The sequence below is a fragment of the Catellatospora chokoriensis genome, from assembly GCF_011297315.1.
In the GTDB taxonomy this organism is placed as follows: domain Bacteria; phylum Actinomycetota; class Actinomycetes; order Mycobacteriales; family Micromonosporaceae; genus Catellatospora; species Catellatospora citrea.
In genome coordinates this window covers 1-57671 of the sequence record NZ_JAAOTI010000038.1, presented here as the reverse complement: position 1 = coordinate 57671, position 57671 = coordinate 1, and the positions used below count along the sequence as shown (strand labels likewise).

Below are 57671 nucleotides of genomic sequence, written 5' to 3'. Positions count from 1 at the left end.
GCGGGCCCTGGCCGCCTTCCGCGAGGCGCGCCCCGACGTGGTGCTGCTGGACCTGATGCTGCCCGGCATGAGCGGGCTGGACGTGTGCCGCGCCATCCGGGCCGAGTCCGGCGTGCCGATCGTGATGCTGACCGCCAAGAGCGACACCGTCGACGTGGTGCTCGGCCTGGAGTCCGGCGCCGACGACTACGTGGTCAAGCCGTTCAAGCCCAAGGAGCTGGTGGCCCGGGTGCGGGCGCGGCTGCGCCGCGGCGAGGACGTGACCCCCGAGCTGCTGACCATCGGGCCGCCGGACAACCAGATCATCATCGACGTGCCCGCGCACACGGTGACCCGCAACGGGGCCGAGGTGAAGCTGACCCCGCTGGAGTTCGACCTGCTGGTCGCGCTGGCCCGCAAGCCGCGCCAGGTGTTCACCCGCGAGGTGCTGCTGGAGCAGGTCTGGGGCTACCGCCACTCGGCGGACACCCGGCTGGTGAACGTGCACGTGCAGCGCCTGCGCGCCAAGATCGAACCGGACCCCGAGCGGCCGGAGATCATCTTGACCGTGCGCGGCGTGGGTTACAAGGCCGGCACCAGCTAACCTTGACCGACCGTGACCACCCCCACCCCCACCCCGTTTGAGCTGCCCGAACCCCGCGAGCCGGAGGAACACGGGCAGCCTTCGGGCGTGCCCGGACGCGCCGCCCAGGCCCGCGCCACGCTCAAGCGGCTGGTCAAGAAGGCGGCTCGGGTGCCGGCGCTGCGCCCCACCGCCCGGCGCCTCGCGCCCGGCGTGCGCCAGGCGCGCCGGATCTGGCGGCGCTCGCTGCAGCTGCGCATGGTCACCATCACCCTGCTGTGCTCCAGCCTGCTGGTCGGCGGCTTCGGCTACCTGATCGCCAAGAGCAGCACCGACCGGCTGCTGGCCGGGGCCGAGCAGGACGCGCGACGGCAGGTCATGAGCGGCGTGAAGATCGCCGAGCAGCAGCTGAGCGCCATCCCGAACCCGGAGAGCCCGGACACCCCGGGCAACGTGATCAGGTTGCTCAGCTCGCTGACCGGAGGTCAGGAGGGTGTCGTGGTGACCATGCGGTTCACGCGGGTGACCACCGCCTCGGCGCTGAGCAGCACGGGATCGGCCTGGCCGCAGGGTCTCGACCTGCGGCCGGCGATCACCAGGGAGCTCGAGCGCGAGGTCACCAGCCCGCCCGGATACCGGTCGTTCCAGTACGTCAGCGCGAACCTCGGCGACGGCACGCACACCTACCTGGTATGGGGCTCCAGCGTGCCCACCCCGCAGTGGCGGCTGGACGGCGCGGTGGAGCTGTACTACCTCTTCCCGGTGGACACCGAGGTCGAGGTGGCCAAGGACATCAGGTCGACGGTCATCTTCGTCGGCGTGGCACTGGTGCTGCTGCTCGGCGTGGTCACCGCGCTGGTCACCCGGGCGACGGTCAGTCCCGTCCGGGTCGCGGCCCGCACCGCGCAGCGCCTGTCGGCGGGTCTGCTCGACCAGCGCATGGTCGTCGACGGCGAGGACGAGATGGCGCTGCTCGCCGACGCCTTCAACCAGATGGCGGCCAACCTGCAGCGCCAGATCGTGCGGCTCGAGGAGATGTCCCGGCTGCAGCGCCGCTTCACCTCGGACGTGTCCCACGAGCTGCGGACGCCGCTCACCACCGTGCGGATGGCGGCCGACCTGCTCTACGCGCAGCGCGAGGACTTCGACCCGGCGTCGGCGCGCAGCGCCGAACTGCTGCAGGCCGAGCTCGACCGGTTCGAGGAGCTGCTCACCGACCTGCTGGAGATCAGCCGCTTCGACGCGGGGTTCGCCATGCTCGACTCCGAGCCGACCGACCTGATCACCGTGGTGCGCCGGGTGACCGAGCGGCTGGAGCCGGTCGCGGACCGGGTCGGCATCAACCTGGAGCTGGTCTCCCCGGACCCGCCGGTCATCGCCGAGATCGACCCCCGCCGGGTCGAGCGCATCCTGCGCAACCTGGTGGGCAACGCCGTCGACCACGGCGAGGGCCGCCCGGTGACGGTGACCCTGGGCGTCGACGCGCGGGCGATCGCGATCACGGTACGAGACCACGGGGTGGGCCTGAAGCCGGGCGAGGAGAAGCTGGTCTTCAACCGCTTCTGGCGGGCCGACCCGTCGCGGGCCCGGCAGACCGGCGGCACCGGGCTGGGCCTGTCCATCAGCCTGGAAGACGCTCGGCTGCACGGCGGCTGGCTGGAGGCCTGGGGATCGCCCGGGCAGGGCGCGCAGTTCCGGCTGACCCTGCCGGTGCGGGCGGGCGGGCGGTTGTCCGGCTCGCCGCTGCCGCTGATCCCCGCCGACGTGACGGTGGTCCGGCAGCACGGGAACGCTGCGGAGGTGCCGGTATGAGACGGACGATGAGCGCGCTGCTCGCCGCGGCAACCGCGGTGGCCCTGGCCGGGTGCGGGATAGGCGTGCGAGACGACGTCGTGCGAGACGGGCTGGGGCCGTCCGCCGGCCCTGAGCTGACCTCCCCCGACGGCGTGAAGCCGCCGCCCTGGACCAGGGATGTGACCGAGCCTACCGACCTGGTTGCGAACTTCCTGTTGGCGGCCGCGGGGGATCACGGCGGCGCCCACGAGACGATCATGGCGACGGCGGAGCAGTACATCGCCCCCGACGAGCGGGCCGAGTGGAACCCGGGCTCCAACGTCGTGCTGGTCGAGGTGGGGTCGATGACGCGGGAGGGCGACAAGGTCGACGTGCCGGTGCGCCGCCTCGGCGTGCTGACGCCCGAGGGCCAGGTGCTGCCGTACGACGGCAAGGAGCGCGGTCTCTACACGTTCAAGTACGGCCGGGCTGCCGGCGGGGGTCTGGTGCTGACCGACCTGCCGCAGGAGCTGCTGCTCAACGTGGACCAGCTGGAGACGTACTACCTGCGGCTGCCCATCTACTTCTGGAACACCGACAACACCTCGCTCGTGCCCGATCTGCGCTACCTGCCCCGCGCAGTGCCGCAGGAGCAGGTCAACAACCGGCTGTTCGACTGGTTGGTGAAGGGGCCGTCCGCCTGGCTGTCCGACGCCGTGGAGCGGCTGCCGGATGACGCCGGAAGACGGGGCAGCATCGTCGAGAACGCCAACCAGATCACGGTCAACCTGGGTGCGCTCGCCGACGCGGCGGTGCGGGACCGGCTCGCGGCGCAGCTGTACTGGACGCTGTGGCCCGAGGGCGAGCAGCGACTGCAGTTGCAGCTGGAGGGGCGGGATGTCACGACGGACTACCAGTTCCCTGACAAGAACCTGGCCGCGTCGCTGTCGAGCGCACGCGAACCCAACAGGTACGCCGTGGTGGACGGCGTGCTCACCCGCGTCGTGCGCAAGGGCGAAGCGCACCCGCCGCCGCTGCAGGACGTGCTGCCCGCGGCCGTCAACAGCGAGTTGGTCTCCGCGGCGGTGGCCAAGGACGAGACCGCGTTCGCGCTGGTCCGCCGGAGCGGCAAGGGCAAGCAGGAGCTGTACATCGGCCCGCGCAGCGCGCCGCGGGACAAGTCCACCACCAACGACACGGCTGCCAAGCCGACGATCCACAGCGCCGGGCTGACCGGCGACTCGATCTCCCGCCCGATCTGGCTGGACCGGGCGGGCACCACCGCCCTGGTGCTGCACGACGGGAAGCTTTCGGTGGTGCTGGTGCACGGCACCAGACCGACCAGCGTGGACACCACGGAGGCCGCGTTCGGGAAGATCACCGGGGTGACCGTCGCGCCCGACGGGCGCCGGATGGCGCTGGTGATCGGCGGCGACCTCTACGTCGCCCCCTTGCTGCGGTCGAAAGCCAAGCAGAACGCGTTCAAGGTGGGCAAGCCGCGCAAGCTGGCGACCAGCCTGGCCGGCCGGTTGCGCGAGGTGGCGTTCCTGCGCGAGGACACGGTCGTCGTCAGCACGTCCGGCGACGTGGCCACGCTGGCGTACGTGACCGTCGACGGCGCGATCGAGGTCACCTACCCGACCGGCCAGAAAGCCGCCCTCACCAACCTCACCGCGTATGTCGGCAACGCAGGCCGGACCGTGACCAGTGGAAACGTCCTGCTCGACGTCGACAACGAGGCGACCAAGGCGTACATCGGGACCCTCGACCCGCTGATCAAGGAGTCGCTGCTGCTGCTCCCGCCGCCGCCGTCGCCCAGCCCGAGCCCGTCCTCGTCGGGCCCACCGCAACCGCCGGTGGAGCCCACCGTCACGGCAGCCTGCTTCGAGGGCTGAGCGGTGGCGGTCGGTGCGCTCTGGCAGGCGCTGGCCGATCTCGTGCTGCCCGCGTCGTGCGCCGGCTGCGGCGGCTCGGGGCCGACGCTGCGCCACGAGGTCTGCGCGGACTGCGCCCGCGCGGTCGAGTCGCTGCGGGCCGCGCCGACCCGCCCCGATCCGGCCCCGCCCGGCCTGCCTGCGTGCGTGGCGCTCGGTGCGTACGACGGCCCGCTGCGGGAGCTGATCCTCGCGTACAAGGAGCGGGGCCGACACCGGCTGGCCGGGCCCCTGGGCGCGCTGCTCGCCGAGGCGGTCGCGGCGACGGCGGACCCGCGGCGGCCCCTGCTGCTGCTCTACGTGCCGGACACGGCCGCGGCGGCCCGCGCCCGGCACGGCGACCACATGCGCGGGCTGGCCCGTGCCGCGGCGCACCGGCTGCGCGAGGCCGGTCGGCAGGCCGCCGTCGCCGCCCCGCTGCGGGCGCTGCCGAAGGCCGACTCGGCGCACCTGTCGTCGGCGCAGCGGGCCGCGAGCGCGGCGGGCGCCTTCGCGCTGCGGCATGGGGCGGTGGAGCGGGCCCGGCGCGCCGCGCCCGGGTCCGTGACGGTGCTGCTGGACGACATCGTGACCACCGGTGCGACGTTGGCGGCCGCGTCGGTGCTGCTGGGGAGCGCGGGGATGCGCGTCGATGCGTGCGTGGCGCTGGCCGCGACACGCCGGTACCTGTCACAACGCGCAATATGGCCGTAATCTTCGGATAATGGCTGGATCGATGCTGGGTGACGGCTCCGTGACGCGCGGTACCGAAAGGGCGAATCTCGTCAAAACAGTCTTGGTACAAGGGATGACGAGTGGCTGACAAGAGGCTAGCGTCAGAAGCCAACCACCTGATGGAGGTCACCGCTCGGCGGTGAACGAGAGCGTCGGAAGGGGCTTACAGAAGTGCGCCCCGGACACCAGTTGCCGGGGTGTTCCGCACTCGGACAGACCGTGGGAGGTCAGGCGTGGACATCGAGGTCAAGGGTCGTAATGTCGAAGTTCCGGATCATTTCCGGGTTCATGTGGCAGACAAGCTGCAAAAAGTTGAGCGTTACGACCAGAAGATCATTGAATTCGACGTCGAGCTAATCCACGAGCGCAACCCGCGCCAAGCCGATTCCTGCCAGCACATCGAGATCACCTGCGTCACCCGCGGCCCCGTGATCCGCGCCACCGGCGCCGCCAGCGACTTCTACTCCGCACTGGACGAGGCCGTCGAGCGGCTCGACCGCCGCCTGCGCAAGGCCGCTGACCGCCGCCGGGTGCACCGCGGCCGTCGCGCCCCGGTCTCCGTCGCCGAGGCCACCGCCAACCTGGCCCTGTTCGAACCCCCCATGGGCGGCACCGCCACCGCCACGCTCGCGCGCTCCGCCAACGGCGCGGGCGGACCGATGGACGCCCTGGAGGACCAGGACCAGCCGTGGCACATCGTGCGGGAGAAGGAGTTCTCCGGTGAACCGATGACAGTCGACGACGCCCTGTACCAGATGGAGCTGGTCGGGCACGACTTCTACCTGTTCCACGACAAGGACAGCGGCCGGCCCTGTGTCGTCTACCGCCGCAAGGCGTACGACTACGGACTTCTGACGCTGGCCTGGTGAACCGATAGGCAGGTGTCGGCCTGTCCCGTCCGGTGAGGACGGGACAGGCCGATCTTCGTGTCAGCGGAACTTCTCGGCGATCCGCACGTACTGGATGTCGTCGACGCGCGTGCCGTCCTGCGCGGGCAGCCGTGCCTTGAGCGTCCCCTCCAGCTCGAACCCGGCCCGCTCCAGCACCCGCCGCGACGCCTCGTTGTAGGGGAACGTCCCGGCGACCACGCGCACCACGCCGGCCCGCTCCATCGCCCAGTCGCTGAGCAGCCGGGCGGCGCCGGTGGCGAAGCCCCGGCCGCGGAATTCCGGGCGGAGCGCGTAGCCGAGGATCGCCTGCTGCAGGAAACGCTCGTGGTAGTACAGGCCGATCTCGCCGGCGAACGCGCCGCTCTCGGCGTCCAGGACGACGCAGGTGGCGCGGTTGCCCGCCAGCCAGTCGGCCTCGGCGCAGGCGCAGCGTTCGCGCACCCCGTCCAGGGTGGTCGGGCCGCCGACGTTGCTGCGGGCCACCTCCGGCAACTGCGCCAGCGCGAAGTAATCCTCGGCGTCGGCCGCGGCGATCCGGCGCAGCCGCACCCGCCCGTCGGTCAGCTCGCCGCCGGGGAAGTCGGGCAGGCCGGGCGGCACCGGACCGGCCGGGTCGCTCGCCAGCCGGACGAACGCCACGTAGTCGCCGTGGGAGCCGTCGCGGCGGGTGGACGCGCCCCGGCGTACGCCCTCGCGGGTGAAGCCCGCCGCCAGCGCGACCCGCTGGCTGGCCGCGTTGTCGGGAACCGTGAACAGCTCCATGCGGATCATGCCCAGCGTGCCGAAGGCCCAGTCGGTGATGGCCCGGGTCGCCGCCGTGGCCACGCCCCGGCGGCGCGCCCACGGCGCGACCCAGTAGCCGAGCTCGGCCTGGCGGCGGTCCTGCTGCAGGTGGCTCAACCCGGCCCCGCCCAGCACCTCGTCGGTGGCCGGGTCGACGACCGCCCAGGACGCCCCGCCGGTCTGCCAGGACTCCGGCGAACCCTCGGTGATCCACCACCGCGCGTGCTCCATCGTGTACGGCGTCGGCATCTGCGCCATGAAGTGCGCCGTCACCGGGTCGTCGCAGGCCGCGCGCAGTTGCTCGGCGTCACGCAGCCGCCACGGCCGCAGCCGCACCGTGCCGCCGTCGAGCATGAACGGCTCGCGAGACTTGGTCATGCCTCCTCCTCGCTGCGCTCGTCGGCGGCATCCCCGAGCCCGCTGATTCGCTCGCTCCGCTCGTCGGCGGCATCCCCGAGCCCGCTGATTCGCTCGCTGCGCTCGTTCATGCCTTCTCCTCGCTGCCGCTCAAATCCTCCCGGACCAGGGCCGCGGTCCAGGCGTCGCGGCGCTCGCCGCGGTGGGCGCAGCCGCTGCGCTGTACGCCCTCGTAGGTGAAGCCCGCCCGCTCGGCGACCCGTCGCGAGCCGTCGTTGCCGACGTGCGCCTTCCACTCCACGCGGGCCAGGCCGAGCTCGCGGATGCCCCACTCGGCGACGGCGCGCAGCGCCGCGCTCATGTAGCCGTGGCCGCGGGCGTGCGGCGCGGTGAGGAAGCCGATGTCGGCGACCTGCGGATCGCCGGAGACGCGCAGGTCGATCTGGCCCACGTAGGCGTCGTCGGCGTCGGCGAGCACGAACGCCGCGCCCTGCCTGCGCTCCCACCAGCCGGGGGCGTAGCCGGTCACCCACCCGACCGCCTTCTCTGGGTCGTAGTCGAGCGGCACCGTGGTCCAGCGCCGGGACTCCGGGTCGGTGCAGGCGATCAGGATGCCGGGCGCGTCGTCGAGCCGGGCCGGGCGCAAGGTGAGCGGGGCGCCCCGGTCCGTGACGGTGTGCAGGACCGGCTGGGGGTTGTCGTACGGGTCGGTCATGGCCCTACCCTGGCACACCGCCCCGCAGGTCGGCACGCCGATAACGCCGGGCGGCGGCCGAGCGCGGCCGAGGCCGTGAGGTCGGACTTCGGGCCTGGAGGTTTGTGACTTGGTGCCCGATTCTGCCGGATCACTTCCCCGGGGGTGACGATTCGCCGTCCGATGCGCCTACGATGGGTCGGCAGACTGTCTAGGGAGCGTTGAACACCCGTGTCGATTTTCGAGAAGATCCTCCGTGCCGGTGAGGGGCGGATGCTCCGTCGGCTCAAGGCCATCGCCGACGCCGTCAACTCCATCGAGGAGAACTACGTCGACCTCAGCGATGCCGAGCTGCGGGCGCTGACTGACCAGTACCGGGAGCGCCTCGCCGACGGGGAGACCCTGGACGACCTGCTCCCCGAGGCGTTCGCCACGGTGCGCGAGGCCGCCAAGCGGGTGCTGCACAAGCGGCACTACGACGTGCAGATCATGGGCGGCGCGGCGCTGCACTTCGGCAACATCGCCGAGATGAAGACCGGTGAGGGCAAGACCCTCGTGTCCACCCTGCCGGCCTACCTGAACGCGCTGGCCGGCAAGGGCGTGCACGTCATCACGGTCAACGACTACCTGGCCCAGCGCGACGCCGAGTGGATGGGGCGGGTGCACCGCTTCCTCGGCCTGACCGTCGGGACGGTGCTGCCCAACCGCCCGTCCGACGAGCACCGCGCGGCCTACGACTGCGACATCACCTACGGCACGAACAACGAGTTCGGCTTCGACTACCTGCGCGACAACATGGCCTGGTCGGCCGCGGACATGGTGCAGCGCGGCCACGGCTTCGCGATCGTCGACGAGGTCGACTCGATCCTCATCGACGAGGCCCGCACGCCGCTGATCATCTCCGGCCCGGCCGAGCAGTCGCAGCGGTGGTACGGCGAGTTCGCCGCGGTGGTGGCCCGGCTGGAGCGGGGCAAGGACGGTTCGGGCGACTACGAGGTCGACGAGTCCAAGCGCACCATCGCGGTGACCGAGCGGGGCGTCTCCCGGGTCGAGGACCGGCTGGGCATCGACAACCTCTACGAGTCGGTGAACACCCCGCTGGTCGGCTACCTGAACAACGCCATCAAGGCCAAGGAGCTGTTCAAGCGCGACAAGGACTACATCGTCTCCGAGGGCGAGGTCCTGATCGTCGACGAGTTCACCGGTCGCATCCTGCACGGCCGCCGCTACAACGAGGGCATGCACCAGGCGATCGAGGCCAAGGAAGGCGTCGAGATCAAGCAGGAGAACCAGACCCTCGCGACGGTCACCCTGCAGAACTACTTCCGCATGTACGAGAAGCTGTCCGGCATGACCGGCACGGCGCAGACCGAGGCGGGCGAGTTCAACAAGGTCTACAACGTCGGCGTGGTGACCATCCCGACGCACCGCCCGATGGTCCGCCAGGACAAGTCGGACGTCATCTACAAGACCGAGAAGGCGAAGTTCCAGGCGGTCGTCGAGGACATCGCCGAGCGCCACGCCACCGGCCAGCCGGTGCTGGTCGGCACGGTCTCCGTGGAGAACTCCGAGATCCTGTCGCAGCTGCTGCGCCGCAAGGGCATCCCGCACGCGGTCCTCAATGCGAAGTACCACGCCCGCGAGGCGGAGATCATCGCGCAGGCGGGCCGCAAGGGCGGCGTCACGGTGGCCACCAACATGGCCGGTCGTGGCACGGACATCCTGCTCGGCGGCAACCCCGAGTTCCTCGCCGCGGCGGAGCTGCGCCAGCGCGGGCTCACCGAGGAGGAGCACGGCGACGACTACTACAAGGCGCTCGAGGAGATCCTGCCCACCTGGGAGGAGGCCTGCGCGGCCGAGGCCGAGGAGGTCACCGACGCCGGCGGCCTCTACGTGCTGGGCACCGAGCGGCACGAGTCGCGCCGGATCGACAACCAGCTGCGCGGTCGCGCCGGCCGCCAGGGCGACCCGGGCGAGTCCCGCTTCTACCTGTCGCTGCAGGACGACCTGATGCGGCGCTTCCGCTCCGGCGCGGTCGAGGCGGTCATGGACCGCTTCAACATCCCGGACGACGTGCCGATCGAGTCGAAGATGGTGACCCGCCAGATCCGCGGGGCGCAGACGCAGATCGAGGCCCAGAACGCCGAGATCCGCAAGAACGTGCTCAAGTACGACGAGGTCATGAACAAGCAGCGCCAGGTGGTCTACGCCGAGCGCAAGCGCGTGCTCGACGGCGAGGATCTGCACGACCAGATCGACACCATGATCGACGATGTGGTCGCGGCGTACGTCACCGGCGGCACCGTCGGCACCGGCAAGGAGTACGCCGAGGACTGGGACCTCGACCAGCTGTGGACCAACCTCAAGCAGCTCTACCCGGTCACCATCACGATCGAGGAGCTGGAGGAGGAGGCGGGCGCCGAGCGCTCCACCTTCGACCACGAGTTCCTCGTCCAGCGGATGAAGCAGGACGCGCACGACGCGTACGACCGCCGCGAGGAGCAGCTCGGGCCGGAGGCGATGCGCGAGCTGGAGCGTCAGGTGCTGCTGGCCGTGATCGACCGCAAGTGGCGCGAGCACCTCTACGAGATGGACTACCTCCAGGAGGGCGTCGGCCTGCGCGCCTACGCCCAGCGCGACCCCCTGGTCGAGTACCAGCGCGAGGGTTTCGACATGTTCGCCCAGATGATGGAGGGCATCAAGGAGGAGGCCGTCGGCTTCCTGTTCAACCTTGAGGTCCAGGTCGAGCAGGCGCCGCCCGCGCCGGCGGCAGCAGGCGTGCCGCTGCCCGACGGCGAGTCGCACGTCGAGGTCCGGGCCAAGGGGCTGGGCCAGCGCCAGCAGCCGCAGCGGGTGCAGTACACCTCGCCGACGATCGACGGCGCCGCGGGCGCGGGCGCACCGCAGGTGCAGCAGGCTCCGGCGCTGGGCATCGGCAACGCCGGCGGCGACGGGGGCCGCAAGCCGTCCCCGCGCAGCGCCGGTCGCGGCGCGGTCGCCGCTCCGGCCTCCCGCAACAGCCCCTGCCCCTGCGGCTCGGGCAAGAAGTACAAGCGCTGCCACGGTGCCGCCTGACCCGCTGACGGCGGTCCGGCGCGGCTGACCCCACGGGGCCGGTAACGCAGAACGACCACGAAGAAGGACCGGCCGACGGCCGGTCCTTCTTCGCTGTGGAGCCCGGAACGGGCGACGCGGTCGCCAGGGGTGCAGTCGCCCGCCCCGGGGATCAGAGCAGCACCAGCAGGGCGGTGCAGCGCCAGCTCGTGGTGTCGCGCTCCAGCCGGTATGCCAGCGACCAGGTGCTGCGGCCGTCGCTGAGCACCGCGGCGACCTCGGCCACGCCCGGGCGGGGCTCGCAGGTGCGCAGTTGGCGGCGGCGCACGGGACGGCGTGGGGTGCCCGCCGGCACGGCTTGGCGTAGTGCCGCCAGCCGGCGCAGGCCGCGGGCCAGCTCGTCGAGCACGTCGTTGGCCTCGGTGACGCGCAGCAGCGGGCGCAGCTGACCGGGGGAGCGGAACCCGTTGAACAGCTCCAGGCACAGGTTCAGGAAGCGCAGGGCCGCGGTGTGGCACTCGGGCGAGGCCCCGGCGACGGCCTCCGGTGGGATGATCTCGCGGGGCTCGGGCCGGACCGGCTGGTAGGTGGTGGGGCGCAGCTCGTCGTCGAACGGCGGGTCGAGCGGGGGCGCGCGATGGATGCGGACGGATCCGGCAGCAACGGCGAGCGCCGTCATCGGGACCACCACCTTTGATCTTGTGTTTGCTTGAGTTTGCCTCCGTTTGACATTTGTAGCTGGTGTATGAGGGATCGGTCAATGCCAATCTAAGGATCTTGGTGTGGTCAGTCCTCGCCACCGGACAGCGGGTTGTCCTTCACGTACTGCTGGGCCTCGTCGTACAGCTGGGCGATGAACTCCTCCAGCCGGGCCCGCTCCACCCGCCACTGGCCCCGGCCGCCCAGCCGGATGGCGGGCAGCTCGCCCCGCCGGACCAGCGCGTAGATCTGCGCCGTGGAGGTGCTGAGCTCCTCGGCGACCTGCTCCAGGGTGAGGAAGCGGGGCAACGGCTGGGTCATGGCGGCGGATCTCCTGAAGAGGGGCTGATTCGTGCGGTTGCTTCAGTTTGCCATCGGATGGTGTGGCGCGGGGAGTCCGGTGTCGCCGTGCGAGACTGTCCGCAGGAGAACGGGACGGAGGGATCCGACGTGGCGAACGATCTCGTGAGGGTGTACGTGCCGGCGACGGTGCCGCTGGTCGCGGCGCTGCGCGACGCCGACGAGCTGCCCGGCGCGACCGCGCACGCGGTGACCCCGGCCCTGCGCGAGTGGTACGCCGAGGGCGACGAGGAGGAGCTGGAGTACGTCGCCTTCATGCGGGCCGCCCAGGACGCGCTGCGTCTGCTGCGCGACGACCCGGCCGCGCCCCGGCGGCGCGTGGTCGTCTCCGCCGACGTGCCCGCGAATCAGGTGACCGTCGAGAACCGCGACCTGGGCACCAGCACGGTGCGGCTGAACGGCGTGCTGCGCCGCGCCGCGATCGCCGCCTTCCACGTGGACGAGCCCGAGGCGGAGCCGGTGGTGGCCGAGGCCGCCGAGGTGGTCGAGCGGGCCGCCGGCGGCGACCCGGACGCGCAGTTCACCGTCGACTCGGCCGAGGATCTGGACCTGCTGTGGTACGCACCGGAGGAGCTCGACGAGCTCCTCCGGTGAGCCGGGGTCAGTCCCGGACGGCCTTCGGCAGCGTCCGGCCGTACGCGATGGTCGTCGTGATCGCGCCGACGAACAGCACGACCAGGCCCGTGTTCAGGCGCGAGGCGGCGATGAAGGAGAGGATCTCGCTGTCGGCGGAGATGTCCGCCTCCGCGAGCGAGAGCAGCTGGGCGACGCCCAGCCGGGTGCAGAACTCGGCGACGATCAGCAGCAGCCCGGCGGACGCGCCCGCCGCCAGGTAGACCGGCCACTTCGGGGTGTCGCCGGTGCGCGCCGCGGCGCGCCGGATGCGCCAGTACGCGACCAGTCCGGCGAGCAGCCCCGCGATGACCGCGGTGGTGCCCGCGAGCAGCCCGTTCGCGGAGTAGCGCTCGGCCGCGGTGTCGCCGCCGCCGAACGCGTTCAGCAGCGGCGTCGAGAACAGCGCCACCACGTTGAGGAAGATCAGCACCAGCAGCGTGGCGGACAGGCCCGCGGCCAGGATGCGGGCCGGGCGGATCGCGCCCAGCGCCCCGCCGAGCGCACCGGCCACGCCGACGGCGATCGCGACCACGCCGACGGCGCGCGCCGACATGCCGTACGCCAGCAGGACGGCGCCGCTGGCCAGCGTGCCGGTCAGCAGGCCGGCGGCGGTGCCCACGGCCCAGCGGCCGGCGCCCCGCTCGGCCCACGGCTTGCGGCGGCCCAGCGCGAGCGTGGACCACAGCCCGACCGCCGCCCCGGCGAGCAGGTTGGCCTGGATCACCTGGGGCAGCAGGATGGCCGCCATCACCAGGCTCCAGTCACCCGCCTCGCCGGTGAACGCGGTCCGGTAGAAGAGCAGTGTCACCAGGAGCCAGGCCAGGGCCGAGAAGGCCAGCCAGCCGGTCGTGGACGGCGTACGCGGCCCCTCCGCCGCGGCGGGGGGCTGCGTCCCGGCCTTGCGCTGGGGGTGGGCGGACGTGGCGATCGCGGGCTCGGTCATCGTGGTCTCCTGTTGGGCGACAGTGGGCCTGCCGACGGCGTGGTGCTCGCCGCGGCGGCCCCGTGTCGGAAGGGCCTGGACGGCTGGCGCGGGGCCACCGGTGGAACCGGTCCGGTCGAGCGGCCCGCCGACGGTGCGGCAGGCCTGGCCGAGCGGGGCTCCATGGTCCGGCGACCTAGCCTAGCCAGGCCTGAGGGGTGGGTAGGCTGGAGCGGTAGGGCGGGCCCGGTGACCTGGACCGGATCGCGGTCGAGCCGGTGGTCGCCGACCTGGTCATGGTCGAACGGATCACATGTCTGCCGCCGGGCCGGGCTGTGGCGGTACTTTGCGTGCAAGTATGCAAAGAACGTTGACGTACCTTCCGACCGGAGGAGCCATCGATGGACGCCGTATCCGTGGTGCCCGAGCCGCACAACGAGCCGGTGCACACCTACGCACCGGGCAGCGCTGAGCGATCCCGTCTGCACAAACGCCTCGGGGAGCTCGCCTCGGAGCAGCTCGAGCTGACGATGACCATCGACGGGCAGCAACGTATGGGTGGCGGCAACGCGATCCACGTCGTCCAGCCGCACAAGCACGCGCATGTGCTGGGAGTCACCCACAATGCCACCAACGCCGATGCGGTGGCGGCGGTGACGGCCGCGAAGAAAGCCGCCCCCCTTTGGCGTGATATGTCCTTCGACGACCGGGCCGCGATCTTCCTGAAGGCCGCCGATCTCCTGTCCGGCCCGTGGCGCGACACCCTCAACGGCGCCACCATGCTCGGCCAGTCGAAGACCGTGCAGCAGGCGGAGATCGACTCGGCCTGCGAGCTGATCGACTTCCTGCGCTTCAACGTGCACTTCGGCCGCAAGCTGCTGGCCGAGCAGCCGGTCTCCTCGCCCGGGGTGTGGAACCGCTTCGACCACCGCCCGCTGGAGGGCTTCGTCTACGCGGTCACCCCGTTCAACTTCACCGCCATCGCGGGCAACCTGCCCGCCACCCCGGCGCTGATGGGCAACACGGTGCTCTGGAAGCCGGCGCACACCCAGCAGTTCTCGGCGCACTTCCTGATGCGCCTGTTCGAGGAGGCGGGCCTGCCCCCGGGCGTCATCAACATGGTGACCGGCGACGGCCTGGCCGTCTCCGAGGTCGCGCTGGCCGACCCCGACCTGGCGGGCATCCACTTCACCGGCTCGACCCGGGTGTTCCAGCACCTGTGGAAGCAGATCGGGGACAACATCGCGGGCTACCGCTCCTACCCGCGCATCGTCGGCGAGACCGGCGGCAAGGACTTCATCGTCGCGCACCCGTCGGCCGACCCGGCCGCGCTGGTCACCGCGATGGTCCGGGGCGCGTTCGAGTACCAGGGGCAGAAGTGCTCCGCGGCGTCGCGGGCGTACGTGCCGCGCTCGCTGTGGGAGTCCGGCGTCCGGGACCAGCTCGTCGCCGACACCGAGTCGCTGACCTACGGCGACGTCACCGACTTCCGCAACTTCGGCGGCGCGGTGATCGACGACCGGGCGTTCGCCCGGCACGCGGCCGCGCTGGAGAAGGCCAAGGCGTCCGAGTCCTGCGAGATCCTGGCCGGCGGCGAGGTGGACGACAGCGTCGGCTACTTCGTGCAGCCGACCGTCATCGTCTGCACCGACCCGACCAACGAGGTGTTCACCACCGAGTACTTCGGGCCGATCCTGGCCGTCTACGTCTACGACGACGCCGACTTCGCCTCGGTCGTCAAGCAGATGGAGAGCGTCGCGCCGTACGCGCTGACCGGCGCGATCTTCGCGCAGGACCGCCGGGCGCTGGAGTGGCTGTCGCACGAGCTGCGCTTCGCCGCGGGCAACTTCTACCTCAACGACAAGCCGACCGGCGCGGTCGTCGGCCAGCAGCCGTTCGGCGGCGGCCGGGCCTCGGGCACCAACGACAAGGCGGGCTCCTGGCACAACCTGATCCGCTGGATGTCGCCGCGGACCATCAAGGAGACGTTCGTCCCGCCGACCGACCACCGCTACCCGCACATGGACACCGACCACCCGCGTCCGTGACCTGCTGATCCGAACGAGGGGTGGTATCCAGGCGATCCCGCCCCTCGTTTCGCATATGTCCGAGTACCGTGACTGCGTGCAGAGCTTCGGGGAGCAGGGCGGCCGCCTGACCTACGGCAGCTACCTGCGCGTGCCCGAGCTGCTGGCCCAGCAGGTGCCCCAGTCGTCGCCCGCCGCCCACGACGAGCTGCTGTTCATCACCATCCACCAGGCGTACGAGCTGTGGTTCCAGCTGCTGCTGCACGAGCTGGCCGACGCCCGGGACCGGATGCTGGCCGGGGAGAGCTACCTGCCCCGGGTGCGCCTGGAGCGCTGCCACGCGGTGGAGGTGCTGCTCGTCGGTCAGGTCGACGTGATCGACACGATGACCCCGCAGGACTTCCTGGCCTTCCGCACCCTGCTCGCGCCCGCCTCCGGGTTCCAGTCCGCCCAGTTCCGCGAGATCGAGTTCATCTCCGGTCTCAAGGACCCCGGCTTCCTGGAGCGGCTGCGCGGCCTGTCGCCGGCCGAGGAGGAGCGGCTGCGCCGCCGGCTCGCCGAACCGACGCTCTGGGACGGTTACCTGGCGCTGCTGGCCGCGCACGGCTTCGCCGTCGGCTCCGATGACGAGGTGCTGGCGGCGCTCGTGGCCATCGCCCGCGACCGGGAGCGCCACGGCGCGCTCTGGGACCTGGCCGAGGCGCTGATCGCCCACGACCAGGCGTGGTCGCTGTGGCGGGCCCGGCACGTGCTGATGGCCGAACGCCAGATCGGCGCCAAACCCGGCACCGGCGGCTCCGCCGGCAGCCCCTACCTCCGCTCCCGCCTGGACACCCGCTTCTACCCCGCCCTCTGGTCCCTGCGCGCCGCGCTGTGACCGTGCTCCGCGGCTGAAGATCGCTGTTTCGGGTGAGAAAGCGGGGTACGGCCCCGTGTCTTGACCGGAAACGGCGATCATCGCGAGGATCCTGTGGACTGGCCTGTGTATATGTCGGGTTTGGGGTGATCGTTGGGCAGTGGGCAAGATCGGGTGGGTGTGGGTGGGGGGCGAAAAGGGGCGACACGCCGAGGGGAGAGATATCGGGCGGTTTGTGTTATCCCGTCAGGCGGGACTTCGGAGGCAGGAAACGGACATATTCCTGTCTGATCAGACAGTCGGAAAGGGACTGTCCGGCGGGGAATGTGCACTGTGGATGGGCCGATATCCTGGACAGAAGGCTGTGAAAGTGGCAGCGTTGAGTCATGGCAGAGGTAGGAATCAACGCTACTGCGGCGGCCGTGCTCGGCCTGCTGCACGACGGCCCCATGACCGGTGGCCAGCTGATGGCGGCGGCAGAACGTCGGCTCAGCCCGTACTGGTCCATGACCCGGTCTCAGGTCTACCGCGAACTGCCGGTCCTCGCCGAGCTCGGATACGTCAAGCTCGGCAAGCCCGGCCCGCGGGCGAGCCAGCCCTATGCGATCACCGCGTCGGGCAAGCGCGCGTTCGCCCGCTGGCTGAACGAGGAGCCCGGCCGCGAGCTGGTGCGCAACCCGTATGCACTGCGTGTCGCGTTCGGATCCACGCACGCGACCAACCAGTTCGACTCGCTGCTCAACAGCGCCAACTCGCACCACACCGAGGCGCTCGCGGAAGCCCGCGAGCAGGCCAAGGAGGCCAAGAAGGAAGGCGACGACTTCACCGCCGCGGGGCTGGAGTTCGCCGTCGCCTACCACAAGGCCGCGCTGAACTGGCTGAAGACCGCCATCGCCAAGTAGCGCCTCAGCGCTGGTCGAGGGGGCGTGCCTCCGCCAGCGCGGAACGCAACGCGGCCGCGGCGGCAGGCGCCGCGCCGAGCGCGTCCAGTGCGAAAAGGCCCGCTCCCACCACCGGTGGCTGTGCGAGCACGGTCAACCGGGCCTTCGACGAGTGGGCCTTCACCCCCGCGTCCACGGCGTCCTGCAGCAATGGATGCCGGGCGCGCAGCACACCACCGCCCAGGACCACGGCGTACGGTTCCTCCCTCAGCCCGAGCCGGTCCGCGGCAACTGTCACCAATGACGTGATCTCGGTCGCCTGACGCGCCACCACGCGCCGGGCGACCTCGTCACCCTGCCCGGCGGCGGCGAACAGCACCTCACTCAACTCGATCATGCGGTCCTGGTCGAGGCTGCCCAGGTGCAGGCCGGTGATCACGTCGTGGACGGAGGCCTGCCCGAAGTGCGCGGCCACCGCCCCGGCCAGCGCCGTGGCCGGCCCGCGGCCGTCCTCGGCCCGCGCCGCATGCCACATCGCGAGCGAGGCCAGGTGCAGGCCGCCGCCCCAGTCGCCGGAGATCGGGCCGAGCGCCGGGAACCGGGCGGTGCGCCCGTCGGCGCTGCGCCCCACGCAGTTGATGCCGGCTCCGCAGACGACCGCGATCGCGTCCGGGCTGTCGGTGCCGGCCCGCATCAGCGCGAACGTGTCGTTGTCCAGCCGGTACGACTCCGCCCAGCCGGTCAGGGCGACCGCCTTCGCCGCCGCCTCGACCTCCTCGGGCAGGTCGAGACCGGACAGATAGACCTCGGCGCGCGCGACGGGCACGGACGGGGGCATCCCGGCCTCCCGCCGCGCCGCGCCGACCAGCCGGTCCAGCAGCGCGACTGCCGTGTCCAGGCCGATCACCTGCGGGCACGAGCCCGGCCCGCGGACGTAGCCGTGCACCCGCCCGTCCGCGTCGGCGAGCACCACGTCGGTTTTGGAGTTCCCGCCGTCGACGGCCAGGAACAGTTCGGCAGGACTCATCGCGCCCAGGCCAGGTGCTCGGCGTTGGCGGCGAGCAGGCGCTGCGTCAGCGCCTCGGCGTACTCGTGCTGGCCGACCAGCGGGTGCGCGAGCAGCGCGGCGTAGACGCGGTCGCGGCCGCCGTGCACCGCGGCACGCACAGCCAGCTCCTCGTACGCGGCGACGCCGGCGATCAGGCCGGACAGTTCGGGGCCGACCGGCGGGGCCTTGACGGCCACCGGGCCGTCGCGGTCCACTCGGGCGCTGACCTCGATCACCGCGTCGTCGGGCAGGAACGGCAGGTGCCCGCCGTTGCGCAGGTTCACCGCGTGCACCGCGCCGTCGCCGGTGAGCAGCGACGTGATCAGGCCGACGGCCGCCTCGGAGTAGAACGCCCCGCCCCGCTTGGCCAGCAGGTCCGGTTTGGTGGTCAGCGCCGGGTCGGCGTACATCCGCAGCAGCTCGGTCTCCATCTCGGCGACCTTCTGCCCGCGCGTGGGGGCGTCGCGCTCCTCGCGCACGACCTCGTCGTGGGCGTAGAAGTAGCGCAGGTAGTACGACGGCACGTTGCCGAGCAGGCGCAGCAGCGACGGCGGCAGCTGCACCGGCCCGGCCAGCTCGTCGAGGTGCTCGGCGAGCAGCTCGGGCAGCCGGTCGACGCCGTCGACGTACGCGGCGCGCTCCCAGGTGAGGTGGTTCAGGCCGACGTGGTCGAGGGTGACCGCGCCCGGCTCGACGCCCAGCAGCGCGGCGAACCGGCGCTGGAAGCCGATGGCCACATTGCACAGGCCGACGGCCTTGTGCCCGGCGTCCAGCAGGGCGCGGGTGACGATGCCGACCGGGTTGGTGAAGTCGACGATCCACGCGCCGGGCGCGGCCAGCCGCGCGGCCCGCTCGGCCACGTCCAGCACGACAGGCACCGTGCGCAGCGCCTTGGCCAGGCCGCCCGCGCCGGTGGTCTCCTGCCCGACGCAGCCGCATGCCAGCGGGAAGGTCTCGTCGCTGATCCGGGCGGTCTGCCCGCCGACGCGCAGCTGGACGACCACCACCGCGGCGTCGGTCAGCCCGGCGTCGAGGTCGGTGGTCCAGGTCAGCGTGCCGGGGTGGCCGTGGTGGGCCATCAGGCGGCGGGCGTACGGCCCGACGACGTCCAGCCGCGACCCGGCCGGGTCGATCAGGCACAGCTCGGTGACGTCGAGGCTGCCGGCCAGCCGGGCGAACCCGTCGACCAGCTCGGGGGTGTAGGTGGAGCCTCCACCCACGACTGCGATCTTCATTGCTGCTCTCTCTGTGTCATGCGGAGCCCGCTCCGCGGCCTTAACCGGTTGTCCGGCCTACGCTGCGCTACGGCCGTACACCGAGCGGCCGCTCCGACGGGCTCCTGTCGTGCGGTGGGTGGTTCAGGCCGAGCGCAGCGCCGCGCCGGGGATCGGCCGGGCGTTCAGCGACTCGACCAGGGACTCGCGCACCGAGCGCAGGCCCGAGTCCATGGCGCCGAGCAGCACCGCGTCGTCGGTCAGCGCGGTCACCTCGACGGGTGTGCGCAGCGGGGTGTTGCGGTGGAACGCCTCGGTGACCAGGTCGCGCAGCCGTGCGCCGCCGGCCTGGGCGACCTCGCCGGCGAGCACCACCAATGGCGGGTCGACCAGCGCGGCGACCACGGCCAGCACGACGGCGATCCGGTCGGCCAGCGCGGCGAGGAAGTCGGCCGCCGCGGGGGAGTCCGCGCGGGCGGCGTCGGCGACCATCTCCTCCGGGGTGGCCCCGGTGAAGCCGTGTGCCGCGCCGAGCGCCGCCACGGCCGGGCCACCGGCCAGGCTCTGCAGGTCGCGGGGCTGTCCGGGGGCGGCCAGGCCGAGCGGCACGTAGCCGATCTCACCGGCCCCGCCGGTGGCTCCGCGCAGCAGCGACGCGCCGAGGTCGATGGCGCAGCCCAGGCCCGCGCCCAGCCAGAGCAGGGCGAAACTGCCGCTGCCCGCGGCCGCGCCGCGGTGGCGCTCGGCGATCGCGGCCAGGTTCACGTCGTTGTCGGCCTCGACGGTCAGGCCCAGCTCGGCCGCCAGCGCGGGGACCACGCCGGGGCGGCCCCAGCCGGTGACGTCGATGTGCCGGATGGCGCCGGTGCCGGGGTCGTACGAGCCGGGCACGCCCAGCTGCAGGTGGGTGACGCGGTCACGGCCGGCCCGGGCGCACAGGTCGCCGGCGATCGCCCGCACCGTGCCGACCGGGTCGCCGTCGGCCGGGTCGCTGGGGTAAGCCGCGCGGGCCAGCACCGCTCCGCTGAGATCGCACAGTGCCGCCTCGAACGGGGCGTGTAACGTCTCGCTCACGTCCCGTACCGAGATCGCGAGCACCGTCGCGGCGGCCGGGTTGACCGCGTACACCTCCGCATTGGGGCCGGGTCCGCCGCTGGTGTGGCCCACGACGATCGCCAGCCCCGCCTCGGTGAGCGTGCGCAGCACGTCGGAGGTGGTCGGCTTGGACAGGCCGGTCAGCTCCCGCAGCTCGCCGCGGGTGAGCGTGCCCCGATCGATGAGCAGCGCCATGGTCGCGCTCTCGTTCATGGCCCGGAGCAGCTTGGACGAACCGGCGAGCCGTGCCACGTGCCCTCCTCGCGTAATAGGAAAGTAGATTTACTATTGCCGTGACGGTGGCCGCTGTCAAGTCGCGGGAGCGCCCCGGAAAACCGTGCGGCCGATGCCACTAGTCTTGTTGATGTGACTGCCGACTACGCCGATCAGCTCAAGAACCTTGACGCGACCATGCGCAACATCGAGTCCGTGCTCGACATCGCCCGGCTGCGCCGGGACAAGGAGCGGCTCGAGGAGGCGGCCTCGGCCCCGGACCTGTGGGACGACCAGGCCAAGGCGCAGGAGGTCACCTCCCAGCTGGCGTACGCGACCGGTGAGATCAACAGGCTGACCAAGCTGCGCGGGCGGATCGACGACGTCGCGGTGCTGATGGAGCTGGCCGAGGCCGAAGGCGACGCGGACTCGATGGCGGAGGTGGGCACGGAGCTGACCTCGCTGGCCAAGGCGGTCGAGGAGCTGGAGGTGCGCACCCTGCTCTCCGGCGAGTACGACTCCCGCGAGGCGCTGGTCGCCATCCGGGCCGGCGCGGGCGGGGTGGACGCCGCCGACTTCGCCGAGATGCTGCTGCGCATGTACCTGCGCTGGGCCGAGCGCCACGGCTACGCGACCGAGGTCTACGACACCTCGTACGCCGAGGAGGCCGGGCTCAAGTCGGCCACGTTCGCGGTGAAGGCGCCGTACGCCTACGGCACGCTGTCGGTCGAGTCGGGCACCCACCGCCTGGTGCGCATCAGCCCGTTCGACAACCAGGGCCGCCGCCAGACCAGCTTCGCCGGGGTCGAGGTGCTGCCGGTGGTGGAGCAGACGGACCACATCGACATCCCCGAGAACGAGATGAAGGTCGACGTCTACCGCTCCAGTGGCCCTGGCGGTCAGAGCGTCAACACCACCGACTCGGCGGTGCGCATCACGCACATCCCGACGGGCATCGTGGTGACCTGCCAGAACGAGAAGTCCCAGCTGCAGAACAAGGCGTCCGCGCTGCGTGTGCTGCAGGCCCGGCTGCTGGAGCGCAAGCGCCAGGAGGAGCGGGCCAAGATGGAGGGCCTGAAGACCGACGCGGCCGGCTCCTGGGGCGACCAGATGCGTTCGTACGTGCTGCACCCGTACCAGATGGTCAAGGATCTGCGCACGGAGTTCGAGACGGGCAACCCGTCGGCGGTCTTCGACGGCGAGATCGACAGCTTCGTCGAGGCGGGCATCCGCTGGCGCAAGCAGAACGAACTGGAAGCCGCCGCCTGATCGGCCGAGTGAGCCTCACTCCGCCCGGCTGTTCTCGCAGCCGGGCGGAGTTTCTTTCATGTATGGACATCTCTGGCGCGTCGTCCGGGTGGGTGACGTGACTACTGTCGGTGACAGTTGATCACGGACAGATCACGGAATTTTCCAGGAACATTCACGGCAATACCGGCATCTCAACCCCTGCGGGCTTGGCTAAACGGCAACACCGCGTAGACTCTCCGCCGTGATTCGACTTGAGCACGTGACCAAGACCTACCCGAAGGCGTCCCGGCCCTCACTGGACGACGTGTCGGTCTCGATCGAGAAGGGCGACTTCGTCTTCTTCATCGGTCCGTCCGGCTCCGGCAAGTCAAGCATCGTGAAGCTCATGCTGCACGAGATCAAGCCCAACAAGGGCAAGGTCTTCGTGAACGGCAAGGAGATCAGCTCGATGCGCGGCTGGAAGATCCCCAGCTTCCGCCGCTCGATCGGCTGCGTCTTCCAGGACTTCCGCCTGCTGCCGAACAAGACGGCCTACGAGAACGTCGCGTTCGCGCTCGAGGTCATCGGCAAGTCGAAGGCGGTCGCCCGCCGCGTGGTGCCCGAGGTGCTGGAGCTGGTCGGCCTCGGCGGCAAGGAGCACCGCTACCCGCACGAGCTCTCCGGTGGTGAGCAGCAGCGCGTCGCCGTGGCGCGCGCGTTCGTGAACCGGCCGCTGATCCTGCTGGCCGACGAGCCCACGGGTAACCTCGACCCCGACACCTCCATCGAGATCATGCGCCTGCTGGACCGGATCAACCGGACCGGCACGACCGTCGTCATGGTCACCCACGACTCGAACATCGTCAACCAGATGCGCCGTCGCGTCATCGAGATCGAGGGCGGTCGGATCGTCCGCGACCAGGCCCGCGGTGTGTACGGCTGAGCCGACACCGTTGAGCCCCTGTCCCTGACGTCCTGACCGTCTCCCCCGGAGGATTTCCCCCGATGCGTGCGAAGTATGTCCTGGCCGAAATGCTGGTCGGGCTGTGGCGCAACGTCACGATGACCATCGCCATGATCATCACGATGATCGTGTCGCTCTCGATGCTCGGCGCCAGCCTGCTGATGTACATGCAGGTCGACGAGATGAAGAGCCACTACTACGAGCAGGTCGAGGTCTCCATCTACCTGGAGAAGACCGCCGACCAGGCGCAGAAGGACGACATCAAGGCCAAGCTCGACAGCGACCCCTTGGTGAAGGACGTGTTCTTCGAGGACAAGACCACGGCGTACAACAACTTCAGGGAGCAGTTCCGTGACGCCCCCGACCTGGTCAACGCGATCGGCGAGGACGAGCTGCCGGAGTCTTATCGGGTCTCGCTGAAGGATCCGTCGCAGTTCGACCAGATCAACACCACCTACGCCAACCTGCCGGGCGTGGACACGGTCGTGGACCAGCAGAAGCTGCTGCAGAAGATCTTCGACATCCTGGGCTCGATCCAGAACCTGTCGCTGGTCGTCGCCGGCTTCATGGGCCTCGCCGCGCTGCTGCTGGTCGCCAACACCATCCAGGTCGCCGCGTACAGCAAGCGGCGCGAGGTCGCGGTCATGAAGCTGGTCGGCGCGTCGAACTGGTTCATCCAGGCGCCGTTCGTGCTCGAGGCGGTCTTCGCCGCGCTGCTCGGCTCGATCCTGGCCTGGGTGATGCTGGTCATCGGCAAGATCGTGCTGATCGACGGCAAGCTGGCCGCGCTGACGGACCTGCTGCTACCGGTGAGCTGGGGCAACATCAACGTGATGCTGCCGATCCTGGCGGGCATCGGCTCGGTGGTCAGCGCCGTCACCGCCTGGGTGACCCTGCGCTTCTACATCCGCGTCTAGTCGCGGCGACGCACGTCGACGGCCCGCCCTCCGGCTTCGGAGGGCGGGCCGTCACCTTTTCTGCGCCACTCCGGTTGAATGTCGGTTTTGCCTGGAATCGGGGTATATGTCGGCAGTAGGGTGATCGGGACAGGCGAGGGAGGTCCCGTGCGCTGGCGACTCGTACAGGTGGTGTTCGCCCTGCTGACCGCTGTGGCGGTCGGCCTGCCGGCTCATGCCGCCCCCGACGACCTCAAGGACGACAAGAAGCGCGTCGATGCCGAGCTGGCCAAGACCGGGGCACTGCTCGAGGCGCTGTCCGCGAAGGCGCGCACCGCCGCGACCGAACTCGCCGAGGCCAACGCTGCCATGCCCGCCGCACAGGAGCGGATCGCGAAGACCAGGGCCACCGTGGTGGTCGCCGAGACCAAGGCGGCGACCGCCCAGCGGCGCGCCGACCAGGCCACCGCCGCCTGGGCCGTCACCGACCAGGCATACCAGGCGACAGTCCGCCAGGTCCAGGAGGGCCGGGACCGGTTCGCCCGGTTCGCCGTGGCCACCCTGCACGGGTCCAACATCGCCGAGTTCAACGTCCTCATGGCCGCGACCCGGCCGCAGGAGTTCCTGGACCGTGGCAACTACATCGACCAGATCGCCCGCATCCGGCGCGAGGCGATCGACGGGTTCGTCGCCGCCCGCCGGGCCGCGAAGCAGATCACCAGTGAGTCCGAGCTGAAGCGCCGGGAAGCCGCCGACGCGGCCCGGATCGCCCGCGCGGCCCTGCTCGCCGCAGAGAAGGCCCGGCAGGAGGCCGAGCAGGCACGGCGCGATCTCGACACGCTCGCCGACCGCCAGAAGAAGGCGATGGAGGCGGCGAAAGCCGAGAAGGTCGAGGTCCAGCGGCACTACCAGGAGGTCAAGGAGCAGAGCGAGCGCATCGCCGACGAGCTGCGGGTCTGGGAGGGCCAGTACGGCAAGCTCGTGCCGATCCTGCGCCCCGGGGCGAAGTTCCTCATGCCGACCAAGGGCTGGAAGTCCAGCGACTTCGGCAACCGCTACGACCCGTACTACGGCGTCTGGCAGCTGCACGCCGGGGTCGACATCGCCGCGGGCGGCGGCCAGCCCATCTTCGCCGCGGCGGGCGGCACCGTCAGCAGCGCCGGCTGGCTCGGCGGGTACGGCAACTACACCTGCCTCACCCACGGCAGGTCCGGCGGCAAGGTGATCTCCACCTGCTACGCCCACCAGTCGAAGATCCTGGTGAAGGTCGGCGACAAGATCCGTGGCGGCCAGCTCATCGGCAAGGTCGGCACCACCGGCGCCTCCACCGGCTACCACCTGCACTTCGAGGTCCGCCAGAACGGCAACCCCGTCCAGCCCTTGAACTGGCTCCCCGGCTGCCTCTGCTGAGCTGCTGGCGCCCGCCTCGATAGCCTCCCTTACCCGCCGGTCGCTCGTCCGCTGCGCGGACTTCCGCTCCTGGCGGGTGCGGTCGGCGGCCGAACCGGGTGCGGTGCGGGGTTAGCGCTATCTCGATCGCGGTTCGGTCTTGGTCATCGGTAGCATTGTCGGGTTGCCGTGATCGAGGAGAGGAGGGCCGTCATGCCGCGGGAGAAGGGCCGCAAGGTCATCGCGTCGAACCGCAAGGCGTACCACGACTACACCATCCTCGAGACCTTCGAGGCGGGCATCGCCCTGATGGGCACCGAGGTGAAGTCGCTGCGGGCCGGGCGGGCGTCGCTGGTCGACGCGTTCGGCCAGGAGCGCGACGGGGAGATCTACCTGCACGCGCTGCACATCCCGGAGTACGCCATGGGCACGTGGACCAACCACGCGCCGCGGCGCACCCGCAAGCTGCTGCTCAAGCAGAAGGAGATCATCCATCTGCTCACCAAGACCCGTGAGGGCGGCCTGACCATGGTGCCGCTGTCCATGTACTTCAAGGACGGCTGGGCCAAGGTCGAGATCGGGCTGGCGCGCGGCAAGAAGACCTACGACAAGCGCCAGGACATCGCCAAGCGGGACTCCGACCGGGAGATCAGCCGCGAGCTGGGCCGCCGCGCCAAGGGCATGCGCTAGGACCACGCCGGACCACGGGGCGGCGGCAAGCCACAGTCGGATGGCCGATCGCGGCGGTGAGCCCGAGGACGGTAGCCTCGCGGGTCGTGAGCAAGCATCGGCTGCACGAGGACGACGAGACCACCCTGCTTTCCCGCGTGGTCGAGGACCCGGCGGTGCAGGACCGCGACCCGCGTCCCGCCGAGCGCCGGGAGCAGGCGGAGGACCCGGCCCCGCCGGCCGTTGAGCACCTGGCGGAGGTGGCGGAACCCGCCCTGCGTTCTGCTGAGCACCCGGCGCAGGGCGAGGAGCCCGCTCCGCGCCGCCTGAGCAGGCAGCCGCTGGTGATCGGTGTCGCGACCATGTGCCTGCTGGTGTCCGGCGCGGCCGCCTGGGCCCTGGCCAAACCCGCACCGCAGCCGTCATCGGGGGCGCTGCCGACCGGCGGACCGAGCACCTCGACCGCCGGCTTCACCGACGGATTCGGCGTGATGACGCCGAGTCCCGCCGCTTCGCCCTCGGTCGCGCCCGCACGTCCCAGTGCCTCCCCGTCCGCACCGGCGCCTGCCTCCTCCCCGGCCGGGAGCCCCGTTCCCAGCAGCAGCCCGCCCGCGCCGTCGAAGCCGCCTGCGCCCGGGCCGCCGCCCGCCGCGCCCCCGGCCGCCGGCACCGCCTCGGCGACCTACGACGTGAACGCCTGGAACGGTGGCTACACGATCGCCGTCCGGGTGCGCAACACGGGTGCCACCCCGCTGGCGTGGACGGTGCGGATCCGGCTGGCACCGGGCAGCACCGTCGACGGCGACTGGGAGGCTGACCGGTCCCAGCAGAACGGTGTCTGGGTGTTCACCCCCGAGCGCGGCGATCTCGCCCCCGGTGCGACGGTGACCTTCGGGTTCATCGGCAGGCGCGGGCCAGGCGCGTTCCCCGTCACCTGCACGGTGAACGACGTCCCGTGCCAGGCTGACTGAGCAGTGGCTTAACTCCGCCCTAAACCGGACGGCAGAGGGTTCGGAGCGGCTCTATATTCGGCCCGTGACCGTGCTGCGGCTCGATGTGGAGCTCCCCTTCCCGGTGGAGTCGGTGTGGCAGGCGTTGACCGATCGCCGGCTGCTGGGCGAATGGTTCCTGCAGACCGACCTCATGCCCGTGCAGGGCGGTGTGTACCGCGCCTATCCCGGCGGCGACCTGCCGGGGTTCACGGCGCCGTTCGACATGGACGTGATCGAGGTGGTCGGCCCGACGCGCCTGGCGCTGCGCTGGCGCGGCGAGCAGCTGCACGCCGACGTGGTCTGGGAGTTGTCGACCGTCGCGGGCGGCAGCCGGCTGCGGGTGAGCCAGACCGGTTTCCTCGGCATCGCCGGCCAGGTGCGCCGCGCCGAGCTGCAGCGGGCGTACGCGACCATGTTCGAGCAGCGCCTGCCCGCCCTGCTGGCCCGCCAGGAGGAAGCGGCCGCGGTGCCGACCCGCCGGCGGCGCAGCAAGGACATCTACGACGCCGCCGACATGCCCCGCCGCCCGCCGGCCGTGGCGACCGGGTCCGCCGCGGCCCGCCCTGCCCGGCCGCCCGCCGAGGCGTCCACGGCGGCCTTCACGCCCGGCGGGCGGTCCGCGGTCGGCGTCGACCCGGGCGTGCCGTCTGCGGCGATCCCAGACCCGCGTACGCCGTCCGCGGCGAACCCTGATCCGCGCATGCCGTCCGCGGTCATCCCCGGCCCGCGCACCCGGCCGGTGAGCCTCGGCCCGAAGGACCCGTTCGCGGCCGTGCCCTACCCGGACCCTCCTGCCGAGGCCGACGACCCGGACGAGGAGGGCCCGCCGCTTTCCGGCGGGCTGCTGTCCCGGGTGTTGCACATGCCGGTGGACCGGCGGTTGCGGCTGCTGTCGGCGGCGGGCGCGATGGTGCTCACCGTGCTGGCGGTGACGGCGGTGGCGACGCTGGTGCTGCGCTCGCCGGGCCCGGCGGCGGAACCGGTCGACAGCGCTCGCGGCCCCTGGTCCGGGGTGCAGGCGGGGGAGTCCGCGATGCCTTCGGCGGAGGTCCGCTCGGCGAGCCCGGCCGGCTCGCCGAGCGCCTCGGCGGCCGCCCCGTCGGCGGCGGCGTCCGCGCCGACCGGTCCCGGCCCGATCGAGGCCGCCGCCCCGGCCATGGCCGTCGCGTATCGGACGCTGGAGTCCTGGAGCGGCGGCTACATCGGAGAGATCACCATCCGGCCCACCGCCGTGGTGGACGGCTGGTCGGCCGCCGTCACCCTGCCTGCGGGAGCCACGGTGACCAGCGCGTGGGACCGGATCGGCTTCCGCCAGGACGGGTCGCGGGTGACCTTCACGCCGCAGGACGTCCACCGTCACCTGCCCGCGGGCAAGGATTTCGGGTTCGCCTTCCAGGTGGGTGACCCGTCCGGCGCCACCCGTCCGGAGGGCTGCGTCGTCGAGGGCGTGAGCTGCGCGAACCGCTGAGCCTCTGTCCGGCAACGGACACCCGCGTCACGACCATGGTCGATTTCGGGGATGCCCTGGGCCGCGCGGCGACCCTATAGTCGGTCCGTGACCGAGCTGCGACTCGACGTCGATCTCTCCCACCCCCGGGCCAGGGTCTGGCGGGCGCTCACCGAGCAGCGGCTGCTGCGCGAGTGGTTCGTGCCCACCGATCTCACGGCGACCGCGGGGGACACCTTCCGCGCCTTCCCGCCGCCGGGCCTGGCCGGGCTGGCGACACCGTTCGATCTGGACGTGGTGGCCGTGGCGGCGCAGGAGCGGCTGGCCATGCACTGGCGCGACGACCACACGCACACCGAGGTCACCTGGTCGCTGGCGGACACCGAGGCGGGCTGCCGGCTGACCGTGCTGCAGACGGGGTTCTTCGGGGTCGACGGCACCCAGCGCCGGCGCGAGCTGCGCCGGTCGTACCAGTTCATGTTCGGCGACCAGCTGCCCGCGGCCCTGGACCGGCTCGCCTCCGGCGAGGTCGACCTGGGCGGGGTGCGAGCCGACCTGCACACCGCGATCCCGCGGCGGCGGGAGACGATCCCGCTCGACCCGGCGCCGCCCGCCCCGCCGCCCGCGAGCGGCTCGAAGCGGGTGCGGCTGCTCTCGCTGGCCGGTGCGGTGGTGCTGGTGGTGCTGATCAGCACGGCGGTGGCGGTCATGATCGGTGGCAACAGCGGCGGCGCGCCCAGTGCCGACACCGAGCCTGTGTACGGGCTGGGCTCCGGCGTCCAGCCGGGGATCGACGGGACGGACCCGGTCACGGCCGCCTCCGGCACCCCAAGGCCGGGCGTACCCGGCGCGTCGCCCCAGCCGGGGGTGTCCACGTCGCCGGGCGGCTCGCCGTTGCCCGAGGCGACCGGCTCCCCGTTGGCGGGCCCCCCGCTGACCGCGAGCTACCGCACGATCGCGCTGCTCGGGCTGGGCGGATTCGACACCGAGGTGACGGTGCGCAATCCCGGCGCCGCCCCGCGGGAGAACTGGACCGTCGTGCTGACCATGCCGGCGGACCGGGCGGTGGAGAACCGGTCCACCTCGGCGGTGAACTTCACGCAGGACGGCCCGAAGGTCACGGTGACGCCCGTCGGCCCGGCCCGCACCGTGGCCGCCAACGGATCGGTGACCTTCATCATCCGCTTCCCGGCGCTGCTGGCCCTCGGCCAGGCGGTCACCGCCTGCACCGTGGACGGGATCGCCTGCACGGGGAGTTGACCGATACCGGAATGACTTTGGTCGTCCCGGGCGTTACTCTTACAGGCGCGGTGATCGTCACCGTGCGTGCGCGTTCGCGCGACCAGGGGGTGACAGGTTTCGACATCGTACGTTGCGGCAGGAGAAGCGAGCCGAGGAAGCCGACGTCGTCTCGATAATCGTCGTCGGAAAACTATAAGCGCCAAGACTAACGTCAAGCGCGACTTCGCTCTCGCCGCCTGAGGCGAGTAGCAAGTCTGTCGGTCCGGGAGTGCCTATGGCCCGTGTACCGGCATCAGTTAATAGGCTGGCCGATTCAGTCCCGTCGCGGGGCTGCTGAGGCGAGATCAATCGCGACTGGGCCCGTCACACCGTCTCGCTCATGTGATCGGTGGGGTCGAGTAGAGGCATAGTGAGCTGCGCTCGGAGAAGCCCTGTCAATGCGGCGATGGACCCGGGTTCGATTCCCGGCACCTCCACCAGACAGCGAACGGCCCCGGTCCTCCAGGACCGGGGCCGTTCGCCGCATATGCCCTGGTAGCTGCATTAATTACCGACTGAACGTGCGTTCAAACCTGGGCAAAGGTATGGACTTCGGGCCGGTCCCGCGTGACCATCGAACGCAAGGACGTTTTCGCGGTCCGGGGGTGAGGTATGGCCACCGATTCACTGGACGAGCTGTCTACCGCCGTGCTCGGCCCCTCCGGCCGGCTCGGCGAGGTGATCGCCGACGCCCCGCGGCTGACCCACAGCGTGCAGGCGCTGGAGTGCGATCGCCGGGCGCTGCTCGACGCGATGACGGCCAGGGCCGCCGACCGGCACGCCGAGGAACAGCTCGCACAGCGACTCACCGCCTACCGCCAGCGCACGGCCGACGTGCTGCACCAGGCATACGGCGTCGACCTCGGCGGCGAGACCTGACGGCGCTTCGGCGCGAGATCAACGTGCGTTGGCGCTGTGCTGCCATTCGTTCAGCCAGGCGGCGAGGATGCGGGCGCACACGTCGACCGACTCTGCCCAGCCGGTGACGGCCTCACCGTCGGCCTCGTCGCTGACCTGCTTGATCATCCGTAGCGGCACACCGTAGGCGGCGGCCGCCGCGGCGACGGCATACCCCTCCATGTCGACCAGTGCGGCGTGCTCGGCCAGTGCCGCCCGCAGCACCGGGTCCGAGACGAACACGTCACCGGTGGCCAGCACCGGCCCGGCGCCCGGCAGCTCCAGCGCCTCGCCGAAGGTGCGGCCGGTCACGGCGCGGATCGTGGCGGTGTCGAAGTCGTGCTGCACCACCCGGCTGATCTCGTGGACGCCGGCCAGGCCGGGCCGCAGCGCACCGGCGGTGCCCAGGTTCACGATCTCGCGCGGCAGCACGCCGTTGGCCAGCACGCGGGACACCGCGAGTGCCGCGTTGACCTTGCCAACCCCGGTCAGCAGCACGGGGTGCGCGGTGTCCAGGTGCGCCGCCTCCTCCGGCAGCGCCACGACGATCAGCGGCCGGTCGGGGGTCACGGTGCCGGTAAGAGTCACCCGCGAAGTCTAACGGCGTGTCGAACAGCTCTCATGTACGCCGGGGGGCGCAGGTCAGAACGGTCCTTGTCACCGAGTCGGGCAAGTTTGCCGCACAAGCCGTGCCGAGACCCTGACCGTGCCGCCTCCGGACGGATAGGGTGCCATTCATGGCGTCGGGAGAGCCGCACACCACGCGGCACGACAATGCGGGGAAGGGCACGGGGCGGCACGCAGTGGAGTCACTGACCGGGCACCTGCTGGTTGCCATGCCCTCGCTCCGGGATCCCAACTTCGAACGTACGGTCGTCTTCGTCCTCGCCCACGAGGCCGACGGAGCGCTCGGGGTGGTGCTGAACCGGCCCACCGAAGCGCTGGTGGGCGACATCCTGCCCGGCTGGGAGTCGCTGCTGCGCGAGCCCGGCGTGCTCTTCGAGGGCGGCCCGGTCGGCACGGACTCGGCGATCTGCGTGGCCCGCGCCCGTGCGGGCGTGGCAGGCTTCGTCGGCTTCAGCCGGGTGATGGGGCAGATCGGCACGGTGGACCTCAGCCGCGATCCCGCGCGGGTCGGCCAGCGGCTGGAGTGCGTGCGCGTCTACCACGGCTACGCCGGCTGGGGCGCCGGGCAGCTGGAGCAGGAGATCGAGGAGAACTCCTGGCTGGTGTTCGAGGCACTGCCCAGCGATCCGTTCCGCACCCAGCCCGAGGAGCTGTGGTCGCTGGTGCTGCGCCGCCAGGGCGGCCTGACCGCCGCGGTGGCCAACTTCCCGCCTGACGTCGCCCTCAACTGACCGGGGGCCGGTGTTTCCGATCGATCACGGACCCCGGTCCATGATCGGCTGCACTGGCACCTGGTCAACTCGCGGGATACCCGTTTTTGCACGGGGGGCGGGGGCGTGTAATATTTCGCAGGTGCCCGGGCGGCGGAAACGTCAAACGGGGACTTACCAGGAACAAGGGGCCGTGGCGCAGCTGGTAGCGCACCACACTGGCAGTGTGGGGGTCAGGGGTTCGAGTCCCCTCGGCTCCACCGAAGAAACGCCCAGGTCAAACGACCTGGGCGTTTCGCTTTGTCTGTGCAGTGATCTCCGTCGTGCCACATCCGTGCCACATCGCTGCGCCTTCGGCGGACGGATGGCTCGGACGGACGAGCTGCGGCAGACTTCCGCCGTGAACACATCACCCAACCCAGCCGAGCTTTACGCCGACGTGGCCGCCCACGGCAGCTTGGCCGCGGCGCTGGAGGCTGTCGCTGCCTCGTCCGGAGTCGTCCTGGAGACATCTGCCAGCGACGTGCAGCCGCTGCACCACGCGACTGTTGCCAGCAGGACACAGCTTCGCCGACACCTTGGCATCAGCGCGGGGCTGAAGGAGCGATGTTGGGTGATCAATGGATGGGGCCAGGGCATATGGATGGTGTCAGGCAGTACGGACGACCTGGCCGAGGTCATCAAGGCAGCCGTGGCGTGGCGCGACGGTGTGCCCCTGAGCGAGATCGGGCACGTTGCCCCGTTCGTCAAGGTGACCCAACGAGGCGCGGCCGCTGAGAAGGGTCCGGAGCATGTTGTGGCTGGGGAGTGGGCGGGCCTACTGCAACATGCGGAGACGGCCGGATGGCCTGAGTTCCGGGCGCTCGTCATGGCGGCTCATGCTGAGCCGAAGCTGCGGCAGCTGTACCCGTACACCTCTCACTGGTTGCTGGGCTTCTCGACGACCACCGGCTACCCGTTCTCGCCCACCATGGTCTGCCTGGCCGTGTCCAGCGAGTCCAGGTACGGAGCCTATGGGCCGGGGAGGTCAGTCCTTGGTGAAGCCGCTACCGCTGAGGAGGCGGTGCGGATCGCGGCAAACCATCTTCCCGCCGACCTTGGACCCGCAGTGGCGGGACCATACCCCGAAGACGCTTGAGACGTCGTCCCGGCGCGCTCGGCATCTCCATCTGGCCGTCGCAGGACGTTCCTATACGACATACCAGAGAACCATCCCGGGCTCAGTCCTGGCAGTGCGGGGGTCAGGGTTCGAGCGGTGGCCGCCACGCCTCAGGAGGGGGCGGGTACTCCATCGGCGCGCCCGGAGCAGCGTCCGGCCGCGTCTGCCGGTCGAACTCGTCGGAGGCTTGGGCCAGGCGACGCAACGGGCCGCGCAAGGCTCGGCCCGTCCGGCGCAGCAGGCTGAACAGCCACCCGATCGAAGCCGGCAGCAAGTACGACGCACCCGCCGTGACCGCGATGAGCAGCAGAAGGTCCGAGGTGAACGGCAGCCGGGCGACAAGGCCGAAGGCGATCGACGCCGCAGCGGCGGCCGCGACGACGTCCCACCCGGCGCCGATGAAGGCCCGGAGCACGGGGCCGCCGCGGTGGGCTGCCGCGGGTTCGGTCGGGGGAAACTCGCCGGTGACGGCGAACCTCCGTATCTGACGCATCGCCCGCAGCCAGTTGACCGCGAAGGGAACCTTGAGCAGCGCCACCAGCAGCGCCCACTTCCCGAAACCGGCCGCGACCTCGCTCAGCGCGGCCGGGGCCAGCGGCGCGAGGAGCCAGTACGTGAAAAGCAGCGTTGCGAACTCGGCAAGGACGACCGCGAGCGGCAAGAGCACCATGATCGCTAGGGCCGCCCTGTGCTGACGTGGACCCGACAGCTCTGTCACGACGCCCCGTCCCTCATCGACCGCGCCGCAGACACGTTCGGCGCCGCCCGCCTCGTCACTCATATCCCATGGCCGGGATGACCTCGCCGAGTGCTTCCTCGATGAACTCGCGGGTTTCGCCGTCGAACTGGTCGTTGCGGTTCGCCAGCTTGTGCGACTGAAACGTCTTGGCGGTGGCGAAGTCGTCGACGTCGAGCCGTGCGAACAGGGCGCGGCGCTGCCCCGGCCAGTCGGCGGCGAGATCTTCTGCTTTGACCTCGATGTATCTCCTGCCCGTCAGGTCGGCTCTGTTCTTCCAGGTGAGCCACTGCTGGTAGACCGGCTTGAGGTAGGCGAGCGCGCCGTCGACGGTCGACGGCGCCCATGGCTGGTCCAGGTGGGATGCGAGCACCGAGACCGGGTGACGCTTGATGTGCACGATGGTCGCGTCGGGGACCAGTTCCCAGAGGAAATCCATGCACAGCAGGTTGAACGGTGTCTTCTCGCACCAGGTCGGCTTGCCCGCGTCGGCGGCTGCTCCGCCGAACATGGTGTCGACCAGGCCCCGCAGGATGAGCAGCAGTTCGCCCCGGTCACTGAAATACCGGGGAACCACCCGCCGGCGGCTCAGCGGCACGAACGGCCCGGCCGGCCGGTCGGCGTTCCCGAAGCCTTCCGCGGGCGCGGGTTCGTCGTAGGTGTACGCGATCAACCGCGGCCAGAGCTGTTGCACCGCGTCCCGGTAGCGCTGCTCGCCGACCAGCTCGGGAACGGTCTTGCCGCGATCGTCGCGCCGGCCCGGCACCCGTACGGTGAGGAAGTCGCTCAGCCGGTGCAGGGCGTCCTCAGCGACGGTGGGGTCGTATCGATCGGTGAGCGCGTCGGCCAGGTCCCGCAGGCCGCCCGGATCGATGAGGAACTTGGTCTCCATGGGGATCCGATGGATCAGCGGATGCTGGCCGATGATGTCGGCGATCCGTGACGTACCCGATCGACCCGTGCCGGCGACGAAGATCGGTGAGGGGGAGGGCATGGCGAGCAGTCAAACTCTGCGCCCAGCGCCTGTGCAAGCCATTTGTCCCGCACGGGGTGGTGGGGCCGTGGCGGCGGATTCGGGCTGCGGCCGCCACGGCCCCGGTGCGGGTGTCAGTGCGAGATGGTCAGGTTCACCCGCGACACGATGCTCTTCACCGCGCCCCGTCCGGCGAGGCAGTTGATGAGGTCGACCCCGGAGCCGACGAACACCTGGTTGACGTTGCTGCCGAGGAAGAGCCCGGCGGTGACGGTGCCGTTGAAGGTCACCACGAGGTTCGTGCCGGACAGCGATGCGGTGCGGATGGCGTTGACCGTGGTGGTCTGGCCGGTGTTCCAGGTGATCGTGAAGTTCACGGTCAGCGTGCCGAGCACCATGGTGCAGTCGTCGAGCATGGTGATCGTCTTGGTCTCGAACCCGGAGACCAGGTTGGGCCAGCGCGGGGCCTTGCAGGGCTTGTAGTTCGTGGTGCGCGACACCACGGTGGGCTGGTTCACCAGCGTCAGCGGCGGGGTGAACGTGATGGTGTTGGTGCTGCTCGGCGAGGTGCACTGCACGTCGAGCACCGCCGCGTTCGCCGGTGCGGCGGCGATCAGGGTGCCGCCGAGCACCATCAGGGCGGTGAGCGCGACACGGACGAGTCGGACCACCAGGGGCCTCCGATCTAGGGGACGGGTACGGTCGCCGATAGTCACGCTTCGACGACCACCGATACACTAAGCGTGGCCATAGATCGATGGACTGTCGGATATCGATACAAGGTGATGGCTTGAAACAATCTATTAACATCTATATATTGACTGCTTCGGGCGCAGCTCGCAGGCTCGCCGGTGGGGCCGAGCGCACCGTGGCGCCGCACCCGGAGATGATCCGGGTGCGGCGCCACGGGTGTGCGCCGAGGACGGCTCAGCGCGCGGTGAGCAGTTCGAGCACACGCACCGCCGAGGTGCCCAACCCCGACGGCAGCGGCAGGATCGCGGGGGCGTGCGCGGACATGCCGGGACTGCGCAGCGGCATGCTGGCGGGGGAGTACCGCACGCACTCCTCGTGCCAGCGCAGGATGCCCGACATCCAGTCCTTGAGCTGGTCGGCGTACGCGGTCAGCCGCCGCCGGACCTCTTCGTCCAGCCCCAGTTGGTCGCACATGGCGGGCAGCTCCACCGACACGATGTGCTCGAACTGCCGCATGCGCTCGCCCATCAGCCGTGCGACCAGGTCACGGGCGGCGTACCGGTCGCAGCCGAGGAAGCGTTCCAGCACGAACACCAGGTTGTGGATCTCGTCCTCGTACTCGATCTCCTTCTGATAGGAGAACAGGTCGTTGGTGAAGCACGCGTAGTCCTGCGCGGCGTGCTCCAGCTGCTGGATCACCCGGTGCTCGTAGATGTCGTCAGGCACCAGCCCGGCGTGGGCCAGCCGGCACAGGCTCATGGTCATGTCGGAGCCGAACGTGGCCCGCCGCATCTCCACGTAGTCCACCGGATCGGGCACCCGGTTCTGGATCTGGTTCGCCAGCTCCCATACCCAGGAAGCGGTCATGTCCTCGACGGCCTGGCGGAAGCGGGCCCGCGCGGCCGGGGCCATCGGCCCCGCGGTGCGCCGCCACAGGTCGGCCAGGCCGCGTTCGAGCGGGTTGACCGGCTCCGGGACGGGTTCCCCGGCCAGCGGCATGAACAGCGACAGCCGGGCGTTGGCAGCCTTCGCGCCGAGGAAGTCCCGGGTGCGGCCGAACTGCACCGGGAACAGGTCGTCGCCGTAGGTGCCCCAGGTGAGCCAGTTCGACGAGACCTCCAGCTCCTCCGGGGTCGCGTCGGCGTGGATCATCGCGGCGCAGTGCGGGAAGTCGAACCCGGCCAGCGCCTGCTCGTCCCACAGCCCGTGCACGCCGGTGCCCGGCACCGGGTCGAGCATGCCCATCTCGCGACCCCATCGCACGGTCTGCCGCCGGGCCCGGCCCAGGTGCGGGCTGGTGCGCGGCTGGTACGGCATGTGCAGCGGCGGGATCGGCAGGTGGCCCGGCTGCCGGCCGAGCGGCAGGTGGGCGTACTGCCCGAACAGCGTCGGCAGGCCCGGGGCCAGCACCGCGGCGGGTCCCTCGGCGCGCGGCGTGATCTTCGTGTACCGGCTGGACCGGGCGTGCCACTCGTGCCCGCCCGACTGCCAGTCCTGCAGCCCCTTCGCGTACAGCGCCACCGCCAGCTGCTCCGGCGGGGTGACCGCGTGCTCGGCGTACAGCACCGGCAGCTCGGTCAGCGCGGTGTGCTCGAACTGGTGCAGGCGTGACGTGAGCAGCTCGCCGACCAGGTCGCCGGCCCGCTGGGTGGGCACGTCGAGGAACTTCTCCAGCACCAGCACCGCGTTGGAGTTCTCGCCCTCCTCGGCCACCTCCCGCTGGTAGGAGAACAGGTCGTTGCGCAGGTGCACCGCGTCGGCGAAGGTGTCCCGCAGCACCTGCAGCGGCCGCAGGCCGGCGAGGCGGTCGGGCACCTCGGCCCCGCAGGCGTACTCGACGAGGTTCGCCGACCAGGGCGCGCCGCCGACCCGCCGCCGCATCTCGATGTACTCGATCGGGTTGGCGATGCGGTGCCGGTTGATGTTGTCCAGCTCCCACATCGACTCGACCATCAGGTTGTGCGTGCTGGCGACGAAGCGGCGCCGCCAGCCGTCGGACATGTGCGGGATGGTGCGCGCCCACAGATCGGCCAGGCCCGCCTCGGCCGGGTTGCCCGGCTCCGGGGGAGTCTCGCCCGGCTCGGTCATGAACAGTTCCAGCCGGTCCAGGTACTCCTGCGCCCCGGCGAGGTCCCGGTCGTACTTGAACGACTCGAGGAAGTGGTCGTCGAAGAAGAAGACCCAGACATACCAGTCGGTGACCAGGTCCAGCGCCGTGGAGTCGCAGTCGGGATGGGTGTACGCGCACATCAGCGCGTAGTCGTGCTTGCTCAGTTTCTCCAGGTCCCACACCGGTTCGCCGGACGGGCCCGGGGCGTCGAGCATGCCCATCTGCTTGGCCCAGGCGTTCGAGTGCTCCCGGGCGTGCTGCTCGTGCGGGTTCAGCCGCGCCGGGTGGGGCAGGTAGAAGTCGGGCAGGACAAACGCTTGCATCACCGTCTCCTGACGTATTCCTGGCGATGACGTGCAGGTTCTTGCCGCGGCTGTGGATGACTGTATAGCGATATTGCCGGTTTGAGTAGATTGCGATTTTCAACCGGTTCGGCTAGCAGGTCGCGCTGCGTTAGCGTGCGGCTGTGGACAGACACATCGCGTTCGGGCGCCTGCGCAACTTCCGGGATCTGGGCGGCTACCGGGGATTCGAGGGCCGCACCCTGCGCTGGGGACGGCTCTACCGGTCCGACGCGCTGTCCAAGATGGATGACGCGGACTGGGCGCGGTTCACCGAGCTGGGTGTCAAGACCGTGATCGACTTGCGGTACCCGTGGGAGATCGAGCGTGCCGGGCGGGTACGCGAGTACCACGGGCTGACGTACCACAACCTCAGCGTGGAGCACCGGCCGTACCAGCAGGCGTCGCTGGGGCCGGACGTGGCGACCGGGCCGTTCCTCGCGGGCAAGTACGCCGAGGTCGCGCAGGACGGGGTGGTCGAGCTGCGGCAGGCGCTCGACGTGATCGCCGCCGAGGACAACGCTCCCGTGGTGTTCCACTGCGCCTCCGGCAAGGACCGCACCGGCCTGCTCGCCGCGCTGGTGCTGACCCTCCTCGACGTGCCCGACGAGGTCGTCGTCGAGGACTTCGTGCTCACCGAGCTCGCCACGCCCGGCCTGGTCGCGGACATCACCGCCCGGATGGGCGTCGCGCCCACCTGGCCCGGCTACGGTCGCGCGCCCGCCGAGGTGATGACGCTGTTCCTGGCCTGGGCGCGCGAGGAGCACGGCTCGCTGCGCGGCTACGCCGAGAAGCAGCTCGGCATCGACGACGCCTACGTCGCCCGCCTCCGCGCCACCCTGCTCGAACCCTGACAGGGCCGGTCGCGCGGCCCTGACATGGACGCTGGCCTATCCGGTCGAGTCCGATCCACGAAAACTCGATCAGATAGGCCAGCGTCCATGAAAACAGGCGAGGTGGTCGTCCCCGGCCCAGCGCGGTTTCGGCGGGGCGGGGACGGGCTCGGTCAGGGGGTCAGCAGGGCGCGGACCTGGTCGGGGCCGACGGCGAGCAGGAGGGTGGGCAGGCGCGGGCCGGTGTCGCGGCCAACCAGCAGGTGGTAGAGCAGGGCGAAGAACTCGCGCTGGGCGACCTTGAGCTCGGGTGTCGGCTTGACGTCCATGGGCAGGCCCAGGCGGGTCTTGGGGACGCCGTAGACCAGGGTGGTCAGGCCCTCCAGGGACCAGTGGCCGTCCAGGCCGGCCAGCAGCAGGCGCAGGGACTCGCGCTGGTCGTCGTCGAGCTTGGCCAGCAGGGCGGCGTCGGGCTCGGGCAGGACGCGGGTGCGCTGCTCCGCCGGGACCTGGGTGGTGATCCAGTGCTGGGCGCGGTCCAGGCGCGGGCGGGTCTCGTCGAGCGAGGCCACCGGGTCGGCCGGGTCCAGGTCGCGCAGGATGCGCAGGGTCTGCTCCGGGTCGCCGGTGGTGATGTCCACGATCGAGGCCAGCGTGCGGTACGGCAGCGGGTGCGGCGTCACCGGCAGCAGGCCCGCGGCGGTGCCGACGGCGCGGCTGTACGCGGCGGTGTCGGCGGCGTTCGCGGTGCCCTCGGCCACCTTGCGGCCCAGGGTGTCCCACTCGTCGTACAGGCGCTGGATCTCCTGGTCGAAGGCGACCTTGAACGCCTGGTTCGGGCGGCGGCGCGCGTAGAGCCAGCGCAGCAGCGGCGGCTCCATGATCTGCAGCGCGTCGGCCGGGGTCGGCACGCCGCCCTTCGAGCTGCTCATCTTCGCCATGCCGGAGATGCCGACGAAGGCGTACATCGGGCCGATCGGCTGCTGCGCGCCGAACACCTCGCCGACGATCTGCCCACCGACCTGGAACGACGAGCCGGGGGAGGAGTGGTCCACGCCCGAGGGCTCGAACACCACGCCCTCGTACGCCCAGCGCATCGGCCAGTCGACCTTCCACACCAGCTTGCCGCGGCGGTGCTCGGACAGCAGCACCGTCTCGGTGTGCCCGCACTGGCAGGTGTAGGTCAGCTCGGTGGAGTCGTCGTCGTACGCCACCACGGTGGTCAGGTCGCGCTCGCAGACCGAGCAGTACGGCTTGTACGGGAAGTAGCCCGTCGCGCCCGTGCCGTCGTCCTCGGCGGCCGCGCCGGAGCCCTCCGCGGCCTCCTGCGCCGCGGCGGCCTCGTCCTCGTCGAGCTTGCCCTGCTGCGGTGCGCCCGCACCGGTGCGCCCCTTGGTGCGGTAACGGTCCAGCACCGCGTCGATCTTGGCGCGCTCGCGCATGGCCAGCAGGATCTGCTCCTGGTACGCCCCCGAGGTGTACATCTGCGTCTGGCTGATGCCGCGGTGCGCCACGCCCAGCTGCGCCAGCGACTCGGTCATCGAGGCCTTGAAGTGCTCGGCCCAGTTCGGGTACGCGCTGCCGGCCGGGGCCGGCACCGAGGTCAGCGGCTTGCCGATGTGCTCGGCCCAGGACTCGTCGATGCCCGCGGGCACCTTGCGGAAGCGGTCGTAGTCGTCCCAGCTGATGATGTGCACGACCTCGTGCCCGCGGCGGCGGATCTCGTCGGCGACCAGGTGCGGGGTCATCACCTCGCGCAGGTTGCCCAGGTGGATCGGGCCCGACGGGCTCAGGCCGGACGCGCAGACGATCGGTTTGCCCGGAGCGCGACGCTCTGCCTCGGCGATGACCTCGTCAGCGAAGCGGGAGACCCAGTCGGCCTCCGGGGTTGCGGCCACGATCGGCACGTCCTTCCGTGAGAAGCGAGATGGTGCCATTCTCCCGGATCGGTCGAGCGCGTTTCGCGACGCCCCTACCCACCGTGACCCGCCACCCGCCCCACGGCCCCACCCGGGGCGGCGGAGCGGGGTGGTGGGGGTGGGTCAGTTCACGAGGGCGTGGGCGGGCAGGACGACGGAGGCGGCGATGCCGCGCTCGCCGGCGGGCTCCAGCTCGACGCGCATCTCGTGGCGCTGGGCGAGGCGGCTGACCACCTCGATGCCCATCTGGCGGCACGTCGCGGCGGTCACCGGGCTCGGGTGGGCCAGCCGGTGGTTCAGCTCGCGCAGCCGGTCCTTGCCGATGCCGATGCCGCGATCCTCGATCAGCAGCACCGCCCGGTCGGCCACCCGGCGCGCCTCGACCAGCACCGTGCTGTCCGGCGGGGAGAACGCGGCCGCGTTGTCGAACAGCTCCGCCAGCAGGTGGACCAGGTCGTTCACGGCCGGGGCGACCACCACCAGGCCGTCGTCGATCACCCCGAACTCGATCCGGCGGAAGTCCTCGACCTCGGAGCGCGCCCCGTGCAGCACGTCGACCAGGGACACCGGCTCGCGCCGGATCCGGGCCGACTCGCCGCCGGCCAGCACCAGCAGGCTCTCGTCGTTGCGCCGCATGCGGATGGCGAGGAAGTCGAGTTCGAAGACGTCCTTCATCCGGTCCGCGTCCGGTTCCTCGACCTGCTCCATCCGGTCCAGGCAGCTGATCAGCCGGTCGACCATCGCCTGCGAGCGCCGCGACAGGTGGAACAGCATGTTGATGGTCTCTTCCTCCCCCGCAGAGGGGTCGGCTGAGCTCACCATCATGACCACCTCCTGTGACCCGGGGTTACGGCAATCACATATATCAGCACAGCGCGTGCTTGGCGAGACTCAATCATGTTTCTTGTGGGCCCCGACAAGCGGGGGAGTCACCTCGCTCGGACGGTGGCGGAATCGGCCTTCCGGTCGACAAAGGCGTCACGGACGACGAGGCTGGTGACATGGTTGCCGTGCCCGACCGTCAGCGTGTGCGCGCCGTGCTCCTCGACGGCGACGACCTGATCCTGTTCGAACGGACCCGCCCCGGCGTGCCGCAGCGCTACTGGGCGACACCCGGCGGCGGCGTGGACAAGCACGACGCCAACCTGCTCGCCGCGCTGCACCGGGAGCTCGACGAGGAGCTGCGGGCGGTGGTCACCGCGCCGGTGCCGCTGACCTTCGTCGACACGCAGCGCGAGGACGGCCTCTGGCAGCGGCAGCACCTATTCGCGTGCCGCCTGGTCTCGATGGACGTCGCGAACCGCTACGGCGAGGAGTTCGCCGACCCGGCCAAGGGCACCTACGACGTGGTGCGGGTGCCGTTCACGGCGGAGGCGATCGGCGACCTGAACATGCAGCCCGAGGGCGTCGCGGCGTACCTGCGGGCGGCGATCGACCAGGTGTGGCAGGCCGCGCAGGACGGCCGGGCGAGTTACAGCGTGTCCTTCGCGTCCGGGACGTCGGCGCAGGCACTGCGGCGGGCGCTGCACGAGGCGTACGGCCTGGACCCGGCGGACGTGTTCACCGGCACCGCCGAGGACCTGATGGGCGCGGCCGACGTGCGGGCCACCGTCTGGATCAACCCCGACGGCGGTGACCCGGCGTACGGCTGCGAGCTCAGCGCCGGGGACTCGCTGGCCCGCGCCACCGGGGTCAGCGAGCTCGAACTCGCCACCCGCCTGTGCCGCCTCACCGCCACCACGGCCCTGGTCGCCGACACCCCCCTGCACAGCTGGCTTGTCTCCGCCGATGGCGACTACCACCGCTCCCACGCCCTGCGCCCCTGACGAAGCGCCCCAGCCGGAGGAAGGGCACCTTATTGACGCCAGTGGCGCCGTGAGCTGGTTGTCCGGCTCGCGCGTCAGGTGGTGACGCGGTGCGGGCCCGCGTACACGTTCATGGTCTGGCCCCGCAGGAAGCCGACCAGGGTCATGCCCGCCTCGGCGGCGAGGTCGACGGCGAGGGTGCTGGGCGCGGACACCGCCGCCATCACGCTGATGCCCGCCATCCAGGCCTTCTGCGTCAGCTCGAAGCTGGCCCGGCCCGACACCAGCAGCACGTGTCCGGCCAGCGGCAGCCGCCCGGCCTGCAACTGCGCGCCGATGAGCTTGTCGACCGCGTTGTGCCGGCCGACGTCCTCCCGGATCGTGACCAGCTCGCCCGAGGGTGTGAACAGGCCCGCTGCGTGCAGCCCGCCGGTGCGCTCGAAGGTGCGCTGGGCGGCGCGCAGCCGGTCGGGGAGCAGGGTCAGGGTGCGGGCGTCGACGGTGACCGGGTCGGCCGCCACGTCGTGCGGGGAGCGGGTGCGGATGGCGTCGATGCTGGCCTTGCCGCATACGCCGCACGAGGAGGTGGTGTAGAAGTTGCGCTCGGTCCCGGCGGCCGGCGGCGGCACGTGGTCGGCGAGCACGACGTCGACGACGTTGTAGGTGTTCGCCTCGCCTGAGCCGGCGCAGAGCTGGGCGGTGTGGATGTCGCGGGGGGCGGTGATGACGCCTTCGGTGAGGAGGAAGCCGAGGGCCAGGTCGAGTTCGTCGCCGGGGGTGCGCATCGTGACGGCGAGCGGCGGGCGGTGGCCGACGCGGTGGCCGACGCGGATCTCCAGGGGCTCCTCGGCGGCCAGGGTGTCCTGGCGGCGCACGGTGGACGGCCCGCCGAGGTCGATGCGGGTCACCTGCCTGCGGTCGCTGGCCCGGCCCATCAGACGGGCTGCAGCCGGACGATGATCTGCTTCGAGGTCGGCGTGTTCGACCCGGCCGCGGTGGAGTCCAGCGGCACCAGCACGTTCGCCTCGGGGAAGTAGGTGGCGGCGCAGCCGCGCACGGTCGGGTATCCGATGACGCGGAAGCCCGGCGCGCGCCGCTCGCCGTCGGCCCACTCGGAGATCAGGTCGACGGTCGACCCGTCGGCGATGCCGAGTTCGGCCAGGTCGTCGGGGTTGACGAAGACCACCCGCCGGCCCGCCTTGACGCCGCGGTAACGGTCGTCGAGGCCGTAGATGGTGGTGTTGTACTGGTCGTGGCTGCGCAGCGTCTGCAGCAGCAGGCGGCCCGCGGGCACGGTCAGCACCTCCAGCGGGCTGACGGTGAACCGCGCCCTGCCGTCCGGGGTGGGGAAGCTGCGGCTGTCGCGGGGCGGATGCGGCAGGGTGAACCCCGCCTTGGCGCGCACCTTCGCCTCGAAGTCGTCGAAGCCGGGCACGGTCTGCGCGATCAGCGCCCGGATCGCGCGGTAGTCCTGCGCGTACGACTCCCACGGGATCGTCGAGTCCGGCAGCACGGCGCGGGCCAGCCCGCACACGATGGCGACCTCGGACCGCAGCAGCGGCGAGGCCGGGTCGAGGCGGCCCTGCGAGGCGTGCACGTTCGACATCGAGTCCTCGACGGTGACGAACTGGTCCCCGGCGGCCTGGGTGTCCCGCTCGGTGCGGCCGAGGCAGGGCAGGATCAGCACGGTCTGGGAGTCGGCGGTGACCACGTGCGAGCGGTTGAGCTTGGTGGACACGTGCGCGGTGAGCGTGCAGCGGCGCAGCGCCGCCTCGGTGACGTCGGTGTCGGGGCTGGCCGCGGCGAAGTTGCCGCCGACCGCCACGAACACCTTCGCGTGGCCGTCGCGCATGGCCCGGATCGCCTCGACCGTGTCGTGCCCGCGCCGGGTCGGCATGGCCAGGCCCAGCCGGTCGCCCAGCCGGCCGAGCCAGGTCGGCGGCTCGTGCCAGATGCCCATGGTCCGGTCGCCCTGCACGTTGGAGTGCCCGCGCACCGGGCACAGGCCCGCGCCGGGCTTGCCGATCATGCCGCGCAGCAGCTGCACGTTGACGACTTCCTGAATCGTCGCGACCGCGTCGCGCCCCTGGGTCAGGCCCATGGCCCAGCAGACCACGGTCGCCTCGGACGCGGCGAACAGGCGCGCCGCGGCCTCGATCTCCTCGGTGCTCAGGCCGGTCGCGCGGGCCACCAGGTCCGCGTCCACCTTGCGCACCGCGGTCGCATAACCCTCGAACCCCGAGGTGTACGCCGTGACGAACGCCTCATCGACCGCGCCCCACTCGACCAGCAGCGCGCCGATGGCCTGGAACAGGGCCAGGTCGCCGCCGACCCGGACGGGCAGGTGCAGGTCGGCCAGCGGGGTGCCGGAGCCGACGAGACCGCCGACCTTCTGCGGGTTCTTGAACCGCATCAGCCCCGCCTCGGGCAGCGGGTTGATCGAGATGATCTTCGAGCCGTGCTGCTTGGCCCTCTCCAGCGCGGCGAGCATGCGCGGGTGGTTGGTGCCCGGGTTCTGGCCGACCACCACGATCAGCTTCGCGTCGTGGATGTCGTCGAGGGTGACCGAGCCCTTGCCCATGCCGATGGTCGCGCCCAGCGCCACGCCCGAGGACTCGTGGCACATGTTGCTGCAGTCGGGCAGGTTGTTGGTCCCGTACGCCCGCGCGAACAGCTGATACAGGAAAGCGGCCTCGTTGGAGGTGCGCCCGGACGTGTAGAACAGCGCCTGGTCCGGTTCGATCGCCTTGAGGTGCTCGGCGGCCAGCGCGAACGCCTGCTCCCAGCCGAGCGGCCGGAAGTGCGTGGCGCCCGGGTGCTTGACCATCGGTGTGGTCAGCCGCCCCTGCTGGCCCAGCCAGTAGTCACTGCGTTCGGCCAGCTCGGCCACGGAGTGCTCGGCGAAGAAGTCGGGCGTGATCCGGCGCAGGGTGGCCTCCTCGGCCACGGCCTTCGCGCCGTTCTCGCAGAACTCGAAGCGCGAGCGCTGAGCAGGTACCGAGCGAGGCGGGCCGGACGCCTCCGGGTGGGACGCGTGCGGGTGGTGCTCGGGCGAGGGATCCGGCCAGGCACAGCCGGGACAGTCGAAGCCGTCGGCCTGGTTCACCTTGAGCAGGGTGAGCGCGGTGCGGAGCACGCCCATCTGATTGACGGCGGCGGCCAGGCCGTGCCCCACCCCGGGCAGGCCCGCCGCGGCGGCCTTGGGGCCGCGCACAGTGAGATTCCGGTCACCGACATCGTCGCGGGGGGGCTTCTTCGCCATGTCTCAAACGATCTCACGTCCGTGGCGCGTCGCCGAGTGCGGAGCAGGTCTAACCTGAGTCGTTCGCCGGCACCCCGACCGGCGACATCCCTGCTGGGGAGGATGATCATGAAGGAATGGATCGCCGGCCTGCTGGCCGTGCTGGGCACCCTGCTCGTCCTGGCCGGAGCCACGGTCACCGTGGTCAAGACGCTCACCCCCGACCCGGCCGGCACCCCGGTCGGCACGGACCCCCTGGGCGGGACCGCCACCACCAACGGCAACAGGTTCTCGCGCTGGCTGCACCGCGTCAACGCCGCCGACCGGCTCATCGCCTGGGGTGTGATCCTGCTGGCCCTGGGCGCCGTCGCGGCCGGCGCGATCGCGTTCAACGTGGGCCTGTCGGCCGGAACTCGCTGAGCTGCGCACCGTCCATCGCGGATGGCCCGGCGTCACAGCGCCGGGCCATCCGGATAGATGGTCCGGCGCGCCTGGTGCACCCCGTGCTCCGGGGTCGCCCGCGAAGGATTATTCTGCCTCCGAGGTACGCCTCGAATGATCAATCCGGGTGGCGGCGCGAGAATGGGGCGCCGCGAGCAGCCGGGCCAGCTACAGGAGGCCAGACGTGACCACCGTCGCACCGCAGCCGATCGCGACCCGGCCCTACCCCGTGCGCAAGCAGGTCAAGGGTTCCGCGATCGCGCGCCTGCTGCGCACCACGGATGCGAAGCAGATCGGGATCATGTACATGGTCACCGCCTTCGTGTTCTTCCTGATCGGCGGCCTGATGGCGCTGCTCATGCGCGCCGAGCTCGCCCAGCCGGGGATGCAGTACCTGTCGCCGGAGCAGTACAACCAGCTGTTCACCATGCACGGCACGATCATGCTGCTGTTCTTCGCGACGCCGATCGTGTTCGCGTTCGCGAACTTCGTGGTGCCGATCCAGATCGGCGCGCCCGACGTGTCGTTCCCGCGGCTGAACTCCTTCGCCTACTGGCTCTACCTGTTCGGCGCGAGCCTCGCCACGGCCGGGTTCATCACGCCGGGTGGCGCCGCCGACTTCGGCTGGTTCGCGTACGCGCCGCTGAACGACGCGATCAACTCGCCCGGCATCGGCGCGGACATGTGGATCGCCGGCCTGGTGCTGTCGGGTCTGGGCACCATCCTCGGCGCGGTCAACATGATCACCACGATCCTCACCCTGCGCGCGCCCGGCATGACGATGTTCCGCATGTCGATCATGACCTGGAACATCCTGGTCACCAGCCTGCTCGTGATCATGGTCTTCCCGCTGCTGGCCGCCGCGCTGCTGGCCCTGCTGGCCGACCGCCGCCTCGGCGCGCACGTGTTCGACCCCGCCACCGGCGGCCCCATGCTGTGGCAGCACCTCTTCTGGTTCTTCGGCCACCCCGAGGTGTACATCGTCGCGCTGCCGTTCTTCGGCATCATCTCCGAGGTCATCCCGGTCTTCAGCCGCAAGCCGATCTTCGGTTACACCGGTCTGGTCGCCGCGACCCTGCTGATCGCCGCCCTGTCGATGAGCGTGTGGGCGCACCACATGTTCGCCACCGGCCAGGTGCTGCTGCCGTTCTTCTCGTTCCTGAGCTTCCTGATCGCCGTGCCCACCGGTATGAAGTTCTTCAACTGGATCGGCACCATGTGGCGAGGGCAGATAACGTTCGAGACACCGATGCTGTTCGCCATCGGCTTCCTCGCGATCTTCCTCTTCGGCGGCCTGTCGGGCGTGCTGCTGGCCAGCCCGCCGATCGACTTCCACGTCTCGGACTCGTACTTCGTCGTCGCGCACTTCCACTACGTGCTCTTCGGCACCATCGTGTTCGCCGTGTACTCCGGCATCTACTTCTGGTTCCCGAAGATGTTCGGCCGGATGCTCGACGAGAAGCTCGGCAAGGTGCACTTCTGGCTGACCGTGATCGGCTTCAACTGGACCTTCCTGGTGCAGCACTGGCTGGGCGCCGAGGGCATGCCCCGCCGGTACGCCGACTACCTGCCGTCGGACGGCTTCACGTTCCTGAACGCCTTCTCCACCGTCGGCGCGTTCATCCTGGGCGCCTCCACGCTGCCGTTCCTCTACAACGTGTGGAAGTCGTACCGCACCGGCCCGCTGGTGACCGTCGACGACCCGTGGGGCCACGGCAACTCCCTGGAGTGGGCCACCAGCTGCCCGCCGCCGCTGCGCAACTTCGACCGCATGCCGCGCATCCGCTCGGAGCGCCCCGCATTCGACGCCAAGTTCCCGCACCTGGCCATCTCCACGGGCACCAAGGCCCCCGTCATCGAGGCCCCCAGCTACTCCCACGGCCGCCACGGCGGCGACCACGAGGTCTAGCCCTCACCCGTCCCACCCAGGGGCCCGGTCCGCACCCAGCGGCCCGGGCCCCTGCCCTTTTGGGTCGATCATGAACTTATGGACGTGTTCGACGGCGTGTCGCTCCCCATAACTTCATGATCGACGAGGTGGGGGTCGGGGCCGGGGAACGGTGGGGGAGGATGGAGCCATGCCGGAGGGGGACACCGTCTGGAACACCGCCAAGGTGTTGCGGGACGGGCTGGAGGACGCGGAGCTGACCGGGTCGGACTTCCGGGTGCCGCACCTGGCCACCGTCGACCTGGCGGGTCATCGGGTGGCCGAGTCGCTGAGCCGGGGCAAGCACCTGCTGCTGCGGCTGGTCTCGCCGGAGCACCGCGAGCTGACGTTGCACTCGCACCTGCGCATGGAGGGCGCCTGGCGGGTGTACGCCCCCGGCGAGCGCTGGACGGGCCGTCCCGCGCACCTGATCCGGGTCGTGCTGCGCACCGCGAAGTCCGTCGCCGTCGGCTACCACCTGCACGACCTCAAACTCGTGCCGACCGCGCGGGAGCCGGAGCTGGTCGGCCACCTCGGCCCGGACCTGCTCGGGCCCGACTGGGATCCCGAGGAGGCGGTGCGGCGGCTGGCCGCCGACCCCGCGCGGCCCGTCGCCGAGGCGCTGCTCGACCAGCGCAATCTCGCCGGGATCGGCAACCTCTACAAGTGCGAGCTGCTGTTCCTGCGCGGTGTGTGGCCGTGGACCCCGGTCGGCGACGTGCCGGACCTGCCGGGCATGGTGACGCTCGGGCAGCGGCTGCTCGCGGCCAACAGGGGCCGCTGGACCCAGTCCACCACCGGCTCGCTGCACCGCGGCGAGACCAGCTACGTGTACGGCCGCCGCGCCCAGCCCTGCCGCCGCTGCAACGGCCCGATCGCCAAGACCGACGGCGACGCCGAACGCATCACCTACTGGTGCCCCCGCTGCCAGCCCCAGCCGACCTGACGACCAGGCCGGATCAGCGGTGGGAGGCGGCCGCGTCCTGGGTGAACGCGCCGTCGGCGGCGGACGTTGTCGCGCCCGCGCCGGAGATCGCGGCCTCCGTGAGGATGGCTCCCTCCCAGGCGGGCGCTGATTCCGGGCCGGCGGCTCGCGCGGACCCGGGGTCGCCCGCAGCTGCTCCGGCAAGCGTCGTGCCCCCAGTCGGGGTTGCGGCAGGCACCGCCTCGGCGGTCGCGGGGGCCGTGCGGGCACCCGCCCCGGCCAGGCGCCAGAACGGGAGCGCGATCAGGACCAGCAGCACGCCGGCGGTGCCGGTGGCGGCGAACGCCCAGCCGGGGCCGTACCCGTCGATGATCGTTCCAGCGAACGGCGCACCCGCGGCCACGCCGATCGTCAGCGCGGTGCCGTGCAGGCCCATCGCCTCGCCGCGGGCCGCCGACGGCACCCACTGGCTCATCGTGTCGATGGTGGCCGACAGCGACGGCGCGCACAGCACACCGGCCGGGATCAGCGCCAGGAGCAGCCACCACCAGCCGCCGCCGACCAGGCCGAGCGGGATGGTCAGCGCGCTCATGACCCCGGCCAGCAGCAGCGGCGAGATGCTGCGGTGCAGCGCGCCGTAGACGAAGCCGCCGATCAGGGAGTAGCCGCACCACACGGCGATGACCAGGCCGATCCAGGTCTCCTGGCCGCTGCCCTTGAGCGTGGCGATCAGCGTCAGGTCCGTGGCGGTGAGCACGAACGTCAGCACCGCGGTGATCGACAGCAGCGCGAACAGGCGCGGCCGCAGCCACTGCCGGCGCGGCACCGCGGCCTGCGGGTTCTCCTGCTCCGCCACCGAGCGGGTCGGCGGGTTGAGCGCGATCAGGGCCAGGCCCGCGCCGACCACGCCGATGCCGACGGCGTACATGGTGGGGCGGCTGCCGAAGGCGGTCACCGCGGCGACGGCGGCCGCCGGGGCGAGCATGTAGGACAGCTCGACCGCCATGGAGTCCAGGGCGAACCCGGGGCGGCGCTGGTCGGCCGGGATGAGCGCGGCGATGCACTGCCGGACGAGGCTGAACACGGGCAGGCCGAGCACGCCGGCGACCAGCGCGCCGACCAGCAGGACGTGGTAGCTCAGCTGCGGGGCGATGCTCCAGAACAGCGCCTGGGCGGCGGTGGTGACGATCAGCACCGGGCGCAGGCCGTGCCGGTCGAGCAGCCGTCCGGCCAGCGGGGAGCCGATCGCGGAGCCGAGGGTGGAGGCGGTGCCGACCAGGCCGGCCTGGGCGTAGCCGAGGTGCATCGTGTTGACGACGTGCAGCGTCAGCACGATGCCTGCGGCGATGACCGGGACACGAGCCACCAACCCCACCAGCATCAGCGCGCGTACGCCGGGGAGTCCGAGGATCTTGCGGTAAGGCTCGATGGTCATTGCGGTCTTTACCTCCGCGCCCATCCTGCCTGAGCCCCCCGACACCGCGTCAGTGATCAGCGGTGGTCAACGGGGTTAGTTCCGTCACCGCCTCGGGGGCACAAAAGGCGGCGGCCCGCCGGAACCTCGAGGTTCCGACGGGCCGCCCAGCCCTGCTGGATCAGGCAAGGCCGTTCTTGATCGCGGTGATGAGCTCACCGTTGGACGTGTCGCCGAACGTGTCCCAGAAGAAGGCACCGGCCAGGCTCTGGTTCTTGGCCCACGTCATCTTGCCGGCGATGGTCGCCGGGGTGTCGTAGCTCCACCACTGCCCACCGCTGAAGCAGTAGGCGGTGCCGCCGACGGTGCCGTTGGCCGGGCACTTGGTCTTGAGCACGTGGTAGTCCTCGATGCCCGCCTCGTAGGTGCCGGGGGCCGCGCCGGTCGCCGAGCCGCCGGGGGCGGCCTGGGTGACGCCGGTCCAGCCACGGCCGTAGAAGCCGATGCCGATGAGCAGCTTGCTGGCCGGAACACCCTTGCTCTTCAGCTTGGCGATGGCCGCCTCGGTGCAGAAGCCCTGCTGCGGGATGCCCGCGTAGCAGGTCAGCGGCGAGTGCGGGGCGGTCGGGCCCTGCGCGGCGAAGGCGCCGAAGAAGTCGTACGACATCGGCAGGTACCAGTCGACGTACTGCGCGGCCGCGCCGTAGTCGGTGGCGTCGAGCTTGCCACCGGTGCTGCCGTCCGCGGTGATCGCCGAGGTGACCAGGGCGGATCCGAAGCGGTTGCGCAGCGCCTGCATCAGGTTCCGGTACGCGAGCGGGCCGCTGCTGTCACAGGACAGGCCGCAGGCGTTCGGGTACTCCCAGTCGATGTCGATGCCGTCGAACACGTCGGCCCAGCGCGGGTCCTCGACCAGGTTGTAGCAGGAGTTCGCGAACGCGGTCGGGTTGGCCGCGGCCGCACCGAAGCCGCCGGACCAGGTCCAGCCGCCGAACGACCACACGATCTTGATGTTCGGGTACGCCTTCTTGAGCTTGCGCAGCTGGTTGAAGTTGCCGCGCAGCGCGCCCGCGTCCCAGGTGTCGGCGACGCCGTCGACGCTCTCGGCCGCCGAGTAGGCCCGGTCGTAGTCGGTGTACGAGTCACCGATCACGCACTGGCCGCCGGTCACGTTGCCGAACGCGTAGTTGATGTGCGTCAGCTTCGCGGCCGAGCCGTTGCTCACCAGGTTCTTCACGTGGAAGTTGCGACCGTACTGCGCCCAGTTCGTGAAGTAGCCGATGACCTTCTTGCCCGGGGTCGGGTTGGTCGGGCTGCTCGACGGGCTCGGCGGGGTGCTCGGCGACGCGCTCGGCGAGGTGCTGGGCCGGGCCGACGGCGACGCGCTCGGGCTGGTGCCCGGAGTGGTCGGCACCACGGACGGGCTGGCGCCGGTGGCGCAGTTCGCGCCGTTGATGGTGCAGGCGGTCGGCTGGCCGGAGCCCGCCGTCACGAAGCCGAACGACGCGGTGCCGCCGGCCGGGATGGAGGCGTTCCAGGTGCCGGTCGCGGTGCGGGTCTGGCCCGAGCCGGTCAGGTTGGCGTCCCAGAAGGAGCTGACGGTCGTGCCCGAGGGCAGCGTGAACACGAGGGTCCACGTGGCCGCCGCGCTGGTGCCGTTGGTGATCGTGTACTTGCCCTCGGCGCCGCTTCCCCAGTTGGAGGTCTGGGTGTAGGAGGCGGTGACGGTGCCGGCCGCGTTCGCCATGGTGACAGCGCCGATGGAACCGGCGACGACCATGGCTGCAGTGGCGGCTATCAGGCGGGCCCGTGTTCTGAGCATGGCTCTCCCTTAATGATTGACACCTATCCCCCCGATGCGGCAAAACATTAAGTTAACTTTCCTTAAAATGGAAGAGCGTTTACCTAAAACATCCTTTAAGGGCCCCTGAGCTGTGGTTTCAGCTCGCGTTGGCGATCTCCACACCGGACTCGCGAAGGGTGGCCAGAGCCAGCTTCGTCGATTCCGGAGCGACACCGGCCGTCAGGTCGAGCAGCACCGTGGTCGCGAAGCCCTCGCGGGCCGCGTCCAGCGCGGTCGCCCGTACACAGTGGTCGGTGGCGATGCCCACCACGTCGACCTCGGTCACGTCGCGCATGCGCAGCCAGGCCGCCAGGCCGATGCCGCTGCTCTGCCCCTCGAACCCGGAGTACGCCGCGGCGTACTCGCCCTTGAGGAAGATCGCCTCGATCCGGTCGGTGTCCAGCGCGGGGTGGAACTGCTCGCCGAAGGTGTCCGCGACGCAGTGCACCGGCCAGCTGCTGGAGTAGTCCGGCGGGTTGCCGAAGTGGCCGCCCGGGTCCTGGTGGTGGTCCTTGGTGGCGACGATGTGGTCCCAGCGGCGCGGCGACGCGCCCTCGTCCGCGGCCAGGTGCGCGGACACTCCGGCCGCCACCGCCGCTCCGCCCGCCACCGGCAGCGAGCCGCCCTCGCAGAAGTCGTTCTGCACGTCGACGATGATCAGTGCACGGGCCATGGCCGCCTCCCCGGACAGACAACGGTGGTGCCTGTGCACCGCTGCCCATGCTGCTCCGGTCGGGGCCGTCCCGCAACGATCAGGTGGCGGTGGTCACCGTCACCGGCACCGCGGGGTCGCCCGCGGAAAGTTTCAGGCCCTCCCACGGGATCGTGATCAGACAGTCCCTCAGGTGGGCGCGGCTGTCGGCCAGGGTCGGCAGGTCCGCGGCGAACTCGCCGGCGCGGACGAACGGGCGCTGCAGCAGCCGGTCGCCGGGCTGCGGCGGGGGCGTGGCCTGCTGCGACAGCACGATCTCCTCGACCGCGGTGCCGGTCGGCTTGTGCCGGCGGTATGCCGTCTTGCGCCCGCCCACGGTCGCCTTGTTCTCGGAGCGCTTGACCACCGGGCGGCCGTCCACTTCGACCAGCTTGTAGACCAGGCCCGCGGTCGGCGCGCCGGAGCCGGTCACCACCGCGGTGCCCGCCCCGTACACGTCGACGGGCTCGGCGGCCAGGGCCGCGATGGCGTACTCGTCCAGGTCGCCGCTGACGACGATCTTCACGTCCGGCGCGCCCAGCTCGTCGAGCAGCGCGCGCGACTGCGCGGCCAGCACGGACAGGTCGCCCGAGTCGATGCGCACCGCGCGCAGGCCGGGGCCGGCGACCGCGATCGCGTTGCGGATGCCCTGGCTGATGTCGTACGTGTCGACGAGCAGCGTGGTCTGCTCGCCCAGCGCCGCGACCTGCGAGGCGAATGCCGCCTTCTCGTCGTCGTGCAGCAGCGTGAAGGCGTGCGCGGCGGTGCCCGCGGTGGGGATGCCGTAGCGCAGGCCCGCGGCCAGGTTGGAGGTCGACGCGAACCCGGCCAGGTAGGCGGCACGGGCCGACGCCACGGCGGCCTCCTCGTGCGCCCGGCGCGAGCCCATCTCGATCAGCGGGCGGCCCCGGGCCGCGGTGACCATGCGGGCCGCGGCCGCGGCGATCGCGCAGTCGTGGTTGAGGACCGACAGGATCAGCGTCTCCAGCACCACGCACTCGGCGAACGTGCCGGACACCGTCAGCACGGGGGAGCCGGGGAAGAAGAGCTCGCCCTCGGCATACCCGTCGAGGTCGCCGCGGAAGCGGTAGTCGGCCAGCCAGGCCGCGGTCTGCTCGTCGACGATGCCCCGGTCGCGCAGGAAGGCGACCTCGTCCGGGTGAAATCTGAACGCGGCGAGCCGCTCCAGCAGGCGGCCGGTGCCGGCGACCACGCCGTAGCGCCGGCCCTGCGGCAGCCGCCGCGCGAAAACCTCGAAGACGCTGCGGCGGTGGGCCGTGCCGTCGCGCAGCGCTGCGCTGATCATGGTCAGCTCGTAGTGGTCCGTCAGCAGACTCGGCGCACCAGCATGCATCCCCACACCCTATGGCCTTGCCCGATCTTGCGGAGGTGTCCCCCGTGACATGTGCGGGCGGCCTGGCCGGGGACGGTTCGCGCAAGATCGTCACGGCCGCGCCAGGACGGCACTTCTTCGTGCCTGTGTGTTGCCCGAATCAACTCGTAGGATGGGGGACGTGACCGCCGCCCCACAGACAGTTCCGGTTGATAAACCGGACATAGACGAAGCGTCGGAATTCGCCCGACCCTGGGTCACCATCGTGCACAACGATCCGGTGAACCTGATGAGCTACGTGACCTGGGTTTTCCAGCAGCTCTTCGGTTACAGCAGGGACAAGGCCGAACTGCTGATGCTCGACGTGCACCAGAAGGGCCGGGCCGTCGTGTCGGCGGGCGCCCGCGAGCGCATGGAGCACGACGCCAGCAGGCTGCATACGTACGGCCTGTGGGCCACGGTCGACAGACAGTGAGCGAGCGCGCATGACGATCTTCCGCAGAGTCGGCGCGGAATGCGTGGCGGACTTTCGCGAGGACGAGGTACGGGTACTACGCAAGGTCGCCGAGGAGGTCGTCGGTCTGCTGACCGACGGCTTCGACCGTGAGGACCCCGTCGTCGAGCGGCTGTTCCCCGACGTGTACCCCGAGGACGTCAAGAACTCCGCGGAGTTCCGGCGCTTCACCGAGGGCGACCTGAAGACCGCCAAGATCGACCAGGCCGGCGCGGTGCTGGCCGGGCTGCCGGAGGCCGGCAAGGGCGAGGTGCGACTGGACCCGGAGTCCGCCGAGGCGTGGCTGCGGGCCATCAACGACGCCCGGCTCGCGCTCGGCATCCGGCTGGAGCTGACCGACGACACGGTGGTGGAGTACGAGCTGGAGGAGGCCCTGGAGCAGGACGCCGGCTCGGCCCGGGTGTTCCAGCTCAGCGTCTACTCGTATCTCGGCTACCTCCAGGAGTCCCTCCTCGAAGCCGTCATCGGCGCCGACTTCCGGCGCTGAGCTGCTGGCGCCCGCCTCCGCGGGCGCGGCGGTCCGGCCTCGGAAGCCTCCCTTACCCGCCGGTCGCTCGTCCGCTGCGCGGACTTCCACTCCTGGCGGGTGCGGTCGGCGGCCGGACCGCGCCGCACTGCGGTCCGGATCACAGGACTGTTCTCTGGCGGGTACGGCTCGGTAGGCTGGTCGCCGTGCTGACCATCCACAGGGAGATCATCGAGGCGATCGTCGCCCACGCCCGTCGGGATCACCCGGACGAGGCCTGCGGTGTCGTGGCCGGTCCCGTGGCTTCGGACGCTCCACAGCGGCACATCCCGATGGAGAACGCGGAGCGTTCCACCACGTTCTACCGCTTCGACTCGACGGAGCAGCTGCGCGTGTGGCGGGAGATGGACGACCTCGACGAGGAGCCGGTGGTGATCTACCACTCGCACACGGCGACGGAGCCGTACCCCTCGCGTACCGACATCTCCTACGCGGGCGAACCGAACGCCCACTACCTTCTCGTCTCGACCCGCGACCCGCAGACCGCGGAGATCCGCTCGTTCCGCATCGTGGACGGGCAGGTGTCCGAGGAGCCGGTCCAGCTCGTTGGTGAGAGTATGGACGCCATGCGGAGCTACGAGGAGAACGGCGACCCGCACGCCGTGCAGTCGTTCATGTTCGGGCAGAGCCCGGCGGCGGTGGACTACGAGTGTCAGCGCTGAGCTGACCTCGCCCTGAGTCCCGACGACCGTCCGTTCGACTTTTCTTCTTACAGGAGTTCTCTGCCATGGCCATCGACGTTCGCATCCCCACCATCCTGCGCTCCTACACCGGCGGCGCCAAGGCCGTCTCCAGCGCCGGGGAGAGCCTCGCCGAACTGCTCACCAACCTCGACGGGGCATACCCGGGCCTGCGCGGCCGGCTGATCACGCCCGAGGGCGGCCTGCACCGCTTCGTGAACATCTACGTCAACGACGAGGACGTGCGCTTCCTCGGCTCGCTCGACGCCAAGATCAGCGACGGTGACACGGTCACCATCCTGCCGGCCGTCGCCGGTGGCGCCTTCGGCCTCGCCGCCGCGGCCGCCGTCCTCGGCCGCTGACCTTCCCCGCCGCGACGACCTCGCGCGTTTCGTGGTCCTGAGCGCCGGTGGGGCGTTCCGGTCGGCCCGCCTCACCGGCGGGCCGGCGGGACGACCCGCCGGCGCGGCCCTTTCCGGGCATCCGGCCGACGGCTCGTGTGTGATCGTGGCAGCGACTCGCGCGAACGGAGCTGATCATGGCGCGTTTTGATTCACTGCTCGACGTGTGCGGGGACACACCCCTGATCGGGCTGCCCCGGCTGAGCCCGGCCGTGCCCGACGGCGCGCCGCCGGTGCGCCTGTGGGCGAAGCTGGAGGACCGCAACCCCACCGGCAGCGTGAAGGACCGGGCCGCCATGTACATGGTGCGCGCGGCCGAGGCCGACGGGCGGCTGCGCCCCGGGGCCACGATCCTGGAGCCGACCAGCGGCAACACCGGCATCTCGCTGGCCATGGTGGCCAAGCTGCGTGGCTACCGGCTGGTCTGCGTGATGCCCGAGAACGTCTCCACCGAGCGCATCCAGCTGTTGCGGATGTACGGCGCGGAGATCATCTTCTCGCCGGCGGCGGGCGGCTCGAACCAGGCGGTGGCCACGGCCAAGCAGATCTCGGCCGAGCACCCCGACTGGATCATGCTGTACCAGTACGGCAACGAGGCCAACGCCCGCGCACACTACGAGACGACCGGCCCCGAACTGCTGCGCGACCTGCCCACGCTGACCCACTTCGTGGCCGGCCTGGGCACCACCGGCACGCTCATGGGCACGGGCCGCTACCTGCGGGAGAAGAACCCCGACATCCAGATCATCGCGGCGGAGCCGCGCTACGGCGAGCTGGTCTACGGTCTGCGCAACATCGACGAGGGCTACGTGCCCGAGCTGTACGACGCCTCGGTGCTGACCCGGCGGTTCTCCGTCGGCACCCGCGACGCGGTGCTGCGCACCCGGCAGCTCGTCGAGGTCGAAGGCCTGTTCGTGGGCTTCTCCACCGGCGCCGTCGCCCACGCCGCCCTCGCCGTGGCCCACGAGGCGGCCAAGAACGGCCGCGGCGCCGACGTGGCCTTCCTGGTCGCCGACGCCGGCTGGAAGTACCTCTCGACCGGCGCCTACACCGGCACCCTCACCGACGCCGAAACCGCCCTCGAAGGCCAACTCTGGGCCTGACCCCCGCCGCCCCGCGCCCCGCGCCCCGCGTTGCGCCGGGTTGATCATGAACTTAAGTGCGTGTTCGACGGCGTGTCTCCACCCTGGCACCGTGATCGACTGAGCCCGACCGGGCAACCCGGTCGGGCTCAGTCATGGGCCTGCCCGGCGCCTGGGAGGCTTGTCGATCATGAAGTTAGGGGAGTGACACGCCGTCGAACACGTCCATAAGTTCATGATCAACCCGGCGGGGGGTGGGGTGGCGACCGCGCTGGCAGCCTGGGCGGTCGC

Annotated in this window: 50 protein-coding genes, 1 tRNA gene, 1 other RNA gene and 3 pseudogenes (1 of these 55 running past the window's edge); 34 read left to right on the top strand and 21 right to left on the bottom strand. The window is 71.0% G+C overall.

Translation table 11 applies throughout. The features are described 5' to 3' along the window. The 5 genes from mtrA to hpf form a co-directional block, all read left to right on the top strand. Nucleotides 1-583 carry the 3' portion of an MtrAB system response regulator MtrA gene (mtrA, locus tag HAV39_RS37450; RefSeq protein WP_120316862.1) on the top strand. It extends 107 nt beyond the left edge of the window, so the window shows 583 of its 690 coding nt (coding positions 108-690); its start codon lies off the left edge, out of view; the stop codon is at nt 581-583. Between the two features lie 129 nt (nt 584-712). Continuing rightward, nucleotides 713-2374, top strand: coding sequence for an MtrAB system histidine kinase MtrB (gene mtrB, locus HAV39_RS37445; RefSeq protein ID WP_373311826.1), 1662 nt, complete (start codon nt 713-715; stop codon nt 2372-2374). After that, on the top strand, nt 2371-4230 hold the full coding sequence (locus HAV39_RS37440; protein ID WP_191843890.1) for an LpqB family beta-propeller domain-containing protein: 1860 nt from the start codon (nt 2371-2373) through the stop codon (nt 4228-4230). The genes mtrB and HAV39_RS37440 overlap by 4 nt, the downstream gene beginning before the upstream one ends. A 3-nt stretch (nt 4231-4233) precedes the next feature. Beyond that, complete coding sequence (locus tag HAV39_RS37435; RefSeq protein WP_191843889.1) at nt 4234-4962, top strand: ComF family protein; 729 nt, start codon at nt 4234-4236, stop codon at nt 4960-4962. Nucleotides 4963-5216: 254 nt separating this feature from the next. Continuing rightward, nucleotides 5217-5852, top strand: coding sequence for a ribosome hibernation-promoting factor, HPF/YfiA family (gene hpf / locus HAV39_RS37430; protein ID WP_120316859.1), 636 nt, complete (start codon nt 5217-5219; stop codon nt 5850-5852). A 60-nt stretch (nt 5853-5912) separates the two neighbouring features. Here hpf and HAV39_RS37425 read toward each other — a convergent pair whose 3' ends face one another. Further along, nucleotides 5913-7034, bottom strand: a complete 1122-nt coding sequence (locus HAV39_RS37425; RefSeq protein ID WP_239120849.1) for a GNAT family N-acetyltransferase — start codon at nt 7032-7034, stop codon at nt 5913-5915. Nucleotides 7035-7140: 106 nt separating this feature from the next. Continuing rightward, nucleotides 7141-7728 carry a GNAT family N-acetyltransferase gene (locus HAV39_RS37420; protein ID WP_191843888.1) on the bottom strand — a complete coding sequence of 196 codons (588 nt, stop codon included), beginning with the start codon at nt 7726-7728 and terminating at the stop codon, nt 7141-7143. Nucleotides 7729-7938: 210 nt separating this feature from the next. On the opposite strand from HAV39_RS37420, the pseudogene secA reads away from it, so the two are divergent. Both secA and HAV39_RS43790 read left to right on the top strand, forming a co-directional pair. After that, nucleotides 7939-10626: pseudogene (gene secA / locus HAV39_RS37415) on the top strand (preprotein translocase subunit SecA); the annotation flags it as partial. A 57-nt stretch (nt 10627-10683) separates the two neighbouring features. Next, nucleotides 10684-10782, top strand: a pseudogene (locus HAV39_RS43790) (SEC-C metal-binding domain-containing protein); the annotation flags it as partial. 151 nt (nt 10783-10933) lie between these two features. Here HAV39_RS43790 and HAV39_RS37410 read toward each other — a convergent pair. Together HAV39_RS37410 and HAV39_RS37405 are read right to left on the bottom strand one after the other, a co-directional pair. Beyond that, complete coding sequence (locus HAV39_RS37410) at nt 10934-11440, bottom strand: Rv3235 family protein (RefSeq protein WP_191843886.1); 507 nt, start codon at nt 11438-11440, stop codon at nt 10934-10936. Between the two features lie 107 nt (nt 11441-11547). Then, nucleotides 11548-11781 carry a helix-turn-helix transcriptional regulator gene (locus HAV39_RS37405; protein ID WP_120316854.1) on the bottom strand — a complete coding sequence of 78 codons (234 nt, stop codon included), beginning with the start codon at nt 11779-11781 and terminating at the stop codon, nt 11548-11550. Nucleotides 11782-11910: 129 nt separating this feature from the next. On the opposite strand from HAV39_RS37405, the gene HAV39_RS37400 reads away from it, so the two are divergent. After that, nucleotides 11911-12414: a DUF6912 family protein gene (locus HAV39_RS37400; protein ID WP_191843885.1), complete on the top strand. Its 504-nt coding sequence runs from the start codon at nt 11911-11913 to the stop codon at nt 12412-12414. Nucleotides 12415-12421: 7 nt separating this feature from the next. Here the strand turns inward: HAV39_RS37400 and HAV39_RS37395 are convergent, their stop codons facing one another. After that, complete coding sequence (locus HAV39_RS37395) at nt 12422-13378, bottom strand: hypothetical protein (RefSeq protein ID WP_191843884.1); 957 nt, start codon at nt 13376-13378, stop codon at nt 12422-12424. 380 nt (nt 13379-13758) lie between these two features. Between HAV39_RS37395 and pruA the strand changes: the two genes are divergently transcribed. The 3 genes from pruA to HAV39_RS37380 all read left to right on the top strand — a co-directional run bounded on the left by pruA (nt 13759) and on the right by HAV39_RS37380 (nt 17142). Continuing rightward, complete coding sequence (gene pruA / locus HAV39_RS37390) at nt 13759-15405, top strand: L-glutamate gamma-semialdehyde dehydrogenase (RefSeq protein ID WP_120316851.1); 1647 nt, start codon at nt 13759-13761, stop codon at nt 15403-15405. A gap of 76 nt (nt 15406-15481) precedes the next feature. Continuing rightward, entirely contained in the window at nt 15482-16261 is a 780-nt protein-coding gene (locus HAV39_RS37385) for a tryptophan 2,3-dioxygenase (protein WP_239120850.1), read from the top strand. A gap of 365 nt (nt 16262-16626) precedes the next feature. After that, nucleotides 16627-17142 (top strand): PadR family transcriptional regulator, encoded by a 516-nt coding sequence (locus HAV39_RS37380; RefSeq protein WP_120316849.1) that lies wholly within the window; start codon nt 16627-16629, stop codon nt 17140-17142. A gap of 4 nt (nt 17143-17146) precedes the next feature. Here HAV39_RS37380 and HAV39_RS37375 read toward each other — a convergent pair whose 3' ends face one another. The 3 genes from HAV39_RS37375 to HAV39_RS37365 all read right to left on the bottom strand — a co-directional run bounded on the left by HAV39_RS37375 (nt 17147) and on the right by HAV39_RS37365 (nt 20730). Further along, nucleotides 17147-18148, bottom strand: coding sequence for an N-acetylglucosamine kinase (locus tag HAV39_RS37375; protein ID WP_191843882.1), 1002 nt, complete (start codon nt 18146-18148; stop codon nt 17147-17149). Then, complete coding sequence (locus HAV39_RS37370; RefSeq protein WP_191843881.1) at nt 18145-19404, bottom strand: 6-phospho-beta-glucosidase; 1260 nt, start codon at nt 19402-19404, stop codon at nt 18145-18147. The genes HAV39_RS37375 and HAV39_RS37370 overlap by 4 nt, the downstream gene beginning before the upstream one ends. A gap of 123 nt (nt 19405-19527) precedes the next feature. After that, a complete protein-coding gene (locus HAV39_RS37365) occupies nt 19528-20730 on the bottom strand; it encodes an ROK family transcriptional regulator (protein WP_191843880.1) in 1203 nt (400 codons plus the stop codon). Nucleotides 20731-20844: 114 nt separating this feature from the next. Between HAV39_RS37365 and prfB the strand changes: the two genes are divergently transcribed. The 10 genes from prfB (at nt 20845) to HAV39_RS37315 (ending at nt 30438) form a co-directional block, all read left to right on the top strand. Then, nucleotides 20845-21960 (top strand): peptide chain release factor 2, encoded by a 1116-nt coding sequence (gene prfB / locus HAV39_RS37360; protein WP_275413960.1) that lies wholly within the window; start codon nt 20845-20847, stop codon nt 21958-21960. 223 nt (nt 21961-22183) lie between these two features. Then, nucleotides 22184-22864 (top strand): cell division ATP-binding protein FtsE, encoded by a 681-nt coding sequence (gene ftsE, locus HAV39_RS37355; protein WP_120316845.1) that lies wholly within the window; start codon nt 22184-22186, stop codon nt 22862-22864. A 62-nt stretch (nt 22865-22926) separates the two neighbouring features. Beyond that, the gene (gene ftsX, locus HAV39_RS37350) at nt 22927-23802 is read left to right on the top strand and encodes a permease-like cell division protein FtsX (protein ID WP_191843879.1); all 876 of its coding nucleotides are present in this window, start codon (nt 22927-22929) and stop codon (nt 23800-23802) included. A 147-nt stretch (nt 23803-23949) separates the two neighbouring features. Continuing rightward, entirely contained in the window at nt 23950-25191 is a 1242-nt protein-coding gene (locus tag HAV39_RS37345; RefSeq protein WP_191843878.1) for a M23 family metallopeptidase, read from the top strand. Nucleotides 25192-25383: 192 nt separating this feature from the next. Then, a complete protein-coding gene (gene smpB, locus HAV39_RS37340) occupies nt 25384-25860 on the top strand; it encodes an SsrA-binding protein SmpB (protein ID WP_120316842.1) in 477 nt (158 codons plus the stop codon). Between the two features lie 86 nt (nt 25861-25946). Then, entirely contained in the window at nt 25947-26810 is an 864-nt protein-coding gene (locus HAV39_RS37335; protein ID WP_191843877.1) for a cellulose binding domain-containing protein, read from the top strand. A gap of 64 nt (nt 26811-26874) precedes the next feature. After that, entirely contained in the window at nt 26875-28299 is a 1425-nt protein-coding gene (locus HAV39_RS37330; RefSeq protein WP_191843876.1) for a cellulose binding domain-containing protein, read from the top strand. A gap of 87 nt (nt 28300-28386) precedes the next feature. After that, a complete protein-coding gene (locus tag HAV39_RS37325) occupies nt 28387-29538 on the top strand; it encodes an SRPBCC domain-containing protein (protein WP_191843875.1) in 1152 nt (383 codons plus the stop codon). Between the two features lie 85 nt (nt 29539-29623). Beyond that, nucleotides 29624-29999, top strand: a transfer-messenger RNA (tmRNA) gene (gene ssrA / locus HAV39_RS37320). Nucleotides 30000-30171: 172 nt separating this feature from the next. After that, nucleotides 30172-30438 (top strand): hypothetical protein, encoded by a 267-nt coding sequence (locus HAV39_RS37315; protein WP_191843874.1) that lies wholly within the window; start codon nt 30172-30174, stop codon nt 30436-30438. An 18-nt stretch (nt 30439-30456) separates the two neighbouring features. Here the strand turns inward: HAV39_RS37315 and HAV39_RS37310 are convergent, their stop codons facing one another. After that, entirely contained in the window at nt 30457-31044 is a 588-nt protein-coding gene (locus HAV39_RS37310) for a nucleosidase (protein ID WP_191843873.1), read from the bottom strand. Nucleotides 31045-31193: 149 nt separating this feature from the next. Here HAV39_RS37310 and HAV39_RS37305 point away from each other — a divergent pair, with 149 nt between their 5' ends. From HAV39_RS37305 to HAV39_RS37295, 3 genes are all read left to right on the top strand, one after another. Next, nucleotides 31194-31814 carry a YqgE/AlgH family protein gene (locus HAV39_RS37305; RefSeq protein WP_120316836.1) on the top strand — a complete coding sequence of 207 codons (621 nt, stop codon included), beginning with the start codon at nt 31194-31196 and terminating at the stop codon, nt 31812-31814. 166 nt (nt 31815-31980) lie between these two features. After that, nucleotides 31981-32053 (top strand) — tRNA-Ala (locus HAV39_RS37300). Between the two features lie 140 nt (nt 32054-32193). Next, on the top strand, nt 32194-32931 hold the full coding sequence (locus HAV39_RS37295) for a DUF6193 family natural product biosynthesis protein (protein WP_191843872.1): 738 nt from the start codon (nt 32194-32196) through the stop codon (nt 32929-32931). 103 nt (nt 32932-33034) lie between these two features. On the opposite strand, the gene HAV39_RS37290 is transcribed toward HAV39_RS37295, so the two are convergent. From HAV39_RS37290 to HAV39_RS37275, 4 genes are all read right to left on the bottom strand, one after another. Next, a complete protein-coding gene (locus HAV39_RS37290) occupies nt 33035-33733 on the bottom strand; it encodes a hypothetical protein (RefSeq protein WP_191843871.1) in 699 nt (232 codons plus the stop codon). Then, the gene (locus tag HAV39_RS37285) at nt 33726-34682 is read right to left on the bottom strand and encodes a sulfotransferase family protein (RefSeq protein ID WP_223124446.1); all 957 of its coding nucleotides are present in this window, start codon (nt 34680-34682) and stop codon (nt 33726-33728) included. Before HAV39_RS37285 ends, HAV39_RS37290 begins: the two co-directional genes overlap by 8 nt. Nucleotides 34683-34795: 113 nt before the next feature. Further along, entirely contained in the window at nt 34796-35332 is a 537-nt protein-coding gene (locus HAV39_RS37280; RefSeq protein ID WP_191843870.1) for a hypothetical protein, read from the bottom strand. A 256-nt stretch (nt 35333-35588) separates the two neighbouring features. Beyond that, on the bottom strand, nt 35589-37787 hold the full coding sequence (locus tag HAV39_RS37275; RefSeq protein ID WP_191843869.1) for a terpene synthase family protein: 2199 nt from the start codon (nt 37785-37787) through the stop codon (nt 35589-35591). A gap of 143 nt (nt 37788-37930) precedes the next feature. On the opposite strand from HAV39_RS37275, the gene HAV39_RS37270 reads away from it, so the two are divergent. Then, nucleotides 37931-38659, top strand: a complete 729-nt coding sequence (locus HAV39_RS37270) for a tyrosine-protein phosphatase (RefSeq protein ID WP_191843868.1) — start codon at nt 37931-37933, stop codon at nt 38657-38659. Between the two features lie 152 nt (nt 38660-38811). Here the strand turns inward: HAV39_RS37270 and lysS are convergent, their stop codons facing one another. Continuing rightward, nucleotides 38812-40536 carry a lysine--tRNA ligase gene (lysS, locus tag HAV39_RS37265; RefSeq protein ID WP_203736554.1) on the bottom strand — a complete coding sequence of 575 codons (1725 nt, stop codon included), beginning with the start codon at nt 40534-40536 and terminating at the stop codon, nt 38812-38814. Nucleotides 40537-40680: 144 nt separating this feature from the next. Then, nucleotides 40681-41382: a sensor histidine kinase gene (locus HAV39_RS37260; RefSeq protein ID WP_191843866.1), complete on the bottom strand. Its 702-nt coding sequence runs from the start codon at nt 41380-41382 to the stop codon at nt 40681-40683. Nucleotides 41383-41585: 203 nt separating this feature from the next. On the opposite strand from HAV39_RS37260, the gene HAV39_RS37255 reads away from it, so the two are divergent. Continuing rightward, nucleotides 41586-42383, top strand: coding sequence for an NUDIX domain-containing protein (locus HAV39_RS37255; protein WP_203736556.1), 798 nt, complete (start codon nt 41586-41588; stop codon nt 42381-42383). Nucleotides 42384-42457: 74 nt separating this feature from the next. Here the strand turns inward: HAV39_RS37255 and fdhD are convergent, their stop codons facing one another. Both fdhD and HAV39_RS37245 read right to left on the bottom strand, forming a co-directional pair. After that, complete coding sequence (fdhD, locus tag HAV39_RS37250) at nt 42458-43297, bottom strand: formate dehydrogenase accessory sulfurtransferase FdhD (protein WP_191843864.1); 840 nt, start codon at nt 43295-43297, stop codon at nt 42458-42460. Next, nucleotides 43297-45624, bottom strand: a complete 2328-nt coding sequence (locus HAV39_RS37245; RefSeq protein ID WP_191843863.1) for an FdhF/YdeP family oxidoreductase — start codon at nt 45622-45624, stop codon at nt 43297-43299. The genes fdhD and HAV39_RS37245 overlap by 1 nt, the downstream gene beginning before the upstream one ends. A 108-nt stretch (nt 45625-45732) precedes the next feature. Here HAV39_RS37245 and HAV39_RS37240 point away from each other — a divergent pair, with 108 nt between their 5' ends. The 3 genes from HAV39_RS37240 (at nt 45733) to HAV39_RS37230 (ending at nt 48917) form a co-directional block, all read left to right on the top strand. Beyond that, on the top strand, nt 45733-46023 hold the full coding sequence (locus HAV39_RS37240; RefSeq protein WP_191843862.1) for a hypothetical protein: 291 nt from the start codon (nt 45733-45735) through the stop codon (nt 46021-46023). A 205-nt stretch (nt 46024-46228) separates the two neighbouring features. Continuing rightward, nucleotides 46229-47953 (top strand): aa3-type cytochrome oxidase subunit I, encoded by a 1725-nt coding sequence (ctaD, locus tag HAV39_RS37235; protein WP_191843861.1) that lies wholly within the window; start codon nt 46229-46231, stop codon nt 47951-47953. Between the two features lie 169 nt (nt 47954-48122). Beyond that, nucleotides 48123-48917 carry an Fpg/Nei family DNA glycosylase gene (locus HAV39_RS37230; RefSeq protein ID WP_191843860.1) on the top strand — a complete coding sequence of 265 codons (795 nt, stop codon included), beginning with the start codon at nt 48123-48125 and terminating at the stop codon, nt 48915-48917. Nucleotides 48918-49122: 205 nt separating this feature from the next. Here HAV39_RS37230 and HAV39_RS37225 read toward each other — a convergent pair. The 4 genes and pseudogenes from HAV39_RS37225 to HAV39_RS37210 form a co-directional block, all read right to left on the bottom strand. Further along, nucleotides 49123-50355: pseudogene (locus HAV39_RS37225) on the bottom strand (MFS transporter); the annotation flags it as partial. Nucleotides 50356-50491: 136 nt separating this feature from the next. After that, nucleotides 50492-52132, bottom strand: a complete 1641-nt coding sequence (locus HAV39_RS37220) for a glycosyl hydrolase family 18 protein (RefSeq protein WP_191843858.1) — start codon at nt 52130-52132, stop codon at nt 50492-50494. Between the two features lie 118 nt (nt 52133-52250). Beyond that, on the bottom strand, nt 52251-52826 hold the full coding sequence (locus tag HAV39_RS37215) for an isochorismatase family protein (RefSeq protein ID WP_191843857.1): 576 nt from the start codon (nt 52824-52826) through the stop codon (nt 52251-52253). 79 nt (nt 52827-52905) lie between these two features. Then, a complete protein-coding gene (locus HAV39_RS37210; RefSeq protein WP_191843856.1) occupies nt 52906-54198 on the bottom strand; it encodes a nicotinate phosphoribosyltransferase in 1293 nt (430 codons plus the stop codon). Between the two features lie 151 nt (nt 54199-54349). Here HAV39_RS37210 and clpS point away from each other — a divergent pair, with 151 nt between their 5' ends. The 5 genes from clpS to HAV39_RS37185 all read left to right on the top strand — a co-directional run bounded on the left by clpS (nt 54350) and on the right by HAV39_RS37185 (nt 57401). Beyond that, nucleotides 54350-54652 carry an ATP-dependent Clp protease adapter ClpS gene (clpS, locus tag HAV39_RS37205; protein WP_120316753.1) on the top strand — a complete coding sequence of 101 codons (303 nt, stop codon included), beginning with the start codon at nt 54350-54352 and terminating at the stop codon, nt 54650-54652. A gap of 10 nt (nt 54653-54662) precedes the next feature. Beyond that, a complete protein-coding gene (locus tag HAV39_RS37200) occupies nt 54663-55178 on the top strand; it encodes a DUF2017 domain-containing protein (RefSeq protein ID WP_120316752.1) in 516 nt (171 codons plus the stop codon). A 185-nt stretch (nt 55179-55363) separates the two neighbouring features. Next, nucleotides 55364-55879, top strand: coding sequence for a M67 family metallopeptidase (locus HAV39_RS37195; protein WP_120316751.1), 516 nt, complete (start codon nt 55364-55366; stop codon nt 55877-55879). Nucleotides 55880-55944: 65 nt separating this feature from the next. Next, a complete protein-coding gene (locus HAV39_RS37190; protein WP_155390767.1) occupies nt 55945-56259 on the top strand; it encodes a MoaD/ThiS family protein in 315 nt (104 codons plus the stop codon). Between the two features lie 176 nt (nt 56260-56435). After that, on the top strand, nt 56436-57401 hold the full coding sequence (locus tag HAV39_RS37185) for a PLP-dependent cysteine synthase family protein (RefSeq protein ID WP_120316749.1): 966 nt from the start codon (nt 56436-56438) through the stop codon (nt 57399-57401). The last annotated feature ends 270 nt before the right edge of the window (nt 57402-57671 follow it).

Bases quoted from the DNA above. Each gene is read 5' to 3' on its own strand.
- HAV39_RS37410 (WP_191843886.1), bottom strand. From the start codon at position 11,440: ATGACGGCGCTCGCCGTTGCTGCCGGATCCGTCCGCATCCATCGCGCG.
- HAV39_RS37215 (WP_191843857.1), bottom strand. From the start codon at position 52,826: ATGGCCCGTGCACTGATCATCGTCGACGTGCAGAACGACTTCTGCGAG.
- pruA (WP_120316851.1), top strand. From the start codon at position 13,759: ATGGACGCCGTATCCGTGGTGCCCGAGCCGCACAACGAGCCGGTGCAC.
- ftsX (WP_191843879.1), top strand. From the start codon at position 22,927: ATGCGTGCGAAGTATGTCCTGGCCGAAATGCTGGTCGGGCTGTGGCGC.
- HAV39_RS37405 (WP_120316854.1), bottom strand. From the start codon at position 11,781: ATGACCCAGCCGTTGCCCCGCTTCCTCACCCTGGAGCAGGTCGCCGAG.
- HAV39_RS37190 (WP_155390767.1), top strand. From the start codon at position 55,945: ATGGCCATCGACGTTCGCATCCCCACCATCCTGCGCTCCTACACCGGC.
- HAV39_RS37220 (WP_191843858.1), bottom strand. From the start codon at position 52,132: ATGCTCAGAACACGGGCCCGCCTGATAGCCGCCACTGCAGCCATGGTC.
- HAV39_RS37245 (WP_191843863.1), bottom strand. From the start codon at position 45,624: ATGGCGAAGAAGCCCCCCCGCGACGATGTCGGTGACCGGAATCTCACT.
- HAV39_RS37315 (WP_191843874.1), top strand. From the start codon at position 30,172: ATGGCCACCGATTCACTGGACGAGCTGTCTACCGCCGTGCTCGGCCCC.
- HAV39_RS37425 (WP_239120849.1), bottom strand. From the start codon at position 7,034: ATGACCAAGTCTCGCGAGCCGTTCATGCTCGACGGCGGCACGGTGCGG.
- HAV39_RS37240 (WP_191843862.1), top strand. From the start codon at position 45,733: ATGAAGGAATGGATCGCCGGCCTGCTGGCCGTGCTGGGCACCCTGCTC.
- HAV39_RS37210 (WP_191843856.1), bottom strand. From the start codon at position 54,198: ATGCATGCTGGTGCGCCGAGTCTGCTGACGGACCACTACGAGCTGACC.
- HAV39_RS37230 (WP_191843860.1), top strand. From the start codon at position 48,123: ATGCCGGAGGGGGACACCGTCTGGAACACCGCCAAGGTGTTGCGGGAC.
- fdhD (WP_191843864.1), bottom strand. From the start codon at position 43,297: ATGGGCCGGGCCAGCGACCGCAGGCAGGTGACCCGCATCGACCTCGGC.
- smpB (WP_120316842.1), top strand. From the start codon at position 25,384: ATGCCGCGGGAGAAGGGCCGCAAGGTCATCGCGTCGAACCGCAAGGCG.
- HAV39_RS37420 (WP_191843888.1), bottom strand. From the start codon at position 7,728: ATGACCGACCCGTACGACAACCCCCAGCCGGTCCTGCACACCGTCACG.
- HAV39_RS37380 (WP_120316849.1), top strand. From the start codon at position 16,627: ATGGCAGAGGTAGGAATCAACGCTACTGCGGCGGCCGTGCTCGGCCTG.
- HAV39_RS37285 (WP_223124446.1), bottom strand. From the start codon at position 34,682: ATGCCCTCCCCCTCACCGATCTTCGTCGCCGGCACGGGTCGATCGGGT.
- HAV39_RS37370 (WP_191843881.1), bottom strand. From the start codon at position 19,404: ATGAAGATCGCAGTCGTGGGTGGAGGCTCCACCTACACCCCCGAGCTG.
- HAV39_RS37395 (WP_191843884.1), bottom strand. From the start codon at position 13,378: ATGACCGAGCCCGCGATCGCCACGTCCGCCCACCCCCAGCGCAAGGCC.
- clpS (WP_120316753.1), top strand. From the start codon at position 54,350: ATGGGGGACGTGACCGCCGCCCCACAGACAGTTCCGGTTGATAAACCG.
- HAV39_RS37275 (WP_191843869.1), bottom strand. From the start codon at position 37,787: ATGCAAGCGTTTGTCCTGCCCGACTTCTACCTGCCCCACCCGGCGCGG.
- HAV39_RS37185 (WP_120316749.1), top strand. From the start codon at position 56,436: ATGGCGCGTTTTGATTCACTGCTCGACGTGTGCGGGGACACACCCCTG.
- HAV39_RS37440 (WP_191843890.1), top strand. From the start codon at position 2,371: ATGAGACGGACGATGAGCGCGCTGCTCGCCGCGGCAACCGCGGTGGCC.
- HAV39_RS37200 (WP_120316752.1), top strand. From the start codon at position 54,663: ATGACGATCTTCCGCAGAGTCGGCGCGGAATGCGTGGCGGACTTTCGC.
- HAV39_RS37290 (WP_191843871.1), bottom strand. From the start codon at position 33,733: ATGAGTGACGAGGCGGGCGGCGCCGAACGTGTCTGCGGCGCGGTCGAT.
- HAV39_RS37305 (WP_120316836.1), top strand. From the start codon at position 31,194: ATGGCGTCGGGAGAGCCGCACACCACGCGGCACGACAATGCGGGGAAG.
- HAV39_RS37375 (WP_191843882.1), bottom strand. From the start codon at position 18,148: ATGAGTCCTGCCGAACTGTTCCTGGCCGTCGACGGCGGGAACTCCAAA.
- HAV39_RS37260 (WP_191843866.1), bottom strand. From the start codon at position 41,382: ATGATGGTGAGCTCAGCCGACCCCTCTGCGGGGGAGGAAGAGACCATC.